A 45383-nucleotide genomic window follows, 5' to 3' on the forward strand; every position below is an offset into this window, starting at 1 on the left:
TCGGGCGCGGGCGCTTCCAGGGCGCCAATGCGGCGTCGAAGAAGGGCGCGATCGCGGTCGTGATCCGCTCGATCGGCACCGACAGCCACCGTACCCCGCACACCGGCGGCACCAATTTCGAAAAAGGTGTGAAGCCGATCCCCGCTGGCGCGCTATCGAACCCTGACGCAGACCAGTTGGTGCGCCAGTGGAAACGCACGCAGCGCGACACCTCCGAGCCGCTGCAGATGAAGCTGGTGCTGACGCCGCAGAACCTGGGGACGAAACATTCGGGCAATGTGATCGCCGAGGTCCCGGGCAGCGATCCCGCCGCCTCGCCCGTCATCATCGCCTGCCATCTCGACAGCTGGGACCTTGGCACCGGGGCGATCGACGACGCCGCGGGCTGCGGCATCATCACTGCCGCTGCGAAGCATGTGATGAGCGCGGGCCAGCCGCGCCGCACGATCCGCCTGTTGTGGGCGGGCGCCGAGGAAGTCGGCGTGTTCGGCGGCAAGGCCTATTTCGAAAAGCATGGGACCGAGAAGCATGCGGTCGCGCTCGAATCGGATTTCGGCGCCGATCGCGTGTGGCGCGTCGACTTCAAATTGCCCGCGAGCGCCAAGGCGCTCGAGGACCGGATCGCGGCCGAGCTGTCCGCTTTCGGGATCGTCCGCGGCAAGACGCCCGCAAGCGGGGGCGCCGACATCGGCGCGCTGGTCGCGGCAGGTGTGCCTACGATCGACCTGCAGCAGGACGGTACGCGCTATTTCGACCTCCACCACACCCCCGACGACACGCTCGACAAGGTCGATCCGGCGCAGTTGCGTCAGAATGTCGTAGCCTGGGCAACGACTCTGGCGATTCTCGCGAACAGCAGCGATGCCGAGCTGCCGTAATACTCAACCAAAACGGTAGGATTTCCGCCACGCCCGTTCCAACTCAATTATTTTTGTTGACGATTGGCACGGAACGGCTAAATCCCGCGGCTCGCGTGACGGGAATTTCCCCACCGCGTAAAGGCATTTTAGGGAGCCACACATCATGAAGAAGTTTGCTGCTATCGCCGTTGCTGCCAGCATGTTCGCCCTCGCCGCTTGCGGTGAAAAGGCTGCTGAAGAGCCCGCCACCACCGAAGCTCCGGCCGCAGACGCCGCTGTTGAAGCCGGCGCCGACGCGACCGCTGCTGCTGCTGACGCGACCGCCGAAGCTGCTGACGCGACCGCCAAGGCCGCTGACGCGACCGCTGAAGCTGCTCCGGCCGCTCCGGCCGACGCCGCTGCTGCTCCGGCCGCTCCGGCTGAAGAAAAGAAGTAAGTCCCTACCCTTCGGGGTAAAGACTGAAACGAAAGAGGCGGTCTTCCTTCGGGAAGGCCGCCTTTTTTCGTTGGGCGGGTCCGTCAGTCGTGGACCCAGAAACCGCTCGCCGCAAAATCGGCGCCAAGCCACCAATTGGGTTTCGACGTCCCGTAACGGAAATTGACCCGCCCCGCCTGGCTTTGCAGCGGCGAGGTCACCTCACCCGCAGCGTTGCGCTTCGCCTTTTGCGTCGCGGTTTCGGGTACCACCATGACGATATGCCCCGAACGCCCCTCGACGGTGTTGCGACCGCAGATGATGCCGAGCCCGCCGGCATTGGCGACGTCCTGCAACTTGGTCAGCGTGCCCGTCTGGCGCCAGCCATAATCCGAGCCATAGTCGGTCAGCCAGCGGAACAGCGCGTTGGCGCGCATCTCGTCGACGGTGGCGAGGTAGGAGGGTTCGACCTTTTCCCCCGCGCGCAGCCGTTCGATCGCCTTCGACGTCCACCAGACGCGCGGAAGATAGGCGCCCGCGAGCGTGCAAAAGTCGTGCGCGTAGAGGTTGCAATAGGTCGGCCCCGCGGGCTTGTAGCGCAGGTGCGCGGGATTCTCGCTGTCGAGATAGGCGATGATCGCCGCAATTTCGGCGCAGCGCGTGGCCGCGGAGCCGTGGCCGCGGCTGGGCATGCCCGCCTCGCTGAGCGGATAGGCGCCGCCCTGGTTGGGCAGGTTGGTGCGCCTGGTCACCGCGCCGGCCTTGCGCTTGAGATGCACCTCGGGGAGCACCGATCCCGATACCGTGACGGGCCGCGACGGCACCGCGACCGGCGCAGCGGGCGTCGGCGTCACGACCGCGGGTACGACCGCAGGAGTAGGCACCGCCTTCAGCAGCGATGCCGAGGCGAAACCACGTTTCACCGCACCCTGGATACTCGCCTCGACCTCGAGGAAGCCGTTGACCGGCACGTCGCTGATCGCGCGCACCAGCGAATGGCGCGGCAGCGCAGCGAATTTATTGTCGGGCTCGCCCGCCGCCGGCTTCTTGGCGGTGCGTCGCAGTGACAGCGGATCGGACATGGTCTCGACGCGATAGGTCTTGCCGGTCGCGGTGACCGCCGACGGCGGCGGCACGGGGGTGTTCGGCGTGATCACGGGCGGCGAGAAGGTGACCGCACGCGCCGCCTTGATATATTCGGCGATGAACTGGCCGTAATATTTCTTGCTGCCGTCGGCGAGCTTGACCGCATGCCCCTGCTTCAGCCCCTTCGCCGGATCATAGCCGCCGGTATTATAGGCGATTGCTACCGCGCATAATTCGGCATCGGAGAGGATCGGTCGGCCGTCGAGCCCGATCCTGGTCTTCTTGACCTTGAGCTCCGACAGGCATTTGCCGAGCGATTTTTCGAAAACTTCATAGTCGCGGTTGAGGAAATAGTCCGGATCGACGCTCTTGAAGAATTGAATATCGTACTGGAAGATCCCGTAACCATGGCAGAATTTATTCTTGTTGCTGAGCACCGGCTGGTAGGCGGTGACCTTCTTCGCCATCGCCTCGAGCGCCGCGCGCGCGATCGCGAACATCTGCGTGCCCTTCGGATGCGATTCCAGCTGCGCCCGATCCTTCGGCCAGGCGCTGGAGCGCTTGGGAAAGTCGAGCGTGTCGCCGGTGCAGAGTTTCAAAATCTCCTCGACCGGCAGGCCGCGCCGCGACAGCGGCCCCCAGATTTCCTTGCCCGTTTCCTGGTAGGCAATCGCCGCGATGAGATCGAGCGTGAAGGGTGTTCCCTTGACCGCATCCAATACACGCGTTCCGAAATTGCCCTTGAACCAGGCCATGTCCTGAGAAATGCTCATGTCTTCGGATCCCCATTTTCCCAAGCAAAGGGGGCTGTCGCAGCCGATTAGGCGGCCAGACAGGCTTTGCCTGCTGTCCCAACTTCAACCTCTATCGGCGACCCGGAATGTTTGTTGGACCCGACGCGACGCAAGCGCACCCGGACGGCGACATGTTGGCCCATTTATTGGCGCTGTCAATCGGGGCTATTTCGGGCGTGCGTGGGCAAGGAAGCCGCGACCGTGCCTCTGCTCTGCAATGGCAGGAATCATTCGAAGAAATGGTCGGGGAGACAGGATTCGAACCTGCGACATCTTGCTCCCAAAGCAAGCGCGCTACCGGGCTGCGCCACTCCCCGACGCCGACGGGCCTTTAACAGGCTGGCGCCGGATGTCTATCCCGCCCCGCCTATCCCGTCGAGGTCGCGATCAACCGCGCGTAGAAGTCGATCATGCGTTTGAAGCTGTCGATCTTCATATGTTCGTTGGTGCCGTGGATCATCGCCGATTCCTTCAGTGAGAAATGCATCGGCATGAAGCGGTAGACGTCCTGCGACACGCCCTCCATGCTGCGGCTGTCGGTGCCGGCGACGACGAGCGTCGGGGTAAGCACCGCCTGCGGCGCGTCGGCGCGCGCGGCGGCGGCGATCCATTTCCACCCCTGCGAGCTGGTCGAGGACACGCGGCTCGGCTCGCGCGGCGGCTTCACCCAGGCGAGGTCGACCTTGGCATCGCCCACCGCCGCCCGCGCGCGCGCCATTACGTCGGTCGAGCGGTTCCATGGCGCGATGCGATAGTTGATCAGCGCATTGGCCGATTGCGGCAGGACGTTTTCCTTGGGGCTGCCCTCCAGCATCGTCGGCGCGATGGTGGTGTGGAAGGCCGCGGCGGTGGTGGGCGCGCCGCCGAGCTGGCGCTTGAGCAGCGGCGCGAACAGCCAGGAATTGGCGACCGCCATCTTGCTCGTGCCGCCCTTCCTGGCGGCGAGCGCCTCGATCATCGACGCACCCGGGCCGCGCAGCTCGATCGGGAACGGGTCGCCGGTGATGTCGAGTACTGCCTTCGCCAGCGTTTCGACGCCGGTTTCGGCGGGCGGCATCGAGCTGTGACCGCCGGCAGCATGAGCGGTGACCTTGAGCGTGCCATAGCCCTTTTCCGCGATGCCGATCATGATCGCAGGACCATCGATGACCGGGGTGTCGGTGAGCACGATGCTGCCCTCGTCGAGCGTGAAGATCGCCTGCACGCCCTCGGCCTTGAGCTTGGCGGCGGCGGCGATGGCGCCGGTGCCGCCGGCTTCCTCGTCATGCCCGGAGACGAGATAGATGCCGCGTTTGGGTTTGAAGCCCGATCGCGCGAGCGCGTCGATTGCCTCGAACAACCCGATGAGCGACCCCTTGTCGTCGACAGTGCCCCTGCCCCACACCGCCTGCTCGGCTATGGTCCCGGCAAAGGGCGGATATTTCCAGTCCTTCTCGGTCCCCTCGGTCACCGGTACGACGTCCTGATGCGCCATCAGGATGATCGGGGCGAGCGAGACGTCGCTGCCCGGCCAATGATAGACGAGCGTCCGGTTGGGCAGGATCGTGCGCGTCATCGCGGCGTGGGTCGCGGGATATGTCGCCGCAAGCCAGGCGTGGAGCTTGTCCCATTCGGCGACTTCGTTGTCGGCGGCATCCTGGTGCGAGACGGTGCGGATCTGCGCGGCGGCGCTGAGGTGCGCGACGGCGGCGGCGAGGTCATAGGAGGGCGCGGCGGCGAGCCTGACGTCGCTCCCGTCGGCGATGTCGGCCGGCGCGAAGCTCACGGTGCGCACCGCGACGGCGCTGCCAACCACCGCCAGCACCGCCAGCCCGCCCAGCAGGATCGTCCGTTTCTTCGCCATCTTTCCCTCCCGATCTTTCGCTCCACAGAGCGACATGGATTGCCCATTGCAAGGGAAATGCGGCGCCTAGCCAGCGCGGCGGCACACCCAGTGATTGATCGCCGCGCGAAGCGCCAGCACGGGCGGTACAGCGAGCGCCATCGCGGCGAGCAGGGCAGCGATCAGGGTGAGCCCCTCATTGGGGCCGCACCCTTGTTCGAAAAGGCAGGAACCGAGGAACAGGTCGACCGTCAAGGGTAGCAGGGCAAACGCGATGAACGGTGTCAGCACGAACGCGATTTTTCCGCCCAGCGTCCCCATGATCGCTCCCTTTCCCCTGCCCAGGAAAATGGTGGGCCCGGCAGGATTCGAACCCGCAACCTAGCCGTTATGAGCGGCCGGCTCTACCATTGAGCTACAGGCCCCCGAGGGGATGGGTGGGCGATAGCGGAGCGCGGCGAGCCTTGGCAAGCGCGATCAGGCGGCCGCCGCGTCGCGCTGCGCCATATCGAGAATCGCCGCCGTCGTTGTTGGCTCGACCCCGCGCCGCGCGAGATGCGCGAGCACGACGTCCCACCAGCGATAGAAATCGGCGAGATCGGAGTCGGTGCGGACATAGGGCGTGTTGCCGGGCTGGAGCGACGGCGAATGAAAGGAGAAATTGAGCACCGGCAGGCGCGCGTCGATTGCGATGTCGATCGCCGCGCACGCCTTGGCGGCGGGGATACCCTCGGGCGTCAGCGCGATGCGCTCCGAAAGCCCGAGCCGCGCGAAGGCGGCATGGCTGCCCGACGAGGTACGATGATAGAGCCAGCGGCCGGCCGGGCCGAGCAGGCCGCCAAACACCGTCGTCACCGGCATCTCCAGAAGGCGGCGTCCGCCGGTCTCCACCCACCAGGGATGGAGCGGCGCGGCGCGATAGTCTGGACCGTGGCCGGGGCGATAGTCGAAGCCCGAGCGAACCGAGGTGTCGCAGCGGAAGCCGAGATCGGCGAGCATCGCCGCGCTCTCGGGACCGAGCCCATAGCGGCCGGCGCGATAGGCGCTGGGCGCGGCGCCAAAGCGATCGCAGATCGCGTCGCGCAGCGCGGTCATCTTGGCGCGCTGCAGGTCGAGCGGGAGGTTGCCGGTGTAGCTGTTGCGGGCACTCACCTCTTCGTCGTGCGGCGGGGTGACCCAGGGATGGAGCTGCGCGCCGATGTCGCAGCGCCCCGCAGCGCGGGCAGCGCCCAGAATGGCGACCGCGCGGTCGTCGGTCACGATCGGCCAGTCGACAAGATAGATGGGCACGACCTTCGCTGCCTCGAAATAGGCCTGGCAGTCGGCGAGCGCCGGTACCGAGTCGAGCCGGTGGCCGGTGCGCGTGAAGGGCGCCGACCAGTCGAAATCCTCTTCGGTATCGATGGTGACCCAGAAGCGCGGTCGTTCGTCCGGTCGCAGCCTGACCAGGTCCGATGCCGCCGGGGGCTTCAACAGATTATCCGCCCGATCCATCGAGCCCGTCCCCTTCACGAGGCTCCCGCCCCGATCAGTCGCTGTGCTGCTGGACCGTCGGGTCCACAGCCGACGCCGGGGTGGCGGAGGGAAGATGCAAGGTCAAGGCGTTATGCCCGATGTCGAGGTGACCGCCGACCGCACGGGCGAGACTGTCGACGAGCCGCAGCGAGAAACCGAGGCTGAGAATCGCGGCGCCGGGGGCATCGCCTTCAGGGCTGTAGCTCGGGTCGAGGAGGTCGCGCGAGGGGGTGAAGCGGATCGCCATCGGGCGGACGAGGCGCAGGTGGAGCACTTCGTGATGCGCCGGGTCGGTGAGCAATTGCCCGACGAGCGTTGCGTTCGATTCGGACACATCGACGAGCGCGGTGATCAGGCGGCCGATCATGCGCCGCGCGGCGATATCCTCGACCGCGGCGTGGAACGGGCCGCCGACGCGCGAGATGCTGATCCCGACGCCATGGTCGGCGAAAAGCGGCGCGAGGTCCTGTTCGACCTGCGCGGTGATCAGACCGATATCGCTCTGGCCGCTCGGCGGCGGGGCGGTGTCGGGCGTCGGGCTGGTCGCGGCGGCAAGATCGTCGATGATCGCCTGCACCGCCGACGCATCGGCGATGATCGTGTCGGCCATCGCACGATAGGCACCGCTGACCGGCCCGAACATCTGGCCCGAAATGATCTGCGCGAAGCCCGAGATCGCGTTAAGGGGGCTGCGCAGTTCGTGGATCAGCTGGCGGATCGAATCACCGCCATTGTCCTCAGTCGGCAGGCCATAGGGAATTTCGTTGCGCCGCGGGCGCCTGGCGCTGCCGCGATAGCCGCGGAACTGGCCGCTCGCGCGGTCGAACCAGGGCAAGGCGGAGAAACGCCATTCGCCGGCATCGCCCTCGGCGCCCTCGAGAATCATGCGCGCGTTGATCATTTCGGCACGCTGGCGGAAGGCACCTGCGGCGACGCCGTCCGTCCCCGGTTCGCCGCCCAGCGCCGCCTCGGCGATCGAAAGGCCGATCACCGCGCCGCGCGGCACGCCCTCGACCCAGTGGATGATGCCGTCGGGACCGGTTTCGAACAGGAAGGATTCGCGCGCCGGCACCGGACGCGGCGTGGCGACTGCGGGTTGCCCGCGCCCCGCCTGATATTTGTCGATGCGGCGGACGAGTTCGCTGATCTGGCTTGGTTCGCTCTCGGGTACGGCGGCAGGCTCGGGTTCTGCTGCGGCCATGACCTCGGGTTCGGGAACCGGGTCGGGCTGCGGCAGCGCGACCGACGCGGCGCCAAGACTGGCGAGCGCGCGGTTGACGCCATGCGGCAGGTCGCTGCGCGCGGCGAGGAAGGAACGTGCCATCGGCCCCGTCGCCGGGAGAAGCGCGAGCCAGTCGGCCTCGCTGAGCTGTGCGTCGCGCAGCATCGCGAGCGACACCGCAGGCACGTCATTCGCGTAGAGCGCGACGATCGGGGCGAAACGGCTGTGGCGCGCGATCGCACGGGCGCAGTCGCGACGCACATTTTCGGGGATTTGCGGACGCAGGACCGCGAGCGCATGGAGCGATCGACGAATATCGTCATCATCCAGTTGATTGCCGCGCTGCGCGAGAATATCGGAGAGCTGACGCCAGGCCGCGACACAGGAACGCCGGTCGGCCGGCTCCTGACGCAAGATGGTCGCGATCATCGTATCGGCAGTCACGCGGTGCGGGCCCCCACCCCGTTGGTTGGTTAGCAGATATTTACCGGCTAGCGTGAATCCCCCGGTCATGAAAGCGCCTTAACCAATCGCGTCGCATTGTGGGACAATTGCAATCGCCTGAAATATTATTATGGTCAGCGGCACCAGAGGGAAGCGGAAGTTACAATATGGCGAGCCAGAAATTCGATCAGATCGACCTGCAGATTTTGCACGAGCTGCAAAAAGACGGGCGAATGACCAATGTCGAACTCGCCCAGCTGGTCGGACTGACCGCGCCGCCATGCCTGCGCCGCGTGCGTGCGCTGGAAGAATCGGGCGTGATCCGCAGCTATCATGCCGACCTCGACGCGGCGAAGCTTGGCTATGGCATCACGGTGTTCGCGATGGTCAGCCTGCGCAGCCAGGCCGAATCCGATTTGAAGGCGTTCGAGGATTATGTCGGCGCGCTCGCCGAAGTGCGCGAATGCTATATGCTGAACGGCGAGATCGACTTCCTGCTCAAGGTCGTCGCGCGCGACCTGCAGAGTTTCCAGTCCTTCCTGACCGCGCATTTGACCTCGGCGCCCAATGTCACCAGCGTTAAGACCTCGCTGACGATCCGCACCGCCAAACAGCTCGCGGGCATTCCCGTCGAACCCTGACCGCAGCGCGGCAGGCATGAAAAAGGGCGCCACCCCGCCGGGATGGCGCCCTTTTCGTTTTGGGTCGCGGCTTAGTTGGTCGTCGCCGGGGCCGCAGCGGGCGCTGCGGCGGCGGCCGGAGCGGCAGCCGGGGCGTCGATCTTCACGAGCCACAGCTGCGCGAGCCGCTTGCGCGGGCCGACGACTTCGCCAAAGCTGGCCTTGGCCGCGGCATTGTCGCCCGCGAGCGCCTGGGCGACGCCCATGCGATAGGTCCAGAGTTCCTTGTCGCCGCCCGCGGTGATCGCCGCCTTGTAGAGCGGCACCGCATCGGCATAGCGGCCATAGCCGACCATCGCGTCGCCGGTCGCGCCGGCGGTCTTCGCGACCGACAGCGTCGAGGGCTTGGCGGCATAGGCTGTCAGCGTCGATTCCTCGTCGCCGATGCGTTCGCTCTGCGACTTGAAGACTTCGTCGAGCTTGGCGTCGGGGGTCGGAATGACCTTGCTGGCGCGGCCCGCCTTGATCAGCGAAACGACTTCGCCCGGCAGCGCGGCCTCGGTCGCCAGTGCCGCATATTCGAGATATTCGGGGCGCTGGAGCATCGAGTTGGTGGCGCGCATCAGGCGCAGGATGTCGAGCCCGACTTCCTTGCTCTCACCCGACTGCTGGAGCAGGATGAACAGGGTCTGGCGCCACACCTGCGGCTGGTTGTAGTCGCGCAGGCGAAGCGTCATCATGTCGACGACTTCGCCGTCGCGCTTGGCAGCCTGCAGCGCCTTGATCGGACGGACATAGAGTTCGTCGGAGGGACGCTGGCCGGCAGCGCGCGTTGCTTCGATCGCCGCCTTCGCCGATGCGATACCCTTTTCGACCTGGCCGCCTTGCAGATAGCTGTCCATCAGCAGCACGGGCAGTTGGGGTTCCTTCGAACCGGCGGCCTGCGCGGCTTCGAGGCGCTCGATCGCCTTGGGGTAGTTTTTGGCGTCATAGGCAAAGCTGCCGGTGTAATAATTATAGAGCGGCAGGCTCTCGGCCGGGGTCTTGCCCGAAGCGAGCATGGCGTCGAGGCCCTTTTCCTGCGCCGCCTTGTCCTTGGTCAGGATGCCGAGCTGGAGCGTGAAATGGCCGATCCAGTAGCGATCCTCGGGGGTCGTCGCGAGCGGTTCGCCTTCCGCCAGCGCCGCCTGGAGAGCGGGAACATCCTTGGCGTTCGACGCGGCCTGGATCTTCTGGACGGTCGCGTTGAAGCCCTTGCTCGGAACGATGGTGACGCCCTTGGCCTCTTCTTCCTTGCCCTTCTTCTTTTCCTTCTTCGGCTTGTCCTGCGCCGCCGCAGGGCTGGCCGACATCGCCATCAACGCGCAGCCCAGCACAGCGGCCATGGCCGTCGCGGGCATCGAGCGGAAACGGGTGAACATGTGAAATCTCTCCTTACGACTCGGCCGCCGCGCGCATCGCACGCGCAGGTTCGGCCGCGCTGTAAACGCGGCTAAACCTCCGACGTTGCCATGGCAAGACGGGCCCGGTTGATATTTGATATGCCCGGAGGCGGCTGAACGGCGATTGAACCCCGTTCGGGGCGGCAGTTCAGGTGATTTCGTCGATTGCCCGGTTGATGTCGCGCAGCACCGCTGGGTCGCCCGGCGCGCCCGCCATCGCGGCTTCGGCGAGCTGGATCAGCGGGATGATACCGAAGGTCGCCGCCAGTCCCTTGAGTCGCAGCGCCGCGACGTTCCAATTGGCGTCGCAGCGGGCGCGGCGCATCAGGTCGGAAAGGTCGCGCGCGCTGCCGGTAAAGGCATTGCGCAGATCGAGCGTCATCGCTTCGTCGTCGCCGACAGCGGCGTGCAGGTACCGATCGAGAGGGCCGCTGTCGAAAGACATTCCACAGCCTTGACAGCCCGTGGTTAAGTTTCCGTTTCATGGCGGCCATTTGCTGCTAAGATGCGCCCATGACGGGGGATAAGAAAATCGTCGGTTTGTGGCGGGAATCCGCGGCAAATCCGGATGCGGACAGCCAGGCTGCGGAGCCGGCGGGCGCGCCTGCGCCCGAGGCCGAAGCGCCTGTGCGCGCCGAACGCGACTGGCTCGACCTTTCGGCGCTCGCCGAGGAAAGCGAAACGGAAGAGGCGATGGCGAGCCCGTCGGCCTGGCGCGACCGCATCGCCCCTGCCCTGCTGATCCTGCTCGGCCTCGGCTGGACGGTCTTTGCCGTCGCAGCCGCCACGAACAACTTCGCCGGCGCACCGACAATGGTCGAATGGCCGGGATTGATCGCGACGATCGCGATGCCGCTGACACTGCTCGCGGTGCTGTGGATGGTGCTGATCCGGTCAGGCCGGTCCGAACAGGCGCGCTTTGCGCGGGTCGCGACGGCGCTGCGCAATGAAAATGCCGCGCTCAACCAGTCGATGCATTCGCTGGGCCTGCACCTCGCCGATGCCCAGCGGCAGCTGGCCGAACAGGCGAATATCGTCCAGCAGCTCGGCCTCGACACCGTCGCGCGGCTGACCGAAAGCAGCGACAAACTCGCCACCAATGCGTCGGTCATCGCCAACGCCCACGACCAGCTCGCGCGATCGGGCGATGTCGCGCTGCAGCGCATGGACGGACTGCTCGCCGGGCTGCCGCGGATCGACGATGTTGCCCAGCGGCTCGCCGGGAATTTCCGCGAAGCCGGGCTTGTCGCGCACCAGCAGGGGGCCAGCCTCGAAGCCAAGCTCGCGGCGCTCGCCGAGGAAGCGGTGAAGGCCGCCGAAACCGGCGAAGCGTCGGCGGCGACGCTGCACGACGCGATCGGATCGCTCGAAGCGCGGACCAAAAAGGCCGAAACCGACATGCTCGCGGTATCGGCGCAGGTCACCGGCGCGCATGAAGCGACGCTGGCGCAAGTCTCGCAGGTCGCGACCGCACTCCATCATGAACTGACGTCGACCGTCGATGCGATGAGCGTACAGCTGGGCCAGACCTGGCAGGCGTTCCGCGATGGTGTCGCGGCGGCGTCGGGGCAGCTCGACGATCGTCTGGCGGTCGCACGCGGCGCGAGCGACGACATCGGCGCGCAGCTTGCCGCGCATGGCGTCGCGAGCGAGGAGCTGGCGGCGCGGATCTCCGGCCATGTGACCGAGATCGGCGACCGGCTCGAATTCCTCGATACCAGCGTGTCGGCGAGCACCGGGGTCATCGGCCGCGCAATCGACGACACCAAGGCGCAGCTCGCCGCTTTCATGCAGCAGACCGAATCGGGCAATGCCTCCGCCCGCCAGCTGATTTCGCACGCCGAGGGACTGCTGCTCGCGCTCGACGCGGTGACGCGCGAGATGGACGAGACGCTGCCGCACGCGATCGACCGCATGGCGGGACATGGCCAGGCCACGAAGGCATCGCTCGCCGACCTCAAGCCGTTGCTCGAGGCGTCGGAACTCGTCGCGCAATCGACGCTGTCGCACGTCAACGCAGTGCAGGCGACGCTGGCGTCGAACGAAACCCAGATGTCCGACCATGCCGCGAACCAGCGGGCGCTGGTCGAAACGATCAACGCCTCACTCGCCGAAGCCGAGGCGTCGCTCAACAAGCTGCATCGCGGCGCCGACCGCTTCGCCGAACAGGGCGGCGCCAAGATGACGGCGACGCTGGGCGAAGTACGGCTGACCGCCGAGTCGGCGGCAAGCTATGCGCATCAGACGCTCGAACGGCTTGTCGCGGGCGCGCAGGACGCGATGCAGACGACCGCCACCGAAGCGATCGACGCGGCGTTCCGTACCGAGGTCATGGCGCAACTCGACGCGATCGGCGAAGCGTCCGAACGCGCGGTCGCTGCGGCGAACAACGCCACCGACCGACTGATGCGCCAGCTGATCACGATCATGGATACCAGCGCCAATGTCGAAGCGCGTGCCGCCGAGGCGCAGGCCGCGATCGCGGCGTCGGATCGCGATTCGCTGGCCAAGCAGGTCGGCTTGCTCACCGAATCGCTGAAATCGACCGCGATCGACGTGACCAAGATCCTGTCGATCGAGGTCAGCGACACGGCCTGGGATTCCTATCTGAAGGGCGACCGCGGCGTCTTCGCGCGACGCGCGGTCAAGCTGGTCGAGAATAGCGAGGCGAAGGAAATCCTGCGCGTCTATCAGAATGACGATGCCTTCCACGCCGCGGTGAACCAGTTCATCCACGATTTCGAAGCGATGCTGCGCCTGCTGATGAACACGCGCGACGGGTCGGCGATCAGCGTGACCTTGCTGTCGTCGGATATCGGGAAGCTCTATGTGGCGCTGGCGCAGGCGATCGACCGCCTGCGGGGGTGAAGAACGCCGTCAGGCCCGCCCGCTCAGCACATTGGGGTCGGCCCAGCCGTTCACATAGGCGATGTAATAGAGCACGAAGCACACCGCGGCCGAGATCGTCATCTGCGCAAGGATGCGCTTCGGGCGGAACACAGCGGGGGCGCCATGGTCCTGCCCCGCGACCTGCGGCGCTTCGTCGCCGGAGCGGCGGCCGTGGAAGGGCAGCACGAAAAAGGCGCTGAACACCCAGAAGAGCGTGAAGATCGCGAGGGCGGAGGTCCATTTCATCGCGCCGCTCCTTACAGGTCGACCAGCATCACGTCGACCACCGGCTTCTTGCCGGTCCAGTCGGTCGCGATGCGGCGAACGCCGAGGCGGATCGCCTCGCGCATCTTCTCGACATCCTTGGCGGGGGCGAGCGCGGCCATTTCGGCGGCGTCGCGCATCTCGTCGATGAACGCCTCGCGGTCATCCTCGACCGGTACGCCGCGATAGCTGACCGCGCTTTCGGTAAATTTGCCGGCGGTGAAGATGACCGCGACGGTGATATGGCCGTGGAGCGACAGCTTGCGCCGTTCGTTGATCGTCTCGCCGTCGGCAGGAAGGATCACGTCGCCGTCGAGGATCAGACGTCCCGAACGAACGCGTTCGATGATCTTCGCGGGACCCGGCGCGAGGCGGACGAGGTCGCCATTTTCCTGGATCAGCGCGTCGGGCACGCCCTGTTCGAGCGCGAAGCGCGCCTGTTCGTGCATGTGGCGGATTTCGCCATGCACGGGGACGACGAGCTGCGGTCGCAGCCAGCCGTAGAGCGCGGCGAGTTCGGGCTGGCCGGGGTGGCCGCTGACATGGATATGCGCCTGCTTCTCGGTCACCGTCAGCACGTCCCTGGCGGCGAGCTGGTTCATGATGCGGCCGATCGCGACCTCGTTGCCCGGGATCTGCTTCGACGAGAAGACGACGGTGTCGCCCGCCTCGAGCTTGATCTGGTGGCCATCGGAAGCCATCCGCGCGAGCGCGGCGCGCGGTTCGCCCTGTCCGCCCGTCGCTATCACCATCAGCTTGTCGCGCGGCAACCGCATCGCCTCGTCGAAATCGACCGTGGCGGGAAAGTCCTTCAGATAACCGACCGAACGCGCGACGCCGAGGATGCGGTCGAGCGAGCGGCCCGCGACGCACAAGGTGCGGCCCGTCGCCTTCGCGACCTCGCCCAGCGTCTTGAGGCGTGCGGCGTTCGAGGCGAAGGTGGTGACGATCACCCTGCCCTTCGCCGCGCCGACCGCAGCGCGCAGCCCGTCCATCAGCCCGCCCTCGCTGCCCGATGCCTCGGGGTTGAAGGCATTGGTCGAGTCGCCGACGAGGACATCGACGCCTTCGTCGCCGATCGCGGTCAGCGCCTTCGCCGACGACGGCGTGCCGAGCACCGGATGGTCGTCGAGCTTCCAGTCGCCGGTGTGGAAGACGCGGCCATAGGGCGTGTCGATCACCGCCGCGCTCATTTCGAGGATCGAGTGGGCGAGCGGCATCAGGCGAATGCCGAAGGGGCCGAGCTGGAACTGTGCGTCGATATCGACGGTCTTGATCGTCACTTCATTCTGGAGGCCCTCTTCGGCGAGTTTGTGCGCGATCAGCCCCGCGGTGAAGCGGTTGGCATAGAGCGGCACGCCAAGCTCGGCGGCGAGATAGGGCAAGGCGCCGATATGATCCTCATGCCCATGCGTGAGGACGATGCCGAGCAGGTCCTTCTTGCGATCCTCGATGAATTCGAGGTCGGGCATGATGATGTCGATGCCGGGATAGTCGTGCGTGCCGAAGGTCACGCCGAGGTCGAGCATGATCCATTTGCCGTCGCAGCCGTAGAGATTGGCGTTCATGCCGATCTCGCCCGATCCGCCGAGCGCGAGGAAGAGCAGTTCCTTGCCGGGTTTCGTCATGCTGCGGTCCGTTGATTGTACAAATGCATTAATCCATTGAGCGTGAGGTCGGGGTCGATCCGGTCGAAGAGGTGGCCCTGCTTGTCGAACAGGGTCGCGAGGCCGCCGGTCGCGATGACGGTGAGCGGCTTGCCGATTTCGGCCTTCATGCGCGCGATCAACCCCTCGATCATCGACACATAGCCCCAGTATACACCGATCAGCATCTGGCTTTCGGTGGTGCGGCCGATGACGCTGTCGGTGGCCGGCGCTTCGATCGCGATGCGCGGCAGCTTGGCGGCGGCGGCAACCAAGGCTTCGAGCGACAGGTTGACGCCGGGGGCGATGATGCCGCCGAGATAGGCGCCGTCGGCGCCGATATGGTCGAGCGTCGTCGCGGTGCCGAAGCTGATGACGAGCTTGTCCTTGCCGGGTTCGATCGCCTGCGCCGAGATCGCGTTGACCGCGCGGTCGGCGCCGACCGATTGCGGCTCGTCGACCTTGAGCGCGATGCCCCAACTCACCGGCGCGCGGCCGGCGACGAGCGCGCCGACGCCGAAATATTTATGCGCGAGCAGCTGGAGATTATGGAGCGCGCGCGGGACGACGGTCGAGATGATGACGGCGTCGACCGCGCTGCGATCCTGCCCCTCGATCCGCATCAGCTGATCGAGCCAGACCATATATTCGTCGGCGGTGCGGCGGTCGTCGGTCGCGATGCGCCAGCGCGCGAGCAGCGTGGCACCGTCGAACAAAGCGAATTTGGCGTTGGTGTTGCCGACGTCGATCGCGAGCAGCATCCTAATTCCCCTCACCAACCGGGCGGCGCAATTCGACGTCGCCGGCATGGACCAACATGGTCTCGCCGCCCGCGCGGCGCAAGCGCAGCGCGCCGTCAGGGGCGAGGCCATCGAAAAAGCCGTCGATGCCCTGTTCGGACACGCGCAGCGGCGTGCCGACCGGATGGCCGAGCGGCAGCCATGCGCGGACGATGCTGCCGACGCCTTCCTGCCGCCAGATCCACAAGACATCCATCATCGCGACGGCCAGCGCGTCGGCGAAGCGGTCACGGTCGATGACAACGCCGGCATCGGCAAAGGCGAAAGTCGCGCGGTCGGGCAGGTCGGGCGCCGACGCCAGATTGACCCCGATGCCGACCACCACGCAGTCGCCATGCCTTTCGAGCAGGATGCCCGAACATTTGGCGCCCTCGACGAGCAGGTCGTTCGGCCATTTCAATTGCAGCGGAACCGACGGCGCGAATATCGTCATCACCTTGGCCAGCGCGACCGCCACAACAAGCGCGAGGGTCGCAGGCGAGGGATCGCTCGCGGTGAGGCGGACGACGGTCGAGCCCATGAAATTGCCCTGCCCGTCGTCCCATGCCCGCCCGAGGCGGCCGCGGCCTGCGGTCTGGCGGTCGGCGACGAGCCAATGCCCCTCGCCCACATGCTCGCCGCCGGCCAGCCGCGCCAGCAGGTCGGCGTTGGTCGAACCTGTCTGCGCGATCCGCTCGATCGGCGGGATCAGAACAGCACCGACGCGGCCGCCGCAGACGCGACGGTGAGCATGGGAATGAAGAGATAGCCGACGATCGACAGCCACAGCGCGCTGACAGTGATGATCGAGCCTTCGACGATATTCCGGCTGCCATCGATCTCGACCTCCGACTTGTCGTCGAAGTACATCGTCTTGATGATCGCGATGTAATAGAAGGCGCCGATCACCGAGGCGACGATGCCTGCGACCGCAAGCGGCACGAGGTTCGCGTTTACCGCCGCCTGGAACACCAGCAGCTTGGGCCAGAAGCCGAACAGCGGCGGGATGCCCGCGAGGCTGAGCATGAACACCGCCATCGCCGCGGCAAGGCCCGGTCGGCGCTGCGACAGGCCGGCGAGCGCGGGGATGCTCTCGACATAATTGCCGTCGGCATCACGCAGCTGCAGCAGGACGAGGAAGGCGCCGACCGTCGTCACGACATAGACGAGCAGATAGGTCAGCACCGCCTGGACACCCGCCTGCGTACCGGCAGCAAGGCCGATCAGCATGAAGCCGACATTGTTGATCGACGAATAAGCGAGCAGTCGCTTGATATTCTTCTGCCCGATCGCGCCGACCGCGCCGAGGATGATCGAGGCGAGCGCGAGGAAGATGATGATCTGTTGCCAGGCACCGATGGCGGGTCCCATCGCGTCGATGGCGACGCGCGTCATCAGCGCCATCGCAGCTACCTTCGGCGCGCTGGCGAAGAAGGCGGTGACCGGGGTCGGCGCGCCTTCATAGACGTCGGGGGTCCACATGTGGAACGGCACTGCGCTGACCTTGAAGGCAAGGCCCGCGAGGACGAAGACGATGCCGAAGATCAGCCCGGGGTTGAGCTTGCCGCCCATCGCCGCCGCGATGCCCGCGAAGTCGGTGGTGCCGCTGAAGCCGTAGAGCAGCGAGATGCCATAGAGCAGCATGCCCGAGGCGAGCGCGCCGAGGACGAAATATTTGAGGCCCGCTTCGCTCGACCGGTCGTCGCTGCGCATGAAGCTGGCGAGGACATAGGCGGCAAGGCTGTTGAGTTCGAGCCCGACATAGAGCGTCATCAGGTCGCGCGACGAGGCCATGATGCCCATGCCAAGCGCCGCGAACAGGATCAGCACCGGATATTCGGCGCGCATGCCGCCCGCGAAGAAGCGCGGGGCGATCAGGATGCTGACCGCGCTGGCGCCATAGATGACGAGCTTCGCAAAGCCGCCGAAATTATCGACCGCGAGCGTGTTCGAGAAAACCGACGCATTGACGCCGAACAGCGCGACGACCGCAACCGCCGCAGCAGCGAGCGTGAGCAGCGCGGCGAGCTGGTAGAGCCCGACCTGCCGGTCACCGAGGAAGGTGCCGAGCATCAGCGTGACCAGCCCGCCGATCGTCAGGATGAGTTCGGGCCAGATAAGGGCGAGATCGGCGGTCATTGGCTGCCTCCCGCATGATGGGCTTCGCCGGCGGGGGCCTCATGGCCCTCACCATGATCGGCGGCCGCCTTCGGCTTGCCGGCGCTGACATGCGCGTCGCTGGCGGGCTTGGCGGGGGCGAGGCGCGCGACCACGGTGGTCACGTCGCCGCGCATCGGGGCGAGGAAGCTTTCGGGATAGACGCCCATCCACAGCGCCACGGCGGCCAGCGGCACCATGATCGCCCATTCGCGGGGATTGAGATCGGGCATCGCCTTCACATCGTCCTTGGTCAGTTCGCCGAACACGATGCGGCGGTAGAGATAGAGCATGTACGCGGCGCCGAGGATGATGCCGGTAGTGCAGACGAAGGCGACCCAACTCGATGCTTCATAGATGCCCGCGATGCTGAGGAATTCGCCGACGAAACCGCTGGTCCCCGGCAGGCCGATCGACGCCATGGTGAACAGCATGAAGAACAGCGCATAGGCCGGCATGTTCACCGCGAGCCCGCCGTAACGATCGATCTCGCGCGTGTGCAGCCGGTCGTAGATTACGCCGACGCAGAAGAAGAGCGCGGCCGAGACGACGCCATGGCTGAGCATGACGATCATCGCGCCCTCGATGCCCTGCTGGTTGAAGGCGAAGAGGCCCGCGGTGACGATCGCCATATGCGCGACCGACGAATAGGCGATCAGCTTCTTCATGTCGCTCTGCACCAGCGCGACGAGGCTGGTGTAGACCACCGCGACCATCGACAGCGCAAAGACGATCCACATCAGCTGCGCCGAGGCGTCGGGGAACATCGGCATCATGAAGCGCACGAAGCCGTACCCGCCCATCTTGAGCAGCACGCCGGCGAGGATCATCGAACCCGCGGTCGGCGCCTGGACGTGCGCGTCGGGAAGCCAGGTGTGGACCGGCCACATCGGCATCTTGACCGCGAGGCTGGCGAAGAAGGCGAGCCACAGCCAGGTCTGCATTTCGACCGGGAAATTGTAGCTCATCAGCGTCGGGATATCGGTCGTGCCGGCTTCTGCGATCATCGCGATCATCGCGATGAGCATCAGCACCGAGCCGAGCAGCGTGTAGAGGAAGAATTTGAACGCCGCATATTTGCGGTTCGCGCCGCCCCAGATGCCGATGATGAAATACATCGGGATCAGGCCGGCTTCGAAGAAGATGTAGAAAAGCAGCAGGTCCTGCGCCGCGAAGACGCCGATCATCACCACTTCCATCGCGAGGAACATCGCCATGTAGAGGCCGACGCGCTTGGTGATCGATTCCCAGCTCGCGAGAATGCAGAGCGGCATCAGGAAGGTACTGAGCACGATCAATAGCAGCGCGAGCCCGTCGATGCCGAGCGCATAGTCGAAGGGCCCGAACAACCCCTTGTGCAGTTCCTGGAACTGCCATTGCGCCCCGCCGATCTCGAACTGCGACCACATGACGAGGCTGAGGACGAGATTGAGCAGCGACGCACCGAGCGCAACGAACTTTGCGTTACGCTCGCCGACGTACAGGCAGGCGATGGCCGCGACGGCGGGGATCGCCAGCAGCAGCGAGAGGAAAGGAAGCCCGCTCACAGGAAATTCACCATGGCCCAGCTGGCGAGGCCGACAAGACCGAGCAGCATCACAAACGCATATCCATAAACATAACCCGATTGCAGCCGCACCGCGAGCCGCGTGCCCCCCGCGACGAGCGTCGCCGCACCATCGGGACCGAAGCGGTCGATGGTCTGCTCATCGCCGCGCTTCCAGAAGAAGCGGCCGAGCGCGCACGCCGGCTTGACGAAGATCGCGTTGTACAGCTCGTCGAAATACCATTTGTTGTAAAGGAACTGGTGGAGCAGCTTGAACTGCGCCACGAAGCGCCCCGGCAAAGTCGTGTTGCGAATATAGCTGTTCCACGCGAGGAACAGGCCGATCGCCATCACCGTGAACGGCGTCCATTTGACCCAGGTCGGCACCTCGTGCGCGGCGTGCATCAGATGTTCATCGAACGCGAGCATGCTGCCGGCCCAGAATTTGGCACCTTCCTCCGGATAGATGAAGGGATGCGCGAAGACGAAGCCCGCGGCGACCGCACCAATCGACAGCACGATCAGCGGGATCAGCATGGTGACCGGGCTTTCGTGCGGGTGATAGCCTGCGGTGCCGTCGCCCGAAGATTCGTGATGCGCGTCATGGGCGTGGGCATGGTCGTCGTGCCCGGCATGCGCGTGATCGTCATGGCCATGACCATGGTCATCGTGGACGGCGTGCTGGATATGCTCGCTCTGTTCCCAGCGCGGCTTGCCGTAAAAGGTCAGGAAGACGAGGCGCCACGAATAGAAGCTCGTCAGCAGCGCGGCGAAGATGCCGACCCAGAAGGCGATCGTGCCGCCGCCGCCGGCAGCGAACGCCGCCTCGAGGATGCCGTCCTTCGAATGGAAGCCCGCAAAGCCCGCGACCCCGGCGATGCCGACGCCCGTGATCGCCAGCGTACCCAACAACATGGCCCAATAGGTGATCGGGATATGCTTACGCAGGCCGCCATAATAGCGCATGTCCTGTTCGTGGTGCATCGAATGAATGACCGAGCCCGCGCCGAGGAACAGCAACGCCTTGAAGAAGGCGTGCGTGAAGAGGTGGAACATCGCCGCGCCATAGGCGCCGACGCCCGTCGCGAAGAACATGTAGCCGAGCTGCGAACAGGTCGAATAGGCGATGACGCGCTTGATGTCCCACTGCGTGGTGCCGACGGTCGCGGCGAAGAAGCAGGTCGCGGCGCCGACGAAGGTGACGACCCCGAGCGCGATCGGCGCTGTTTCGAACATCGGCGACAGGCGGCACACCATGAAGACGCCCGCGGTGACCATCGTCGCGGCATGGATCAGCGCCGACACCGGGGTCGGACCCTCCATCGCATCGGGAAGCCAGGTGTGCAGCCCGAGCTGCGCCGACTTGCCCATCGCGCCGATGAACAGCAGCAGGCAGAGGATCGTCATCGTGTCGAGGCGCATGCCGAGGAAGGTGATCGACGACCCCGCCATGCCCGGCGCGGCGGTCAGGATATCAGGAATCGAGACGGTGCCGAAGACGAGGAAGGTGCCGAAGATGCCAAGCATGAAGCCCAGATCGCCGACGCGGTTGACGACGAACGCCTTGATCGCGGCGGCATTGGCGCTCGGCTTCTTGTACCAGAAACCGATGAGCAGATAGGATGCGAGACCGACGCCTTCCCAGCCGAAGAACATCTGGACGAGATTGTTCGCGGTCACGAGCATCAGCATCGCGAAGGTGAAGAGCGACAGATAGGCGAAGAAGCGCGGCTGGTCCGGGTCTTCCTCCATATAGCCCCAGCTATAGAGGTGGACGAGCGACGAGACGCTGGTGATGACGACGAGCATCACCGCGGTCAAAGTATCGACGCGCAGCTCCCAGTTGAACTGGAGCGCGCCCGAGCTGACCCAGTGCAGCACCGTGACGACCTCGGCATGACCCGTGCCGAACACGAACGACAGGAAGATCGGCCAGCTGAGCGCGCAGCTGGTGAACAACGCCGCCGTGGTGACGAGCTTCGACGCGAAAGGGCCGATAGCGCGCTGGCCAAGCCCTGCGACAAGTGCCGCGAGCAGCGGCAGGAAAACGATCGCCTGAATCACCGGCTTACCCCTTCATCCGGTTGGCGTCATCGACCGCAATGGTGCCGCGGCCGCGGAAATAGATCACAAGGATTGCGAGCCCGATCGCCGCTTCGCCGGCGGCGACGGTCAGCACGAACATCGCGAACACCTGGCCGACGAGATCGCCGAGCGCCGAGCTGAATGCGACGAGATTGATGTTCACCGCGAGCAGGATCAGTTCGATCGCCATCAGGATGACGATGATATTCTTTCGGTTGATGAAGATGCCGAGCACGCCGAGCGTGAAGAGCACCGCCGAAACGGCGAGATAATGGCCGACGGAAATCACAGCTCAACCCCCTGCCCGACGCCCGGATCGACCATGCGCGTTGCATCCTGCGGACGGCGCTTATTCTGTTCCGAGATATTCTGGATGCGAACCCCGCCGCGCTGGCGATGCGTCAGCACGATCGCGCCGATCATCGCGACAAGCAGGACGATGCCCGCCGCCTCGAACAGGAAGATATATTTGGTGTAGAGCAGTTCGCCGATCTGCTGGATATTGCTCTTGTCGGTGACCGCCGGCGCGGCACGCGCCGCGAGGTCGACCTTGCCCGCGCTCCAGGCGCCGACCGCGAAGACGAGCTCGACCGCGAGGATGATCGCAACGAGCGCGCCGAGCGGCAGATAACGGACAAAACCGGCGCGCAATTCGGCGAAATCGATGTCGAGCATCATCACGACGAAGAGGAACAGCACCGCGACCGCGCCGACATAGACGATGACGAGCAGCATCGCGATGAACTCGGCCCCCGCGAGCAGCATCAGCCCCGCCGCGTTGAAGAAGGCGAGGATCAGCCACATCACGCTGTGGACCGGATTGCGGGCAAAGATAACCATCGCCGCCGAAGCGATCACGATGGTGGCGAAGAGCCAGAAAGCAGCGACCTGAATCATGTGCGCGCGCCCTTACCGATAGGGCGCGTCGGCGGCAAGATTCGCCGCGATCGCGCGTTCCCATTTGTCGCCATTGGCGAGCAGCTTGGCCTTGTCATAGAGCAGTTCCTCGCGCGTTTCGGTCGCGAATTCGAAGTTCGGCCCCTCGACCACGGCATCGACCGGGCACGCTTCCTGACAGAAGCCGCAATAGATGCACTTGGTCATGTCGATATCGTAGCGCGTCGTGCGGCGGCTGCCGTCGTCGCGGGGTTCGGCCTCGATCGTGATCGCCTGCGCCGGGCAGACCGCTTCGCACAGCTTGCACGCGATGCAGCGTTCCTCGCCGTTCGGATAGCGCCGCAGCGCATGCTCGCCGCGGAAACGCGGCGACAGCGGGTTCTTCTCAAACGGATAGTTGATCGTCGCCTTGGGCTTGAAGAAATATTTCAGCGTGAGGGCGTGCGCCTTCACGAATTCCCACAAGGTGAAGCTTTTGACGAGATGGGCGATGCTGCTCATGAAGACACCTTGGCGGAACCTTGGATTTCGCTGCGGCAAATGCCGTCCCAGCTGTTTTTCGGGGGCGCAACGCTATAAGTCTTGCCCGTTTCCTTGTCGGCGATCTGCGTTATGTGGACACGTTCGCTGGCTTTACAGTCACCGTATCTCGTCAGCATCAGATAGCCGGAGATCAGGAAGATCCAGATCAGCGAGATCGGCAGGAATACCTTCCAGCCCAGCCGCATGAGCTGGTCGTAGCGATAGCGCGGGACGGTCGCCTTCACCCAGCTGAACACGAAGAAAAAGAAGAGGATCTTCGCGAAAAGCCAGATGATGCCCGGAATGTCGAACCAGGGGATCAGGTCGATGTTGAGCGGCGGCAGCCAGCCGCCCCAGAACAGCACGGCGTTGAGCGTGCACATCAGAAGCACGTTGGCATATTCGCCGAGCCAGAAGAGCGCGAAGCTCATCGACGAATATTCGGTCTGATAACCCGCGACGAGTTCGCTTTCCGCTTCGGTCAAATCGAACGGTGCGCGCGCGGTTTCGGCGAGCGACGAGATCAGGAACATCACCGCGAGCGGGAAGAGCAGCAGGTTGAAGCCGAAGGCGTTGACGATGCCTAGCCCGTGGCCCTGCTGCGCCTTGACGATCTCGTTCATGTTGAAGCTGCCGGCGAAGAGCACGACACCGATCAGGATGAACCCGATCGACACTTCATAGGAGATCATCTGCGCCGAGGCGCGCATCGCCGAAAAGAAGGGGTATTTCGAGTTCGACGCCCAGCCCGACAGGATCACGCCGTAGACGCCGAGCGACGAAATCGCGAGGATATAGAGCAGCCCGACGTTGATGTCGGCGAGCACCGCGCCCGAATTGAACGGGATCACCGCCCACGCCATCAGCGCCACCGTGAAGGTGATGATCGGCGCGATCAGGAACAGCCCGCGGTTGGCCGACGTCGGGATGATCGTTTCCTGCAGGAACACTTTCAAACCGTCGGCAAACGACTGGAGCAGGCCGAAGGGGCCGACGACGTTCGGACCGCGGCGCAGCGCGATCGCCGCCCAGATCTTGCGGTCGGCATAGATGATCATCGCGACCGCGAGCATCAGCGGCAGCGCGATGAGCAGGATGCCTGCGATCGTCGCGACGCCCCACGCCCATGTCGGGTCCATGCCCCACGAGATGAAGGTCTCGGTCATTTCTTCGCGCCGTCCTGGTTCTTCCAGCCGTTATGCGGGCCGGGCTTCTTCGACTTGGTGGGGTTGAACCCACGCCAGACCGAATAGCCCATGCCGACGAGCAGTATCGAGGCGATGGCGTGTACCGGGGTCATTCTGCGGCCTCCGCAAAGGTGGCGCCATGGACCAGCTCTTCCGAGCAGAGCTGCATCGTCGGCGACGCGCGGCAGATGGCGTTGGTGAGATAGAAATCCTTGATCGGCGACGGGATCGCGCGCGCCTCGGGCTTGGCCGGCAGCTTGGGCACCGTCCAGCCATAGTCGGCGAGACCCTCGACACCGAGCGCGGGCACCGCAGCGATCATCGCAGCACGGCATTCGGCGAAGCTGTCGAAGCCGAGATTGACGCCGAGCGCATCGGCCAAGGCCCTGAAAATGCTCCAGTCCTCGCGCGCGTCGCCGGGGGCGAACACCGCCTTGTCGCTGCGCTGGACGCGGCCCTCGGTGTTGACCGTGGTGAAGTCCTTTTCGGTCCACGCGGCGGCGGGCAGGATGACGTCGGCGGCGTGTGCGCCCTTGTCGCCATGATGGCCGACATAGACCTTGAAGGTGTCAGGCAGCGCCGCGAAATCGACCTCGTCGGCGCCGAGGAAGAAGGCAAGTTTCGGCTTGGCCGCGATGACGTCCTTGATTCCGCCAGGCAGGCCATAGCCGAGCATCAGCGAGCCCATGCGCGCCGCCGAGAAATGGACGACGTTATAGCCGTTCCAGCCGTCCTTTACCGCATTCACCGCCTTGGCGAGCGCGAGACCCGCGCCATGCACGCCGGGGACCGACAGCGCGCCGCCGCCGAAGACCAGCATCGGCCGCTCGGCACCCGCCAGCGCGTCGGTCACATGCTTCGGCAGCTTCGCGACCAGCGCGGCGTCGTCGCCGAGCCATTCGGCCTTGTAGGTGAGGTCGGTTTCGGGGCCGATCGCGAAGACCTTCGCGCCCTTCTTCCACACCGCCTTGCGGACGCGCGTGTTGATCAGCGGCGCTTCCCAGCGCAGGTTCGTGCCGACGAGCAGGATCACGTCGGCATTTTCGGCCTCGGCGATCGTCGTGTTGAAATTGACCGCCGACAGGCTGGTGACGTCATAATCGAGCCCGGTCTGGCGGCCTTCGAGCAGACTGCCGCCGAGCGCGGTCACCAGCGATTTCGCCGCGAACATCGTTTCGCAATCGGCAAGGTCGCCAGCGATCGCCGCGACCGATGCGCCGGCGTTCACTGCCTTGATGGCTTCGAACGCCTCACCCCAGCTCGCTTCGACCAGCACGCCGTCCTTGCGCACATAGGGCCGGTCGAGGCGGCGACGCACGAGGCCGTCGACATGGTGGCGCGTCTTGTCGTTCGCCCATTCCTCGTTCACATCGTCGTTGACGCGCGGCAGCACGCGCAGCACCTGGCGCCCGCGCGCATCGATACGGACATTGGTGCCGACCGCGTCCATCATGTCGATGCCGAGCGTCTTGGTCAGCTCCCACGGACGCGCCTCGAACGCATAGGGCTTCGAGGTCAGCGCGCCGACCGGGCACAGGTCGACGACGTTGCCCGACAGCTCGCTTTGGACGGCATTTTCGAGATAGCTCGTGATCTGCATATTCTCGCCGCGATAGATCGCGCCGATATCCTCTACACCCGCGACTTCCTCCGCAAAGCGGACGCAGCGCGTGCACTGGATGCAGCGGGTCATCACCGTCTTGACGATCGGACCCATATATTTTTCGGTGACCGCGCGCTTGTTCTCGTCATAGCGCGTCGCGCCGCGGCCATAGGCCACCGACTGGTCCTGCAGGTCGCATTCGCCGCCCTGGTCGCAGATCGGGCAGTCGAGCGGGTGGTTGATGAGCAGGAACTCCATCACCCCTTCGCGCGCCTTCTTCACCATCGGGCTGTCGGTCTTGATGATCTGCCCTTCGGCGGTCGGCAGCGCACAGCTAGCCTGCGGCTTCGGCGGCCCGGGGGCGACCTCGACGAGGCACATGCGGCAATTGCCGGCGATCGACAGGCGTTCATGATAGCAGAAGCGCGGGATTTCCTTCCCCGCCAGTTCGCACGCCTGCAGGACGGTCGCGCCCTGCGGAACGTCGAGTTCTACGCCATCTACGGTAACTTTAGGCATATCAGCTTTCCTGAGCCGCCAACAGGCGGAAGCTTGCGGTGGCGACGATCGAGCGAAGGCCCACGACGTTCGTCTCCAATTTGGTGGGGCCGCTGCATAGTTTGACAACGGGCATCAACTGCTCGGCGACCCGATTTTCCTCGGTTGATCCGGGATCGGTCGCAAATAGCTTGGCGACGTCGTCGGGCGACGAGCGCGCGACGCACATCGCGACCTTGTCCGACGGGGCAAAGGTTGGCGCTTCCTTGCCCGTCGCGGCCTTCGCAAGCCGGACGTTCAGCGGCGCGGGGTCGCTCCGCAGCATCGCCTCGGCAAGCGAACCTGCGAAGGGAAGGCTGGCCGATCGCATGACTTCGCTGCGCACACCGACCTGCTTCGCGCAGCCGCCGTTCGCATTGACGAGATTCTTGAGGCCGCTGCGATAGGCCGTGGTCGTAAAATCGCCGCTCAGCAATTCGGTGACTTTGTCGTTGCTCTTGTCGGCGACGCAGACGGCATAGCGCGCCATCGCGCGGCGCGCATCGGGTTCGGATTCCTTGACGCGATCGACATTGGGGCCGAAGCCGCGATCATTCTCGGGCCACGGCGCCGGGCGATCGTCCATGCGCGGCGCCTGCTCGGGAACCTGCGCCGCGGCCATGAGGGCGAATGCGAGGGTGATCATAGGACGGCCTCCATCACGATGCGCATCAATCGCCTCCCCCGACGCTCTGATCGTCGAACCAGCGACCCGAAGTCTTGGGCTCGGCCTTGCGCCAGCCGTTCTTCGCCGACGGCTTCGGCTCCGACGAACCCCAGAGGGCTCGCACGCCGAACGCCAGCATCGCCACGACGACGATGAGCAAAAGGCCGAGGCGCTCGGCGTCGGTCACTCGGCAGCCTCGAGTGCGCCGCCATTCTCGCGGATGCGGCGTTCGATTTCGGGGCGGAAATGCTTGATCAGGCCCTGGATCGGCCACGCCGCCGCGTCGCCGAGCGCGCAGATGGTATGGCCTTCGACCTGCTTGGTCACGTCGTACAGCGTATCGATCTCGCTGATGTCGGCGTCGCCGGTGCGCAGCCGTTCCATCACGCGCCACATCCAGCCGGTGCCTTCGCGGCACGGCGTGCACTGGCCGCAGCTTTCATGCTTATAGAAATAGCTGATGCGGCTGATCGCCTGGACAACGTCGGTCGACTTGTCCATCACGATCGCGGCGGCGGTGCCGAGGCCCGATCCGACGGCTTTCAGCCCGTCGAAGTCCATCGGGCAGTCCATGATCTCCGCCGCCGGAACCAGCGGGACCGACGAACCGCCGGGGATGACCGCGAGCAGATTGTCCCAACCGCCGCGGATTCCGCCGCAATGGCGGTCGATCAGTTCGCGGAAGGTGATGCTCATCTCCTCCTCGACCACGCACGGCGTGTTCACATGCCCGCTGATCTGGAAGAGCTTGGTGCCCTTATTGTTCTCGCGCCCGAAGGAGGAAAACCAGGTCGCGCCGCGCCGCAGGATCGTCGGGACGACCGCGATCGATTCGACATTGTTGACCGTCGTCGGGCAGCCATAAAGACCCGCACCCGCCGGAAACGGCGGTTTCAGGCGCGGCTGGCCCTTCTTGCCCTCGAGGCTTTCGATCATCGCGGTTTCTTCGCCGCAGATATAGGCGCCGGCGCCGCGATGGACGAAGACGTCGAAGTCGTACCCCGACTTGGCGGCGTTCTTGCCAAGCAGGCCGGCGTCATAGGCCTCCTGCACCGCCGCGAAGAGCGTCTCGGCCTCGCGGATGAATTCGCCGCGGATGTAGATGTACGCGGCACGCGCGCGCATCGCGTAACCGGCGATCAGCGCGCCCTCGATCAGCTTGTGCGGGTCGTGGCGAATGATCTCGCGGTCCTTGCACGAACCGGGCTCGGATTCGTCGGCGTTGATCACGAGGAAGCTCGGGCGGTCGGCGCGCGGCTCCTTGGGCATGAACGACCATTTCAGGCCCGTCGGGAAGCCCGCGCCGCCGCGGCCGCGCAGCCCCGACGCCTTGATCGTCTCGATGATCGCGTCCTGTCCCGCGGCCATCAGATCCTTGGTCTTGTCCCAATCGCCGCGCCCCTGCGCGGATTTCAGGTTCCACGGCTGGAAGCCGTAGATGTTGGTAAAGATGCGATCCTTGTCGGCGAGCATCAGCGCTTCTTTCCGAAAAGCCGTTCGGCGAGGAAATAGATGACGAGGATGATCGCGACGACGATCGCGATCTGCGCCAGGTTGATCGCGACCTTGGCCGCGACGGACAGCAGCACGCACGCCACGATCACGAAGACCAGCAGCACGATCAGCTGGATGAGTTTCTGAACGTTCATTACCAGGCCTTCCGGTAATCATGGTTGGCCTTGACCATCTCGACGAGCGTCGTCGGACCGCCCTGCGGCTCGCTGGTGTGGCGATCGGCAAGCTGCGTTCCCGCCTTCGGCGTCTCGCCAGCGGCCAGCGCGTCGAGGATGCGGTCCATCTTGTCGTAATCGAGGTCTTCGTAATTATCGTCGTTGATCTGGACCATCGGCGCGTTGGTGCAGGTGCCCATGCACTCAACCTCGGTCAACGTGAACAGGCCGTCGGGCGTCGTCTTGCCCTTGACCATGCCGCGGTTCTTGCACGCCGCCATCACATCGTCCGACCCGCGCAACAGGCACGGCGTCGTGCCGCACACCTGGACATGATAGCGACCGACCGGCGCCATATTGTACATGGTGTAGAAGGTCGCGACCTCATAGGCGCGGATGAAAGGCATATCGAGCTGCGAGGCGACATATTCGATCACCGGGACGGGCAGCCAGCCCTGCGTGTTCGTCTCGGCCCCGACCTGCCGCTGCGCGAGGTCGAGCAAGGGCATCACCGCCGAACGCTGGCGCCCGGCAGGGTAGCGCGCGATGACGGTCTTTGCCTTTTCGGCATTTTCGGCGGTCCATGCAAACGCGCCCCAGCGCGCGCGGACTTCGGCCTCATCGGGAATTTGGGGTGCGTCGGCCATTAGCGGACAAACTCCACACGCGACACCTTGTCGCCTTCAAAACTATAGATGGACATGACCTCGAACGGGTCGGCCTCCGGTGAGCGGACAACCTTTTCATGCAGGACGACGAAGTCGCCCAGCGTATAGCCCGACAGGATTTCGGCGCGGTTTTGCGGAAATTCCGCGAACATCGCCTTCAGCCCTTCACGCACGCCTGCCTTACCGTCCCGAACGACCGCGCCGCGATAGCCGGCCTCCGCCGCATCGTCGGTCATCAGCGCGACATAGGCGTCGGCGTCCTGCGCATTGTAGTGCGCTATCATCGTCTCGGCGACTGCCAGCTTGCTCACCGGTCGCACTCCCCAAACACGACGTCGATCGCGCCGATGATTGCGGTGGTGTCGGCGAGCATATGGCCCTTCGACATCATGTCCATCGCCTGCAAATGCGAAAACGCCGTCGGGCGGATCTTGCAGCGGTATGGCTTGTTGCTGCCGTCGCTGACCAGATAGACGCCGAATTCGCCCTTGGGGCTTTCGGTCGCGACATAGACTTCGCCCGCGGGGACGTGGAAGCCCTCGGTGTAGAGCTTGAAGTGATGGATCAGCGATTCCATCGAGCTCTTCATCTCGGCGCGCTTCGGCGGCACGACCTTACGGTCGAGGCTGGCAACGGGGCCCTTCGGCATTTCGTTGATGCACTGGAGGATGATGCGCGCCGACTGATAGACTTCCTGCACGCGGACCATGAAGCGGTCGTAGCAGTCGCCGCGCGTGCCGACGGGGATGTCGAAATCCATCTTGGCATAGGCGTCATAGGGCTGCGACTTGCGCAGGTCCCACGCGATGCCGCTGCCACGGATCATCGGACCCGAGAAGCCCCATGCGAGCGCGTCTTCCTTGCTGACCGTCGCGATGTCGACGTTGCGCTGCTTGAAGATGCGGTTATCGATGACGAGGCTCATCGCGTCGCCGAACAGCTTCGGCAGGCGCTTTTCGCACCATTCGCCGATGTCGTAGAGCAGTTTCTCCGGCACGTCCTGATGCACGCCGCCGGGGCGGAACCACGCCGAATGCATGCGCGCGCCCGAGGCACGTTCGAAGAAGTTGAGACAATCCTCGCGCAGTTCGAACACCCACAGGTTCGGCGTCATCGCGCCGACGTCCATGACGTGCGATCCGATGTTGAGCATGTGGTTGCAGATGCGCGTCAGCTCGGCGAACAGCACCCGCAGATATTGCGCGCGATCGGGCACTTCGAGATCGAGCAGCTTTTCGATGGCCAGCACGTACGAGTGCTCCATGCCGAGCGGCGAGCAATAGTCGAGCCGGTCGAAATAGGGCAAAGCCTGCAGATAGGTCTTGTACTCGATCAGCTTCTCGGTGCCGCGATGGAGCAGCCCGACGTGCGGGTCGACACGCTCGATGATCTCGCCATCAAGCTCCATCACCATGCGCAGCACGCCGTGCGCTGCCGGGTGCTGCGGACCGAAGTTGATGGTGTAGTTGGTGACGGTCTGGTCGCCCGCGGTATCGGCGGTGTCGACCGGATAGCCGGTGAACATGTCGCTGCCGTGGTGCTTCACATAAGGGGAGTCGGTCATGCGTCACCTCCCGTCTCGGGCTTGCGCGGCGCACGCGGCTTGGCGGGCGCCTTTTCGGCCTTCGCCGTCGCGGGCGTCTTGGCGGGCTTGGTCGCCGCCTTGGCCTTCGCGCCGTCGCGGCTCGTCTTGGCGGCCTTGATGTTAGCCTTGGCCCCTGCCCCGGTCTGTTCGGGCTTTTCGGTGGTCTTGGGGGTCGGCGGCGGCGGTGCCTTCGCCTTGTCGTCGGCGGCCTTGACCTCTTTCGCGGTCATCGGCGTCGGTGCGCCCTTGCCCGGGGCCTCACCCGTGCCGCCGGCCTTTTCGTCGCCGGGCAGCACATAGTCGGCGCCTTCCCACGGCGACATGAAGTCGAAGTTGCGGAAATCCTGCGCGAGCCGCACGGGCTCGTACACGACGCGCTTGTCCTCTTCGCTGTAACGCAGCTCGGTATAGCCGGTCAGCGGGAAGTCCTTGCGCTGCGGATGCCCCTGGAAACCATAGTCGGTCAGGATGCGGCGCAGATCGGTGTTGCCGCTGAACAGCACGCCGTACATGTCGAACACTTCGCGCTCGAGCCAGCCGGCGTTCGGCCAGACGGGAACGATCGTCGGCACCGGCGTCGCTTCGTCGGTGGTTACGCGGACGCGGAGGCGATGGTTCATGGTGACGCTGAGCAGGTGGTAGACAACCTCGAAACGCTCGGCGCGCTCGGGATAGTCGACCCCGGCGATTTCCATCATCTGCTGATATTCGAGATTGTCGCGCAGCGCGATCATCACCGCGGCGATCGCGTCGCGATCCACCGTAATGCTGTCCTCGTCGGCGGCAAAGTCGTGCGACAGCAGGTCCTTGCCGAGCAGCGCCTTGAGCGCGGCAGCAAGGCCCGACTGCGGGGCGACCAAAGGTGCAGGATGGCCCATCAGCGTTCGATCGTCCCGGTGCGGCGGATCTTCCGCTGCAACTGCATCACGCCATAGAGCAGGGCTTCGGCGGTCGGCGGGCAGCCGGGAACATAGATGTCCACGGGCACGATACGGTCGCAGCCGCGCACGACGCTGTAGCTATAGTGATAATAGCCGCCGCCATTGGCGCAGCTGCCCATCGAGATGACATATTTGGGGTTCGACATCTGGTCGTAGACCCGGCGCAGCGCGGGCGCCATCTTGTTGCACAGCGTGCCCGCGACGATCATGACGTCCGACTGGCGCGGCGACGCACGTGGCGCGGCGCCGAAGCGCTCCATATCATAGCGCGGCATGTTGACGTGGATCATCTCGACCGCGCAGCAGGCGAGCCCGAAGGTCATCCACCACAGCGAGCCGGTGCGCGCCCAGTTGAAGATGTCCTCGGTCGACGTGACGAGGAAGCCCTTGTCACCAAGCTCGCTGTTGAGATCGTCGAAATACCCTTGGTCGGGCGCTGTGCCCGGGGCAACCGGCATCTGGCCGGGCATCAGGATGCTCGAATTGCTCATTCCCAATCCAGCGCCCCTTTCTTCCATGCATAAACAAGGCCGAGCGCGAGTTCGGCGAGGAAAATCATCATCGTGGCCCAGCCGGCCCAACCGATTTCATCGAGGCTGACCGCCCAGGGAAAGAGGAAGGCCGCTTCGAGGTCGAAGATGATGAAGAGAATCGCGACGAGATAGAAACGCACGTCGAACTGGCTGCGCGCGTCCTCGAACGCGGGAAAGCCGCATTCATATTCGGTAAGCTTCGCTGGATCGGGCTGATGCGCTCCGGTCAGGCGCGACACGCCCATCGGCAGGAACACAAAGGCGGCCGAAAGGCCGACAGCCACGAACAGGAAGATCAGGATCGGCAAATATTGCGTCAGGTCGACCATGGGAGCTCGCAGTCTTTTTGGGGCGCTTGGGCGCCTTTCGTTGCGGGCGCTTTAGGCCAGCAAGGCGCGGGTCGCAAGCGCTGCGGGCAGGAAAATAACCTCTCTGTGACCAAAAGCATATTGGACGCTGGCGACGGCGGCCAAGAGCATGTTACGCCGTCATCGGGTCGGCGGACCGCGCGGGTCGCGGATGGCCTTATACGGGGGAAAATCATGGGAAGAGTTTCGACGATGGGCGGATGGGCGATCGCGACAGCGGCAGCGCTGGCGGCGGCGCCGGCGCAGGCTGAACTGGTCAATGCGCAGAATCCCCAGGTCATCAAGCAGATCGTCGAGTCGCAGGGCTGGCCCGCCAAGATCGTCACTACCGAGGGCGAAGGCCCCTATATCGAGAGCAGCCGCGACGGCCTGAAGTTCCTCGTCCTGTTCATGAATTGCGACGATGCGGGCAAGGCCTGCAAGACGCTGCAATTCTACATGGGCTTCGACGACGCGAAGAGCACGACGCTCGAACGGCTGAACGAATGGAACAGCGGCAAGCGCTTCGGCCGCGCCTATCGCGACGAAAGCGGCGACCCGGTGCTCGAAATGGACATCGACCTCGATTTCGCGGGCATCCCGCGCGAGAATCTGGGCGAGGCGTTCAACACCTGGGCGGCGCTGATGGACGCCTATCACGCGCATATTTACGAAAAATAGTGGGAGCGCCCCGGCTCGCGCCGGGGCCACCCCGGCGCGTCAGGCGTTGCGGAGCGCGCCGGCGACGAGTTTCTGCAGCTTCGAATGCACCGCAGCGCTGCCCGCGATGAACTCGCTGCGTTCGATCGCGCGGTCGCCGCCACGGAAATCGCTGACGAAGCCGCCGGCTTCGCGCACGAGCAATATGCCCGCCGCGACGTCCCAGATGTTCAGGTCGCTTTCCCAGAAGCCGTCATAACGACCCGCCGCGACCCAGGCGAGGTCGAGGCTGGCGGCGCCGAAACGGCGGATACCGGCGACTTCGGGCGCGACGGCGCCGAACACGCGGCTCCACTGCGCCATATTGCCATGGCCCATGAAGGGAATACCGGTGGCGATCAGGCATTCGTTGAGGTGGCGGCGCGACGACACGCGCAGGCGCCGGTCGTGCAGCCAGGCGCCGCGGCCGCGCTCGGCCCAATAGCTTTCGTCGGTGACCGGGTGATAGATGAGGCACGAGGTGATGTCGCCCCAGCCGCCGCCGAGCTTGGGTTCCTGCACCGCGATCGAAATCGCGAAATGCGGGATGGCGTGGAGGAAGTTCGAGGTGCCGTCGAGCGGATCGATGATGAAGCGCGGCTTGCCGGGTTCGCCCTCGATCTCGCCGGCCTCTTCCATCAGGAAGCCCCAGCCCGGACGGTCGCGGCCGAGTTCGTCGTAGAGGGTGCGCTCGGCGGCCTGATCGGCCTTCGACACGAAGTCGGCCGGGCCCTTCTGCGAAACCTGCAGATGCTCGATCTCGCCGAAGTCGCGGCGCAGCTTGGTGCCGGCCTTGCGCGCGGCGCGTTCCATGACGGTGATGATGCCCGATACGGCCATTTTGTTTCCTCCGAAGTCGTCATCCCGGCGAAAGCCGGGATCGCTATCGGCAATAAGAACGTTAGCGGCCCCAGCTTTCGCCGGGGCGACGAATGTCAGTCGGCGCGCCGCACATATTCGCGGTCGTAGACATGCACGACGATGCGGGTGCCGCTGGTGATGTGCGGCGGCACCATCACGCGCACGCCATTGTCGAGGATCGCGGGCTTGTACGACGAGGATGCCGTCTGGCCCTTCACCACCGCGTCGGCCTCGACGATCGTCGCCTCGATCGTTTCGGGCAATTCGACCGAGATCGGGCGCTCTTCCCAGAGTTCGAGCACGACATCCATGCCGTCCTGGAGGAATTCATGCGCTTCGCCGACGACATCCTTCGAGATGTTGATCTGTTCGAACGTGTCCTTGTCCATGAACACCAGATCGTCGCCCTCGGCATAGAGGAACTGGAAATCCTTGGTGTCGAGACGGACTTTTTCGACCGTGTCGGCGCTGCGGAAACGGTTGTTGAGCTTGCGGCCGTCGATCAGATTCTTGGCTTCGACCTGCATATAGGCGCCGCCCTTGCCCGGCTGGGTGTGCTGGATCTTGGTGACCTTCCAGATCCCCTTTTCAAATTCGATAATATTGCCGGGACGGATTTCAACGCCGGTGATTTTCATCGCGCACACTCGCTGGTTCAAGGATGGAAAGAGCCGCCGGCGCATCGATAGTGCCGGTCACAGGAGCGCGCCCTTAGCCGGACGCGCGGCCAAGGGCAAGCGGTGCGTGTCGTCAGGCGGTCGTGGTGACCGCCTTGCGGGTCCGGGCGTAGCTGAGCGAGATCAGCGCGGCGAACAGGCCGAGGCCGATGAAGATCGACGGGACCTGGAAGCCGTCACCGACCACCGCAAGCGGCGCGTCGCTGTCGGTCGCGTAGACGAGACCCGCATAGAACACCCCGAACAGGCTTTCGCCGACGATCATGCCAGTCGCGGTCAGCACGCCCATGCGATGCGCGAAAGCGGCATTCGCGCGGCGTTCGGCCCAGCGGTCGTAGAACCAGCCGCCAATGGCGCCGATCACCACCGGCAGGATGACCGCCATCGGCAGATAGATGCCGATCCCGATAGCCAGCGGCGGAAGCCGCAGCTTGCCCATGCGGCCGAGCAGTTCGTCGACGAAGATAAAGCCGACGCCGACGAGCGCGCCATAGCCGAGCATCGTCCAGTTGAGGTCGCCGCCGAGCACGCCCTTCGCCAGCGACGAGATCAGCCCCGCCTGCGGCGCCGCGAGCGCGTTGGGACCGGCGCCGGGGACGCCGACGAAACCGAGCGTTTCGTTGAGCACGTTGAGCACCGGCGGCACGACGAGCGAGCCGAAGATCACGCCGATGATCAGCGCGACCTGTTGCTTCCACGGCGTCGCGCCGACGATCTGACCGGTCTTGAGATCCTGCAGATTGTCGTTCGAGATCGTCGCGATGCCGAAGACGACGCCGGTGACGATCAGCGCATAGGCGACCATCGCGGCGCTCGCCTCGGTGCCGCCGCCACGGCCGAGCAGTCCGACGAGCAGCAGCGAGGAGGCGATGATCGCGAGGATGCCGATGCCCGACACCGGCGAGTTCGACGCGCCGATCAGGCCCGCCATATAGCCGGTGACCGACGCGATCATCAGGCCGACGACCACGACGAACACCAGCGCCCCGGCGACGAGAATCACCGCCGACCCGGCGAGCGGCCCGCCCGCAAGCACCGACCAGAGCAGCGCGGCGATCGGGACGAGCACGAGCAGCGAACCGCCGAACACCCAGCCGATCGGAATATCCTGCTCGCCCACCGCAAGCGCGGTCCCGGCATGACGCGCCTTGCTCGCCGCCATTGCCGAACGGATGCCGCCGATCACCGGTCCTGCGATCTTCATCAACGTCCAGATCGCCGCCACGGCGATAACGCCCGCGCCGAAGAAGCGCACGTCGGCACGGAAGACCTCGTTGGCGATCGTCTCGGCATCGGGACCCGCGACGCCCTGCGTCAGGATCGGCAACAGCACCCACCAGCCGGTGACCAGTCCGACGAGCTGCGCGATGCCGACCGACAGGCCGACGAGATGGCCGACGCCGAACAGCGCAAAGCCGAGACCCCCGGCAATGCCCGTCGCCCCTGCCCCGACCGAAAACCATTTCGACACTTCGGCGGCGGCGAGCTTCATCTGGGTGAGCAGGGTGAAGCCCGCGGCGACAAGGCTGTTCCACAGCAGGGCGGATAAACCAGCCTTATTCTCCGCCGCGCCCTCGGCGCTCGCGGCGCCGACCTGCAGCACCTCGGCGGCGGCACGGCCTTCGGGATAGGGCAGGTCGGCATCGACGACGAGCGCACGGCGCAGCGGAACCGAGAAGAGCACGCCGAGGATTCCGCCGAGCATCGTGATCGCGGTGGTTTCGAGCAGCGGGAAGCCCTGCCAGTAACCGACCATCACTAGTCCGGGCAGTACGAAGATGATCGCGGCGAGCGTGCCCGCGGCGCTTGCGATCGTCTGGACGATATTATTCTCAAGGATCGTCGCGCCGCTCATGAAGCGCAGCAGCGCCATCGAGATCACCGCGGCGGGGATCGAGGTTGCGAAGGTCAGCCCGACCTTCAGCCCGAGGTAGACGTTCGCGGCGGTGAACATCAAGGTCAACACGCCGCCGAGCAGGATCGCACGCAGCGTCAGTTCGCGGACGCCGGTCTTGGGCGCGGTGGCTTCGGTCATGGTCAATCTCCCCGCCCGCTGTCTCGCGAGGTGCCGCACGATGCGCAAGCGAAAAGGCGCGCGTCTGATTGGACCGAAGCGCCAAATGCGACGGGCCGAAATCCTTTTGACGCAACGATCCAATAGCAATGCGACCGGCGCTGGCAGAAGCGCGGCCATGATGACCTGCAACCTCTCCGACGACATGCCCCGCGCTCGCCGCGGCGGCCACTCCCTCCCTCGGCGCCCTGCGCCCTGCGCCGGCCTGTTCGGCTGGCGCAAGGACGGCGCGCCGCCGCGCAGCAAGGGCGACGATCCCGGCAAGACGCCCGGCCGCGACTATCCCGCCGGCTGATCGATCAGGGGCGGCCGCGCCGCCCGGTGAGCAGCGGATAGGGATTGACCGGTTCGCCGACGTTCCAGCCGCTGCCCGGCTCGGTCGCGAGCAACTGGAAATGCAGGTGCGGAAAGGCCGGGTCGGCATTGCCACTCGCACCGACGGTCGCGATCACCTGCCCCTTGCGCACCGCGTCGCCCTCGGCCAACCCGCGACGATAGCCCTGCAGATGCGCATAATAGAGAATCAGCCGGCCATCGGGCGAGCGCTGGTAGATCGTCAGCCCGCCGCGGTCGGAGGCGAAGAGCTTTTCGATCCGCCCGTCCATCGCCGCGAGCACCGGCGTCCCGATCGGCGCGGGAATGTCGATCGCGCGGTGCGACCGCCCCCCGCTACGCACGCTGGTCCAGCTGTCGACCAGTTCTGACGCCTTGATGCCCTCGACGGGGATGGCGAGCGCGTCGGGATCGGCTTCGCGCCCGCTCGATGCCGTGCCGCCGGTCACCAGCAGCGCGGCGCCGAGCGCGCAAAGCCGCCGGCGTTTCACCCCGCGAGCAGTGCGTCGAACTGCTTCACGGCAGCCGCCGGCCCTTCAGGATGCGTCCAGACCGCGCCCGACACCGCGAGAAAATCGGCGCCCGCGTCGATCAAGGCCTTGGCATTGTCGGGGGCGATGCCGCCGATGGCCACGCAGGGGAGCTCGAACATGCTCTGCCACCAGGTCAGGATTTCGGGGTCGGCCATATGCTCGACCGTCTTGGTCGTCGTCGGGTAAAAGGCACCGAAGGCGACATAATCGGCACCGGCATCGCCCGCTTCCATCGCGAGATGGCGGCTGCCGTGGCAGGTCACCCCGATCTGCACATCGGCGCCGAGGATACGGCGCGCCTCCTTGGGATCGCCGTCGCCCTGCCCCAGATGCACCCCATCGGCGCCGAGTCTTTTGGCGAGCGCGACATCGTCGTTGACGATGAAGGCGGTGTCGTGCGCGGCGCAGATCGCCTGCAGCGGCTCGGCGAGGCGCGCCGCCTCATGCTGCTCGATGTCCTTGACGCGAAACTGGAAGGCCGCGACCGGCGCGGCGCTCAACGCTTCTTCCAAGCGGGCAGGAAAATCGCCGCCGACGTCGAGCGGCGAGATGAGATAAAGCTGGCAGGGAATGCGGGTGTCGTGGGTCATGGCGGGTTCATAGCGACGCGCTTAGGTGCGGGCAAATGATGAAAACAGCCTGTCTCGCCGCCTTCGGCACCCTCACCCTTTCCGCCTGCGCCGCCACCGGCGCCGCCACCCCCTTGCAGGACGGCAGCGACGTCGCCCTCGGCCAGCGCGCGATGGTCGATGGCCCGATCGTCCAGCCAGTCGAAGTGCTCGAAGACAGTCGCTGCCCGATGAACGCGCGCTGCGTCTGGGCGGGCCGCGTGCGCGTGAAGATGCTCTGGTGGCGCGGCAATGGCGAGAAGCAGCCGTTCGAAGTGACGCTCGGCGAATCGACGCCGCTCGCCGACGGCGCAATCCGTCTGGAATCGGTGCGGCCCGAGAAGATGACCAATGTGACGCTGAAGCCCGAGGATTACCGGTTCAGCTTCCGGTTCGATGGCGGGATCTAGGCGTCCGCCCAACGATCGGTTTTGCCTGTCCGCCACGAAATCGGCTATGATGCACAGGATGACACGCCTGCTGCCGATCCTGATGCTGCCGCTGGCGATGCTCGCGACAACGGGTTTCACAACCTATCCCTGGACCGGCTCGAAGGATGCGCGGCTCGGCCATGTTGCTGACCTCGGCGAGGTGATCGCGCAGCCGGTGGAAGTCACAGAGGACAGTCGCTGCCCCGCCGACGTAGACTGCGTATCGCCGGGACGCGTCCGCGTCCGTATCACCTATCTGAACCCGAAATGGCCCGAAGACACCGAGTTGGAGCTTGTCGCTGGCGAACCGCGACGCGTGAAGGGCGGCGCCATTCTGATCGAGGCCGTTCGTCCCGAGCGACGGCTGAACCAGCGCATAGCAATGGGCGAGTATCGCTTCGATTTTCGTTTCGACGCGGACCGCTAACGCACCCGCGCCAGCACGAACCCGTCCCAGCCCTTGGCGCCGACCGTCTGCACCGCCGTCGCATCAAGCCGCGGGTCGGCGCGCAGCATGTCGAACAGCGCGCGGGTGCCGATGATGCGTTCGTCGGCGCTGTCCGCTTCGAGCACACCGCCCTCGCGCACGACATTGTCGACGATGATCGTCATGCCTGGGCGGCCGAGACGGATCGCTTCGGAAACATAAAGCGCGTTGCTCTGCTTGTCGGCGTCGATGAAGACGAAGTCGAACGGATCGCCGGCGGTCATTGCCGCAAGGCTGTCGGCAGCGTTTCCAAGGCGGATATCAACCTTGTCCGACACGCCCGCGCATTCCAGATTTTCGCGCGCGACCGCGGCATGGTGCGGCTCGAGTTCGAGTGTGACCAACTGGCCACCTGCCGGCAACGCGCGCGCCAGCCAGATCGTCGAATAGCCACCGAGCGTGCCGACTTCGAGGATGCGCCTTGCCCCCGCCATCTGCGCGAGCAGGAAGAGCATCTTGCCCTGCGCCGCCGACACGTCGATCGGCGGCAGTCCCTGAGTTTCGTTGTTCGCGAGGGTGGCGGCAAGCGCGTCGTCGGCGCCGAGCAATCGGTCGGCGATATAATCGTCGACGGCTTGCCACCTCTCTCCCATCACATCAGGCCACGGAGGCCGCGTGAATTTCGTCGATCGCGCCGCCGAGCGAGGCGTTGAATTCTTCGTCGCTCATCTGGTGACGCAGGTCTTCCAGCAGCGCGCGGCTGAAGCTCGCGATGATGCCGGGGTTCTTCGCCAGCTCGACGCAGGCTTCGGGGCGCGCGAAGCCGCCCGAAAGAGCGACGACACGAAGCACCTTGGGATGGTCGACCAGCGGCTGGAACAGCCCGGCTTCGGTCGGCAAGGAGAGTTTGAGCATCACCGGTTCGCCGGTCCAGGCGTCGAGCGCCGCGAGCGTTTCCTTGAGCAGCAGGCGGTCGGCCGCGTCGCGCTCGGCGCTCTTGATGTTCACTTCGGGCTCGATGATCGGGACGAGGCCGTGCGCGGCGATGCGCGCGGCTTCGGCGAACTGCTGTTCGACGATCGCCTTGACGCCCGCTTCGTTGGCGAGGTTGACGACGCTGCGCATCTTGGTGCCGAACACCCCCTTGGCGACCGCGCGGGCGCACAGATCGTCGAGACCGGGGTTCGGCTTCATCAGCTGGACGCCGTCGGCTTCGTCCTCGAGCCCCTTGTCGACCTTGAGGAAGGGCACCACGCCGCGGTCCCACAGCAGCGCCGGGACCGGCTTGCCGCCGGCATCGCCGTCCATCGTGCGTTCGAACAGGATCGCGCCGATCACCTTCTCGCCGTTGAAACAGGGCGACGTGACGATGCGGCTGCGCATGTCGTGGATCAGCCCGAACATTTCCTCGTCGTTCGAAAAAGCGTCACCCTCGATGCCATAGCCCTTCAGCGCCTTGGGCGTCGAACCGCCGCTCTGGTCGAGCGCGGCGATGAAGCCCTGCCCCGATTTGATCTGTTCGAGCATGGCGGCATTGGCGGTGGTCATAACATCTCCGTGGCTTTGCATAGGTATGCGATGGCGCGCATAGCGATCCGGCGAACCGGATGCAAATGCGCGAAGATTCAGGCTTTGAGCGCGTCCACGCCCGGCAGCGGCTTGCCTTCCATCCATTCGAGGAAGGCGCCGCCCGCGGTCGAGACGAAGGTGAAGTCGGCGGCCGCTCCAGCGTGGTTGAGCGCCGCGACGGTGTCGCCGCCGCCCGCGACCGACGTCAGCGTGCCGCTGCGGGTGAGCGCCGCGGCGGTCTTGGCCAGCGCGACGGTCGCGGTGTCGAAGGGCGGGGTCTCGAACGCGCCGAGCGGGCCGTTCCACACCAGCGTACGACAATTTTTGAGCACGTCTGCCAAGGCTTCGGTCGCGGCGGGGCCGATGTCGAGGATCATCTCGTCGGCGGCGACTTCATGGACATTGACCGTGCGCGTCGGCGGATTGGCGGCGAACTGCTTCGCCACCACGACGTCATAAGGCAAATGGATCGTGCAGCCCGCCTTGTCGGCGGCGTCGAAAATCGCATTGGCGGTATCGACCAGGTCGTGCTCGCACAGGGACTTGCCGACGTCGACTCCGCGCGCGGCAAGGAAGGTGTTCGCCATGCCGCCGCCGATGATCAGGTGATCGACCTGGCCGACGAGGTTGCGGAGCACATCGATCTTCGACGATACCTTGGCGCCGCCGACGACCGCGGCGACCGGATGCACCGGATTGCCGAGCGCGGCATCGAGCGCCCTGAGTTCGGCCTCCATCGCGCGGCCCGCATAAGCCGGCAGCCGGTGCGCGACGCCCTCGGTCGAACCATGCGCGCGATGCGCGGCCGAGAAGGCGTCGTTGACATAAAGGTCGCCGACCTCGGCGAGCGCGTCGGCGAAGGCGGGGTCGTTCTTTTCCTCGCCGGGGCAGAAGCGCGTGTTCTCGAGCACCGCGACGTCGCCGGGGGCGAGCACCGCGATGCCAGCCTTGGCGCCTTCACCCACGCATTCGGGGATGAACATCACCGAATGGCCGAGCACATCCTCGACCCCGCCCATCACGAGGCTCAGCGACTGGGTCGGATTCTTCGCGCCCTTGGGCCGCCCGAAATGCGCGAGCAGCAGGACGATCGCGCCCTTGTCGGACAATTCGCGGATCGTCGGCATCGCCGCCTCGATCCGCGTCTTGTCGCCGACCGCGCCGTCGATCATCGGGACATTGAGGTCGACGCGCACCAGCACCTTCTTGCCGGTGACGTCGCCGATGTCGTCGAGGGTCTTGAACGCGGTCATCGCTGTTTTCCTTAGGCTCAGAGGAACTTGGCGATCACGCCCGCGGTGTCGATCATGCGGTTGGAGAAGCCCCATTCATTGTCGTACCAGCTGAGCACGCGCACCAGCTTGCCGTCGATGACCGCGGTTTCGAGGCTGTCGATCGTCGAGCTGTGCGCATCGTGGTTGAAATCGATCGAGACCAGCGGTTCGTCGGTGAAGCCGAGCACGCCCTTGAGATCGCCTTCGGCGGCTTCCTTCAGCAGCTTGTTGACCTCTTCGGCGGTCGTGTCGCGGCTGGGCGTGAAGGTCAGGTCGACGACCGAAACATTGGGGGTCGGGACGCGGATCGACGAGCCGTCGAGCTTGCCCTTGAGTTCGGGCAGGACGAGGCCGACAGCAACGGCCGCACCGGTGCTGGTCGGGATCATCGACATCGCGGCAGCGCGGGCGCGGCGCGGATCCGAGTGGATCTGGTCGAGTATCTTCTGGTCGTTGGTATAGGCGTGAATCGTGGTCATCAGACCGCGCTCGATGCCGATCTTCTCATGCAGCACCTTGGCCATCGGCGCGAGGCAGTTGGTGGTGCACGACGCGTTCGAGACGATCACATGCTCGGCGCCGATCTTGTCGTGGTTGACGCCATAGACCACCGTCAGGTCGACTTCCTTGGCGGGGGCCGAGATCAGGACGCGCTTGGCGCCGGCGTCGAGATGCGCCTGGCCGCCCTTGCGGTCGGTGAAAAAGCCCGTGCATTCAAGCGCGATGTCGATGCCGTTGGCGGCATGGGGCAGCTTGGCGGGATCGCGCTCGGCGGTAACCTGGATGCGCTTGCCGTTAACGATCAGGTCGCTGCCGTCGACTTCGACGGTGCCGTTGAACGGGCCATGGACCGAATCGCGCTGGAACAGGCGGGCGTTCGCCTTGGCATCGGCGAGATCGTTGATCGACACCAGTTCGAGGTCGTGGTCGGTCCGTTCGAGGATGGCGCGCGCCACATTGCGCCCGATGCGTCCGAAACCGTTGATTGCAACCTTCACTGCCATGTCGATATGTCCTTTCTGCGTGGGGTAAGCCGGTCCTTATGCGCCGAGCTTTGCCAGGATCTGGGGGGTGATAGCATCGACGGTAAGGCCGAAATGCTTGAATAGGTCTTCGATCGGAGCCGAGGCGCCGAAGCTGTCGATGCCGAAGCGCAGGCCATCGCGTCCGGTGTAGCGTTCCCAGCCGAAGGTCGTGCCCGCCTCGATCGAGACGATCAGCGCGTCGCGCGGAAGGATCGCATCCTGATAGGTGCCATCCTGCTCGTCGAAGAGTTCGGTCGACACCATCGAGACGACGTCGGCACCGTGGCCAGCAGCCTCGAGCTTCTCGGCAACCTCGATCGCCAGCGACACTTCGGAGCCGGTGGCGACGAGCACCACCTTGCGCGCGGCAGCGGCCTCGCGAATGCGGTAACCGCCTTTCGCGCAAAGATTTTCCGTGACGTCATGACGCAACGGCGGCAGATTCTGGCGGGTCAGCGCGAGCAGCGACGGGCGATCCGTCTGCGCCAGCGCCAGCGCCCAGCATTCGGCGGTCTCGATCGCGTCGGCGGGGCGCATCACGAGCAGGTTGGGCATCGCGCGCAGCGACTGGAGATGCTCGATCGGCTGGTGCGTCGGGCCGTCCTCGCCAAGCCCGATGCTGTCGTGCGTCATCACATAGACGACGCGCTGCTGCTGGAGCGCCGACAGGCGGATCGCGGCGCGGCAATAGTCGGCGAAGACGAGGAAAGTGCCGCCATAGGGGACGACGCCGCCGTGCAGCGCCATGCCGTTCATCGCCGCGGCCATGCCGAATTCACGGATGCCATAATAGATATAGCGGCCCGAATAATCGTCCTTGGTCAAAGGCTTGGTCGACGAAGTTTTGGTATTGTTCGAACCGGTAAGGTCGGCGCTACCGCCGATCAGCGATGCGATATCGGCGGTAAGCGCGCCGAGCGTGTTCTCCGACGCCTTGCGCGTCGCGACCTTCGGCGGCTCGGCGACGAGGCCGTTAAGATAAGCGCTGAAAGCCGCACCCGGTGTCACGTCGCCGGAAAGCCGCGCCGAAAATTCATCCTTCTTTTCGTCGTTTGCGAGGCGAAGCTTCCACAGATTGTGGCGCTTCTTGCCTTCCTCGCCGAACGCCGCCCACGCGGCGGCGATGTCGGCGGGGATGTCGAAGGGCTCGTAGGTCCAACCGAGATTTTCGCGCGTCGCGGCGATTTCGTCGGCGCCGAGCGGCGAACCGTGGGTGGCAGAAGTACCCTGCTTGTTCGGAGCGCCGAAGCCGATCAGCGTGCGGCACGCGATCAGCGACGGGCGCGGATCGGCGAGCGCGGCGTCGATCGCGCGGCGGATGTCGGCAGGGTCATGGCCGTCGCAGCGTTCGACATGCCAGCCGGTCGCTTCGTAGCGGGCGGCGATGTCTTCGCTGGTCGACAGGTCGGTCGACCCGTCGATGGTGATCTTGTTGTCGTCCCACAGCACGGTCATGCGACCGAGGCCGAGGTGGCCGGCGAGGCCGATGGCTTCGTGGTTGATGCCCTCCATCAGGCAGCCGTCGCCCGCGATCACCCAGGTGCGGTGATTGACGAGGTCGTCACCATAGAGCGCATTGAGGTGACGCTCGGCGATCGCCATGCCGACCGCGGTGGCAAGCCCCTGCCCCAGCGGGCCGGTCGTCGTCTCGACCCCCTCGAGTTCGAAATTTTCCGGGTGGCCGGCGCACGGGCTGTGCAGTTGGCGGAAATTGCGGATGTCGTCGATCGTCGGCCGCGCATATCCGGCAAGATGCAGCGTCGCATAAGCGAGCATCGAGCCATGGCCCGCCGACAGGACGAATCGGTCGCGGTCGGGCCAGTGCGGGTCGGTCGGATCGAAGCGCAGATAGTCCGAATAAAGGACCGTCGCGACGTCGGCCATGCCCATCGGCATCCCTGGATGACCGCTGTTCGCGGCTTGTACGGCATCCATCGCAAGCGCGCGGATCGCGTTGGCGAGTTGACGTTCGGGCAGTGTCATAAGTCCCCCGGGGAATGTTGGGCGGTGGCGGGATTCGGTGGGGACAGCCCTTTGCGGGGGGATGCCGCAGAGTCAACCGGAGTCAAACCTTCGGGGGCAAGAAATGCGCGCTTGAGGGCCGAATATAGCGCTGCTACGCCTTGGAC

48 protein-coding genes and 2 tRNA genes are annotated in these 45383 nt (G+C 65.3%); 8 read left to right on the plus strand and 42 right to left on the minus strand.

The features are described 5' to 3' along the window. Both B1A78_RS04670 and B1A78_RS04675 read left to right on the plus strand, forming a co-directional pair. On the plus strand, positions 1-878 hold an 878-nt coding region (locus B1A78_RS04670; RefSeq protein WP_144037685.1), incomplete at its 5' end, for a M20/M25/M40 family metallo-hydrolase. A gap of 145 nt (positions 879-1023) precedes the next feature. Next, positions 1024-1296, plus strand: a complete 273-nt coding sequence (locus tag B1A78_RS04675) for a hypothetical protein (RefSeq protein ID WP_077145843.1) — start codon at positions 1024-1026, stop codon at positions 1294-1296. 83 nt (positions 1297-1379) lie between these two features. Here B1A78_RS04675 and B1A78_RS04680 read toward each other — a convergent pair whose 3' ends face one another. From B1A78_RS04680 to B1A78_RS04710, 7 genes are all read right to left on the minus strand, one after another. Further along, positions 1380-3134, minus strand: a complete 1755-nt coding sequence (locus B1A78_RS04680) for a hypothetical protein (protein WP_077145844.1) — start codon at positions 3132-3134, stop codon at positions 1380-1382. Between the two features lie 261 nt (positions 3135-3395). Continuing rightward, positions 3396-3472, minus strand: a tRNA-Pro gene (locus B1A78_RS04685). A 50-nt stretch (positions 3473-3522) separates the two neighbouring features. After that, entirely contained in the window at positions 3523-4998 is a 1476-nt protein-coding gene (locus B1A78_RS04690) for a M20 family peptidase (RefSeq protein ID WP_077145845.1), read from the minus strand. Between the two features lie 66 nt (positions 4999-5064). Then, on the minus strand, positions 5065-5298 hold the full coding sequence (locus tag B1A78_RS04695) for a hypothetical protein (RefSeq protein ID WP_077145846.1): 234 nt from the start codon (positions 5296-5298) through the stop codon (positions 5065-5067). Between the two features lie 29 nt (positions 5299-5327). Further along, positions 5328-5402: transfer RNA gene (locus B1A78_RS04700), tRNA-Ile, on the minus strand. 52 nt (positions 5403-5454) lie between these two features. Further along, positions 5455-6471 carry a polysaccharide deacetylase family protein gene (locus B1A78_RS04705; RefSeq protein ID WP_077145847.1) on the minus strand — a complete coding sequence of 339 codons (1017 nt, stop codon included), beginning with the start codon at positions 6469-6471 and terminating at the stop codon, positions 5455-5457. Positions 6472-6505: 34 nt separating this feature from the next. Next, the gene (locus tag B1A78_RS04710; protein WP_256837472.1) at positions 6506-8158 is read right to left on the minus strand and encodes a histidine kinase dimerization/phospho-acceptor domain-containing protein; all 1653 of its coding nucleotides are present in this window, start codon (positions 8156-8158) and stop codon (positions 6506-6508) included. 167 nt (positions 8159-8325) lie between these two features. Between B1A78_RS04710 and B1A78_RS04715 the strand changes: the two genes are divergently transcribed. Then, positions 8326-8799, plus strand: coding sequence for an Lrp/AsnC family transcriptional regulator (locus B1A78_RS04715; protein WP_056351336.1), 474 nt, complete (start codon positions 8326-8328; stop codon positions 8797-8799). A 71-nt stretch (positions 8800-8870) separates the two neighbouring features. Here B1A78_RS04715 and B1A78_RS04720 read toward each other — a convergent pair whose 3' ends face one another. Together B1A78_RS04720 and B1A78_RS04725 are read right to left on the minus strand one after the other, a co-directional pair. Then, entirely contained in the window at positions 8871-10199 is a 1329-nt protein-coding gene (locus B1A78_RS04720) for a hypothetical protein (RefSeq protein WP_077145849.1), read from the minus strand. A 169-nt stretch (positions 10200-10368) separates the two neighbouring features. Continuing rightward, positions 10369-10665, minus strand: coding sequence for an Hpt domain-containing protein (locus B1A78_RS04725; RefSeq protein ID WP_077145850.1), 297 nt, complete (start codon positions 10663-10665; stop codon positions 10369-10371). 182 nt (positions 10666-10847) lie between these two features. Between B1A78_RS04725 and B1A78_RS04730 the strand changes: the two genes are divergently transcribed. Next, on the plus strand, positions 10848-13088 hold the full coding sequence (locus B1A78_RS04730; protein ID WP_256837475.1) for a hypothetical protein: 2241 nt from the start codon (positions 10848-10850) through the stop codon (positions 13086-13088). Between the two features lie 9 nt (positions 13089-13097). Here B1A78_RS04730 and B1A78_RS04735 read toward each other — a convergent pair whose 3' ends face one another. From B1A78_RS04735 to B1A78_RS04835, 23 genes are read right to left on the minus strand one after another with little or no spacing between them, the layout of a single operon-like run. Beyond that, positions 13098-13355, minus strand: coding sequence for a DUF1467 family protein (locus B1A78_RS04735; protein WP_077145852.1), 258 nt, complete (start codon positions 13353-13355; stop codon positions 13098-13100). 11 nt (positions 13356-13366) lie between these two features. After that, positions 13367-15001 (minus strand): ribonuclease J, encoded by a 1635-nt coding sequence (locus tag B1A78_RS04740; RefSeq protein WP_077145853.1) that lies wholly within the window; start codon positions 14999-15001, stop codon positions 13367-13369. Further along, positions 14998-15780 (minus strand): type III pantothenate kinase, encoded by a 783-nt coding sequence (locus B1A78_RS04745; RefSeq protein WP_077145854.1) that lies wholly within the window; start codon positions 15778-15780, stop codon positions 14998-15000. The genes B1A78_RS04740 and B1A78_RS04745 overlap by 4 nt, the downstream gene beginning before the upstream one ends. 1 nt (position 15781) lies before the next feature. Then, positions 15782-16585 carry a biotin--[acetyl-CoA-carboxylase] ligase gene (locus tag B1A78_RS04750; RefSeq protein ID WP_083733836.1) on the minus strand — a complete coding sequence of 268 codons (804 nt, stop codon included), beginning with the start codon at positions 16583-16585 and terminating at the stop codon, positions 15782-15784. After that, positions 16507-17937 (minus strand): NADH-quinone oxidoreductase subunit NuoN, encoded by a 1431-nt coding sequence (gene nuoN / locus B1A78_RS04755; protein WP_077145855.1) that lies wholly within the window; start codon positions 17935-17937, stop codon positions 16507-16509. The genes B1A78_RS04750 and nuoN overlap by 79 nt, the downstream gene beginning before the upstream one ends. Then, the gene (locus B1A78_RS04760) at positions 17934-19502 is read right to left on the minus strand and encodes an NADH-quinone oxidoreductase subunit M (protein ID WP_077145856.1); all 1569 of its coding nucleotides are present in this window, start codon (positions 19500-19502) and stop codon (positions 17934-17936) included. Before B1A78_RS04760 ends, nuoN begins: the two co-directional genes overlap by 4 nt. Beyond that, complete coding sequence (gene nuoL, locus B1A78_RS04765; RefSeq protein WP_077145857.1) at positions 19499-21565, minus strand: NADH-quinone oxidoreductase subunit L; 2067 nt, start codon at positions 21563-21565, stop codon at positions 19499-19501. The genes B1A78_RS04760 and nuoL overlap by 4 nt, the downstream gene beginning before the upstream one ends. 4 nt (positions 21566-21569) lie before the next feature. Next, positions 21570-21875: an NADH-quinone oxidoreductase subunit NuoK gene (nuoK, locus tag B1A78_RS04770; RefSeq protein ID WP_077145858.1), complete on the minus strand. Its 306-nt coding sequence runs from the start codon at positions 21873-21875 to the stop codon at positions 21570-21572. Beyond that, the gene (locus tag B1A78_RS04775) at positions 21872-22483 is read right to left on the minus strand and encodes an NADH-quinone oxidoreductase subunit J (RefSeq protein ID WP_077145859.1); all 612 of its coding nucleotides are present in this window, start codon (positions 22481-22483) and stop codon (positions 21872-21874) included. Before B1A78_RS04775 ends, nuoK begins: the two co-directional genes overlap by 4 nt. A gap of 12 nt (positions 22484-22495) precedes the next feature. Further along, on the minus strand, positions 22496-22984 hold the full coding sequence (gene nuoI, locus B1A78_RS04780; protein ID WP_077145860.1) for an NADH-quinone oxidoreductase subunit NuoI: 489 nt from the start codon (positions 22982-22984) through the stop codon (positions 22496-22498). Next, positions 22981-24171 (minus strand): NADH-quinone oxidoreductase subunit NuoH, encoded by a 1191-nt coding sequence (nuoH, locus tag B1A78_RS04785; protein ID WP_256837477.1) that lies wholly within the window; start codon positions 24169-24171, stop codon positions 22981-22983. Before nuoH ends, nuoI begins: the two co-directional genes overlap by 4 nt. Then, entirely contained in the window at positions 24168-24305 is a 138-nt protein-coding gene (locus tag B1A78_RS22535; RefSeq protein ID WP_179101974.1) for a hypothetical protein, read from the minus strand. Before B1A78_RS22535 ends, nuoH begins: the two co-directional genes overlap by 4 nt. After that, a complete protein-coding gene (nuoG, locus tag B1A78_RS04790; protein ID WP_077145861.1) occupies positions 24302-26314 on the minus strand; it encodes an NADH-quinone oxidoreductase subunit NuoG in 2013 nt (670 codons plus the stop codon). Before nuoG ends, B1A78_RS22535 begins: the two co-directional genes overlap by 4 nt. Position 26315: 1 nt before the next feature. Next, positions 26316-26978, minus strand: coding sequence for a hypothetical protein (locus B1A78_RS04795; protein WP_077145862.1), 663 nt, complete (start codon positions 26976-26978; stop codon positions 26316-26318). A 25-nt stretch (positions 26979-27003) separates the two neighbouring features. Continuing rightward, positions 27004-27186, minus strand: a complete 183-nt coding sequence (locus tag B1A78_RS04800; RefSeq protein ID WP_077145863.1) for a hypothetical protein — start codon at positions 27184-27186, stop codon at positions 27004-27006. Continuing rightward, complete coding sequence (gene nuoF, locus B1A78_RS04805) at positions 27183-28472, minus strand: NADH-quinone oxidoreductase subunit NuoF (protein ID WP_077145864.1); 1290 nt, start codon at positions 28470-28472, stop codon at positions 27183-27185. The genes B1A78_RS04800 and nuoF overlap by 4 nt, the downstream gene beginning before the upstream one ends. Then, positions 28472-28648, minus strand: coding sequence for a hypothetical protein (locus B1A78_RS22540; RefSeq protein ID WP_179101975.1), 177 nt, complete (start codon positions 28646-28648; stop codon positions 28472-28474). The genes nuoF and B1A78_RS22540 overlap by 1 nt, the downstream gene beginning before the upstream one ends. After that, positions 28648-29316, minus strand: a complete 669-nt coding sequence (gene nuoE / locus B1A78_RS04810) for an NADH-quinone oxidoreductase subunit NuoE (protein WP_077145865.1) — start codon at positions 29314-29316, stop codon at positions 28648-28650. The genes B1A78_RS22540 and nuoE overlap by 1 nt, the downstream gene beginning before the upstream one ends. Beyond that, positions 29316-29621 carry a nuclear transport factor 2 family protein gene (locus B1A78_RS04815; protein WP_077145882.1) on the minus strand — a complete coding sequence of 102 codons (306 nt, stop codon included), beginning with the start codon at positions 29619-29621 and terminating at the stop codon, positions 29316-29318. Before B1A78_RS04815 ends, nuoE begins: the two co-directional genes overlap by 1 nt. A 23-nt stretch (positions 29622-29644) precedes the next feature. Then, positions 29645-30862 carry an NADH-quinone oxidoreductase subunit D gene (locus B1A78_RS04820; protein ID WP_077145866.1) on the minus strand — a complete coding sequence of 406 codons (1218 nt, stop codon included), beginning with the start codon at positions 30860-30862 and terminating at the stop codon, positions 29645-29647. 35 nt (positions 30863-30897) lie between these two features. Next, positions 30898-31800: an NADH-quinone oxidoreductase subunit C gene (locus B1A78_RS04825; protein WP_077145867.1), complete on the minus strand. Its 903-nt coding sequence runs from the start codon at positions 31798-31800 to the stop codon at positions 30898-30900. Next, positions 31800-32354 (minus strand): NADH-quinone oxidoreductase subunit B family protein, encoded by a 555-nt coding sequence (locus B1A78_RS04830; protein WP_144037686.1) that lies wholly within the window; start codon positions 32352-32354, stop codon positions 31800-31802. Before B1A78_RS04830 ends, B1A78_RS04825 begins: the two co-directional genes overlap by 1 nt. After that, complete coding sequence (locus B1A78_RS04835) at positions 32351-32725, minus strand: NADH-quinone oxidoreductase subunit A (RefSeq protein ID WP_077145868.1); 375 nt, start codon at positions 32723-32725, stop codon at positions 32351-32353. The genes B1A78_RS04830 and B1A78_RS04835 overlap by 4 nt, the downstream gene beginning before the upstream one ends. A gap of 213 nt (positions 32726-32938) precedes the next feature. On the opposite strand from B1A78_RS04835, the gene B1A78_RS04840 reads away from it, so the two are divergent. Next, positions 32939-33424 carry a YbjN domain-containing protein gene (locus B1A78_RS04840; protein WP_077145869.1) on the plus strand — a complete coding sequence of 162 codons (486 nt, stop codon included), beginning with the start codon at positions 32939-32941 and terminating at the stop codon, positions 33422-33424. 39 nt (positions 33425-33463) lie between these two features. On the opposite strand, the gene B1A78_RS04845 is transcribed toward B1A78_RS04840, so the two are convergent. From B1A78_RS04845 to B1A78_RS04855, 3 genes are all read right to left on the minus strand, one after another. Further along, the gene (locus tag B1A78_RS04845; RefSeq protein WP_077145870.1) at positions 33464-34282 is read right to left on the minus strand and encodes an inositol monophosphatase family protein; all 819 of its coding nucleotides are present in this window, start codon (positions 34280-34282) and stop codon (positions 33464-33466) included. 95 nt (positions 34283-34377) lie between these two features. Then, the gene (efp, locus tag B1A78_RS04850) at positions 34378-34941 is read right to left on the minus strand and encodes an elongation factor P (RefSeq protein WP_077145871.1); all 564 of its coding nucleotides are present in this window, start codon (positions 34939-34941) and stop codon (positions 34378-34380) included. Positions 34942-35053: 112 nt separating this feature from the next. After that, positions 35054-37015: an OPT family oligopeptide transporter gene (locus B1A78_RS04855; protein WP_077145872.1), complete on the minus strand. Its 1962-nt coding sequence runs from the start codon at positions 37013-37015 to the stop codon at positions 35054-35056. 157 nt (positions 37016-37172) lie between these two features. Here B1A78_RS04855 and B1A78_RS22545 point away from each other — a divergent pair, with 157 nt between their 5' ends. Beyond that, positions 37173-37349 carry a hypothetical protein gene (locus B1A78_RS22545; RefSeq protein ID WP_179101976.1) on the plus strand — a complete coding sequence of 59 codons (177 nt, stop codon included), beginning with the start codon at positions 37173-37175 and terminating at the stop codon, positions 37347-37349. A gap of 4 nt (positions 37350-37353) precedes the next feature. On the opposite strand, the gene B1A78_RS04860 is transcribed toward B1A78_RS22545, so the two are convergent. Beyond that, positions 37354-37878, minus strand: a complete 525-nt coding sequence (locus B1A78_RS04860) for a M23 family metallopeptidase (RefSeq protein ID WP_077145873.1) — start codon at positions 37876-37878, stop codon at positions 37354-37356. After that, a complete protein-coding gene (gene thiE / locus B1A78_RS04865; RefSeq protein ID WP_077145874.1) occupies positions 37875-38510 on the minus strand; it encodes a thiamine phosphate synthase in 636 nt (211 codons plus the stop codon). Before thiE ends, B1A78_RS04860 begins: the two co-directional genes overlap by 4 nt. A gap of 35 nt (positions 38511-38545) precedes the next feature. Between thiE and B1A78_RS04870 the strand changes: the two genes are divergently transcribed. After that, positions 38546-38938, plus strand: coding sequence for a hypothetical protein (locus B1A78_RS04870; protein WP_256837479.1), 393 nt, complete (start codon positions 38546-38548; stop codon positions 38936-38938). A 58-nt stretch (positions 38939-38996) separates the two neighbouring features. Next, positions 38997-39386, plus strand: coding sequence for a hypothetical protein (locus tag B1A78_RS04875; protein WP_077145875.1), 390 nt, complete (start codon positions 38997-38999; stop codon positions 39384-39386). Here the strand turns inward: B1A78_RS04875 and B1A78_RS04880 are convergent. From B1A78_RS04880 to tkt, 5 genes are all read right to left on the minus strand, one after another. After that, complete coding sequence (locus tag B1A78_RS04880; protein WP_077145876.1) at positions 39383-40039, minus strand: O-methyltransferase; 657 nt, start codon at positions 40037-40039, stop codon at positions 39383-39385. The two genes, B1A78_RS04875 and B1A78_RS04880, sit on opposite strands and share 4 nt — an antisense overlap. Positions 40040-40043: 4 nt before the next feature. Then, positions 40044-40934, minus strand: coding sequence for a fructose bisphosphate aldolase (locus B1A78_RS04885; protein WP_077145877.1), 891 nt, complete (start codon positions 40932-40934; stop codon positions 40044-40046). 77 nt (positions 40935-41011) lie between these two features. Further along, positions 41012-42208: a phosphoglycerate kinase gene (gene pgk / locus B1A78_RS04890; protein ID WP_077145878.1), complete on the minus strand. Its 1197-nt coding sequence runs from the start codon at positions 42206-42208 to the stop codon at positions 41012-41014. Between the two features lie 17 nt (positions 42209-42225). Beyond that, a complete protein-coding gene (gene gap, locus B1A78_RS04895; protein WP_077145879.1) occupies positions 42226-43233 on the minus strand; it encodes a type I glyceraldehyde-3-phosphate dehydrogenase in 1008 nt (335 codons plus the stop codon). Between the two features lie 36 nt (positions 43234-43269). Then, positions 43270-45237: a transketolase gene (tkt, locus tag B1A78_RS04900; RefSeq protein WP_077145880.1), complete on the minus strand. Its 1968-nt coding sequence runs from the start codon at positions 45235-45237 to the stop codon at positions 43270-43272. Positions 45238-45383: the final 146 nt, after the last annotated feature.

Origin of the sequence: Sphingopyxis sp. KK2, from assembly GCF_001990265.1 — a bacterium.
In the GTDB taxonomy this organism is placed as follows: Bacteria; Pseudomonadota; Alphaproteobacteria; order Sphingomonadales; family Sphingomonadaceae; genus Sphingopyxis.

Excerpts from the sequence above, each read along its gene's own strand:
- B1A78_RS04675 (WP_077145843.1), top strand. The coding sequence starts at position 1,024 with ATGAAGAAGTTTGCTGCTATCGCCGTTGCTGCCAGCATGTTCGCCCTC.
- B1A78_RS04680 (WP_077145844.1), bottom strand. The coding sequence starts at position 3,134 with ATGAGCATTTCTCAGGACATGGCCTGGTTCAAGGGCAATTTCGGAACG.
- B1A78_RS04690 (WP_077145845.1), bottom strand. The coding sequence starts at position 4,998 with ATGGCGAAGAAACGGACGATCCTGCTGGGCGGGCTGGCGGTGCTGGCG.
- B1A78_RS04695 (WP_077145846.1), bottom strand. The coding sequence starts at position 5,298 with ATGGGGACGCTGGGCGGAAAAATCGCGTTCGTGCTGACACCGTTCATC.
- B1A78_RS04705 (WP_077145847.1), bottom strand. The coding sequence starts at position 6,471 with ATGGATCGGGCGGATAATCTGTTGAAGCCCCCGGCGGCATCGGACCTG.
- B1A78_RS04715 (WP_056351336.1), top strand. The coding sequence starts at position 8,326 with ATGGCGAGCCAGAAATTCGATCAGATCGACCTGCAGATTTTGCACGAG.
- B1A78_RS04720 (WP_077145849.1), bottom strand. The coding sequence starts at position 10,199 with ATGTTCACCCGTTTCCGCTCGATGCCCGCGACGGCCATGGCCGCTGTG.
- B1A78_RS04725 (WP_077145850.1), bottom strand. The coding sequence starts at position 10,665 with ATGTCTTTCGACAGCGGCCCTCTCGATCGGTACCTGCACGCCGCTGTC.
- B1A78_RS04735 (WP_077145852.1), bottom strand. The coding sequence starts at position 13,355 with ATGAAATGGACCTCCGCCCTCGCGATCTTCACGCTCTTCTGGGTGTTC.
- B1A78_RS04740 (WP_077145853.1), bottom strand. The coding sequence starts at position 15,001 with ATGACGAAACCCGGCAAGGAACTGCTCTTCCTCGCGCTCGGCGGATCG.
- B1A78_RS04745 (WP_077145854.1), bottom strand. The coding sequence starts at position 15,780 with ATGCTGCTCGCGATCGACGTCGGCAACACCAACGCCAAATTCGCTTTG.
- nuoN (WP_077145855.1), bottom strand. The coding sequence starts at position 17,937 with ATGACCGCCGATCTCGCCCTTATCTGGCCCGAACTCATCCTGACGATC.
- B1A78_RS04775 (WP_077145859.1), bottom strand. The coding sequence starts at position 22,483 with ATGATTCAGGTCGCTGCTTTCTGGCTCTTCGCCACCATCGTGATCGCT.
- nuoI (WP_077145860.1), bottom strand. The coding sequence starts at position 22,984 with ATGAGCAGCATCGCCCATCTCGTCAAAAGCTTCACCTTGTGGGAATTC.
- nuoH (WP_256837477.1), bottom strand. The coding sequence starts at position 24,171 with ATGACCGAGACCTTCATCTCGTGGGGCATGGACCCGACATGGGCGTGG.
- B1A78_RS22535 (WP_179101974.1), bottom strand. The coding sequence starts at position 24,305 with ATGACCCCGGTACACGCCATCGCCTCGATACTGCTCGTCGGCATGGGC.
- nuoG (WP_077145861.1), bottom strand. The coding sequence starts at position 26,314 with ATGCCTAAAGTTACCGTAGATGGCGTAGAACTCGACGTTCCGCAGGGC.
- B1A78_RS04795 (WP_077145862.1), bottom strand. The coding sequence starts at position 26,978 with ATGATCACCCTCGCATTCGCCCTCATGGCCGCGGCGCAGGTTCCCGAG.
- nuoF (WP_077145864.1), bottom strand. The coding sequence starts at position 28,472 with ATGCTCGCCGACAAGGATCGCATCTTTACCAACATCTACGGCTTCCAG.
- B1A78_RS22540 (WP_179101975.1), bottom strand. The coding sequence starts at position 28,648 with ATGAACGTTCAGAAACTCATCCAGCTGATCGTGCTGCTGGTCTTCGTG.
- nuoE (WP_077145865.1), bottom strand. The coding sequence starts at position 29,316 with ATGGCCGACGCACCCCAAATTCCCGATGAGGCCGAAGTCCGCGCGCGC.
- B1A78_RS04815 (WP_077145882.1), bottom strand. The coding sequence starts at position 29,621 with ATGATAGCGCACTACAATGCGCAGGACGCCGACGCCTATGTCGCGCTG.
- B1A78_RS04820 (WP_077145866.1), bottom strand. The coding sequence starts at position 30,862 with ATGTTCACCGGCTATCCGGTCGACACCGCCGATACCGCGGGCGACCAG.
- B1A78_RS04825 (WP_077145867.1), bottom strand. The coding sequence starts at position 31,800 with ATGGGCCATCCTGCACCTTTGGTCGCCCCGCAGTCGGGCCTTGCTGCC.
- B1A78_RS04830 (WP_144037686.1), bottom strand. The coding sequence starts at position 32,354 with ATGAGCAATTCGAGCATCCTGATGCCCGGCCAGATGCCGGTTGCCCCG.
- B1A78_RS04835 (WP_077145868.1), bottom strand. The coding sequence starts at position 32,725 with ATGGTCGACCTGACGCAATATTTGCCGATCCTGATCTTCCTGTTCGTG.
- B1A78_RS04840 (WP_077145869.1), top strand. The coding sequence starts at position 32,939 with ATGGGAAGAGTTTCGACGATGGGCGGATGGGCGATCGCGACAGCGGCA.
- B1A78_RS04845 (WP_077145870.1), bottom strand. The coding sequence starts at position 34,282 with ATGGCCGTATCGGGCATCATCACCGTCATGGAACGCGCCGCGCGCAAG.
- efp (WP_077145871.1), bottom strand. The coding sequence starts at position 34,941 with ATGAAAATCACCGGCGTTGAAATCCGTCCCGGCAATATTATCGAATTT.
- B1A78_RS04855 (WP_077145872.1), bottom strand. The coding sequence starts at position 37,015 with ATGACCGAAGCCACCGCGCCCAAGACCGGCGTCCGCGAACTGACGCTG.
- B1A78_RS22545 (WP_179101976.1), top strand. The coding sequence starts at position 37,173 with ATGATGACCTGCAACCTCTCCGACGACATGCCCCGCGCTCGCCGCGGC.
- thiE (WP_077145874.1), bottom strand. The coding sequence starts at position 38,510 with ATGACCCACGACACCCGCATTCCCTGCCAGCTTTATCTCATCTCGCCG.
- B1A78_RS04870 (WP_256837479.1), top strand. The coding sequence starts at position 38,546 with ATGATGAAAACAGCCTGTCTCGCCGCCTTCGGCACCCTCACCCTTTCC.
- B1A78_RS04875 (WP_077145875.1), top strand. The coding sequence starts at position 38,997 with ATGACACGCCTGCTGCCGATCCTGATGCTGCCGCTGGCGATGCTCGCG.
- B1A78_RS04880 (WP_077145876.1), bottom strand. The coding sequence starts at position 40,039 with ATGGGAGAGAGGTGGCAAGCCGTCGACGATTATATCGCCGACCGATTG.
- B1A78_RS04885 (WP_077145877.1), bottom strand. The coding sequence starts at position 40,934 with ATGACCACCGCCAATGCCGCCATGCTCGAACAGATCAAATCGGGGCAG.
- pgk (WP_077145878.1), bottom strand. The coding sequence starts at position 42,208 with ATGACCGCGTTCAAGACCCTCGACGACATCGGCGACGTCACCGGCAAG.
- gap (WP_077145879.1), bottom strand. The coding sequence starts at position 43,233 with ATGGCAGTGAAGGTTGCAATCAACGGTTTCGGACGCATCGGGCGCAAT.
- tkt (WP_077145880.1), bottom strand. The coding sequence starts at position 45,237 with ATGACACTGCCCGAACGTCAACTCGCCAACGCGATCCGCGCGCTTGCG.